Raw genomic sequence first — 56,698 nt, 5'->3', positions numbered from 1 at the left:
GAAACTAATGCTGCCATTTTGGATAATCTCAATGGCGGCATTGTTTTATAGAACAAAGTATCTAAAAGTGATTCCCCTCCTTCAGAGCGAGTGAATTTAGCGACAGACACCCATTAAACACTAAAAAATTGATGTGCCTGTAAAAATGGACATCAATGACAAAATATTAAGCCATTTAAATAAAATAACTTACCTAAAAAAGTTTAATTACAGTCAAAAAGAGTTAGGTTTTTTTTATCGAAGGTGATACACATCTACATTCTTGGAGCACAAAAAACATCTACAATTAGTCAATTAAATAAATAGCCTAGAAAAACCAGACTATTTTTACTTTCACTTAAATTCGTCAACCTTTTCTGCCAGAGATTAAATAGTCGGATTACCGCTGCATCATCTCCCTTCCAAATACTGAGCATGATTATACATTCCACGAATTGAGTTCTTATCAACATGGGCCAGTTGCAGTTCTATCCAAGCCGAATTGCCCCCCTGCTCATGCAAAATCGTACTCATAGTTTACGGTTAGCGCTGCCATAAATTAGCAGTTGTCATAGAGGGGAAAACTTTTTGTTTTCCCCGTTCCCCAGTAGTGAGTAGTTAATACCTAAGCGTTCTTTTTGTCCCGATTTTCGATGCCCAGCCGTGGTCCCTCAGGCATGCTCTGGAACATCGCTTCAATCTCTTTAGGTCTCGTGATTCGGTCATCTACAATGATGTTCAACAACTTAAAGAGGCCATGCGTTAACTGTGAGTCATCATCAAGATTAATCTCTCCAGGATGGACCGCCTGATTGCCAACGATACGACAGATGTCTGCTGCTTGCTGGATTCGTACAGGTAGACCTTTCTCAACGAGAGACTTAATGTCGTCGTTAATGTTTTTCCCCGGCTTGCCGAAGTTGACCATGAGTTTCTGAAGACACAGACGGAGAAGTGCTGCGGCTCCTTTAGGAGACAGATTAATGATACTTCTGGCTTCCATGTAGTCGGCCTTACAGTCATCCGGCATATCTGGATTAGGCATCTCAACTGTGGAGCTTTGAGGGATTATTAGCTTCTCGCCGTACCAGTATCCCTTTTCTTCACAACAAGAACAAATACTTAAATCCATATACGCATTGTATCCAGCATTTCTTGTTGAATACACTAAACCAAACCATTCTTGCTTTGCATAGGCCCCACAGTATGGGCAATTAAATGCCGCTTCACGGTACCCAGGTGCTGTGTACGGTATCGTCATTTACTCCAGTCTCCTTATAAACTTCAACAAAAACATTAACCTATCTATCAACCTCTTTGGCGTAGCGGTCATAAGTAATAGACCCGAAGCTATGCCCCATAATCGCCTGAGCATACGCCAATTCGACACCATGTTGTTTTAACTGTGTCGCAACTGTGTGTCTGAGCGAATGGAAAGCCAATCCGTCACGGTCAGGAATCACCTTAGGTAATAACGTCCGGTTAAACCATTTGCTCACCTGCTTATCGTAGCCGTTCTTCATCAAACGCAGACCATCGAACACCATAGCGTCATCACCAGCAGCGCCTCTACGGTCCTCTACAAGTGCCATAAAGTCAGCCAATACAAAACCGTAGGCTCCTTCAACCAAAGGCACATAGCGATCACTGTGAACGTTCTTGATGCTCTTATCCTGCAGGCCGCTATCGTCTTCATTGATATGGATATAGACGGTCCCGACTCCAGTGGTCCTAACGCCTTTTACCTGAAGTTAAGCCACTTCATTGAGCCTTGCCCCAGTGATGGCAGCCAAAGAGGTAACGTAGTAGTGATAAGGTTTCCCTGAAGCCTTCTGAGAGTATGACTTAGCGGCAACCAGCAGTTGCCCTACCTGCTTTGTATAGAAAGCAGGTAGGGCCGCTGAGGCTTTACGTTGGGAAACCTTCAGTTACAGCCCCTCGGTCATATTCTTCGTTATCAGGTCATTACGGACACCCAACTTGAAGACAGCCGCCATCTTAATAAGGTATTTGTTATTGATGGTGACCACGTCCAGACAATCATTCTTATCTTCACGATTCAACTGGTCTACCAATGGTGTATCCTTAAAGCGCTGCTTACGGTTCTTGGGTAACTGCTGAAGCACATCACGGCCCCTGAGCATGTCTGCTCTACTGGTTTCAACATTGAGGCTCAGATAGTCGAATATTTCGATTAACGCAGTGTGGGACGCTTTGTTTTCTCTTAAGGTGGCTGGTTTCCAGTTTCTGAGCGTTCTCCGCTTCGTATTGCTTAAAGAGGCTCGCTACGGTGACGCTGAGTGTAACTTCTTGTTTTACTTCTGGAGCACTAACAGATAGGGACACAGGGGCTTGGTCATCTTACCGATCAATATCATTAAAACGATCGACGTAATCTATCAGAGGCTGACTGTCTCCCGCTTCGATACGCTTCATGCAAGCCTTAAGTACCTTCAGGGCCTCATTGATGTAGCGGTGCTGGTCAATACTCAGCAGCTCACTAGCCAAGCATCGGTAAGACTCCCGCCAAGTTCTCCGTACTGGTCCCCATAGATATCTCTAATGTCAGGCTCAAAGAGGTCTGAACGGCCCATAGACAGTTCAACACTCAGCGATGTCCTTAAGGTGGTCCCTCATTTCCTCATAGGTGGCGTTGGGCCTGTCTACATGGATTACCTTGAGTGCTGCTTTGATCTGCCGTGAGTGAGCCATAGCGGTATGTCTATCCTTGGTCAGTAAAGATACTGAGATCATTCGATCATTATTTGATTGTCTGGTTCGAAGACGGAAATAGTAGACACCGTTGCGCTGATAAGGATGGGCGACAATTGGGAGTTTGTTACTAGGGGTGCTAGATAGCTGAATCATCTGTCTGTATGCCCTGTTAGGGTTACACAGTGGGTTAAAGTAAGTAACTCTGTAAGGAAGCGTTAGGCCATATCCCTTAGGATTCAGTAGATTGAAGTACTTTAAGAAGTGTCATGGAGCGGGTGAAGGGAATCGAACCCTCGTATGCAGCTTGGGAAGCTGCCGTTCTACCATTGAACTACACCCGCATCGGTGTGCGACAGGCATTATAACCGGTTATCGGCGGCGGGCAAGCGGAGATGGCGCGTAACTGTCGATGTTTTAAGCGGTTAAGTCCGGTGGGCGAAAAAAAACCGGCGCAGTTGCCTGCACCGGTGGTTTCACGCTAAACGGAATTATTTCTGTGGGCGCATCGCCGGGAACAGAATCACGTCGCGGATGGTATGGCTGTTGGTGAACAGCATCACCATACGGTCGATACCGATGCCCAGACCGGCGGTCGGCGGCAGGCCGTGCTCCAGCGCGGTGACGTAGTCTTCGTCGTAGAACATCGCTTCGTCGTCGCCGGCGTCTTTGGCGTTCACCTGATCGGCAAAGCGCTGTGCCTGATCTTCGGCGTCGTTCAGCTCGGAGAAGCCGTTGCCGATTTCACGGCCGCCGATGAAGAACTCGAAGCGGTCGGTGATTTCCGGGTTCACGTCGTTGCGGCGCGCCAGCGGCGACACTTCAGCCGGGTACTCGGTGATGAAGGTCGGCTGAATCAGATGGCTTTCCGCCACTTCTTCGAAGATCTCGGTCACGACGCGGCCCAGGCCCCAGCTTTTCTCAATCTTGATGCCGATGGATTCGGCGATGGCCACCGCTTTGCCCATGTCGGCCAGGTCAGCCAGATCGGTTTCCGGGCGGTATTTCTTGATCGCCTCGGTCATGGTCAGCTTCTCGAACGGCTTGCCGAAGTCGAACACTTCGTCGCCGTACTGTACCTGAGAGGTGCCCAGCACTTTCTCGGTCAGGGTGCGGAACAGCGTCTCGGTCAGTTCGATCAGGTCTTTGTAATCCGCGTAAGCCATGTAGAGTTCCATCATGGTGAACTCTGGGTTGTGACGCGGAGAAACGCCTTCGTTACGGAAGTTGCGGTTGATTTCGAACACGCGCTCAAAGCCGCCGACCACCAGACGCTTCAGATACAGTTCCGGCGCGATGCGCAGGTACATGTCGATATCCAGCGCATTGTGGTGCGTGATGAACGGACGCGCGGACGCGCCGCCCGGGATCACCTGCATCATCGGAGTTTCGACTTCCATGAAGCCGCGTTCCACCATGAAGTTGCGGATAGCCGACATCACCTGAGAACGCACCTTGAAGGTGTTGCGCGATTCTTCGTTGGCGATCAGGTCCAGGTAACGCTGGCGGTAACGGGTTTCCTGATCCGCCAGGCCGTGGAATTTGTCCGGCAGCGGGCGCAGCGCTTTGGTCAGCAGACGCAGCTCGGTGCAGTGGATCGACAGTTCGCCGGTCTTGGTTTTGAACAGCTTGCCGCGTGCGCCGAGGATATCGCCCAGGTCCCACTTCTTGAACTGGTCGTTGTACACGCCTTCAGCCAGATCGTCGCGCGCGACGTACAGCTGAATGCGGCCGCCCACGTCCTGCAGCGTGACGAAGGATGCCTTGCCCATAATACGGCGGGTCATCATGCGGCCGGCGACGGTCACTTCTACGCCCAGCGCTTCCAGCTCTTCGTTGTCTTTATCACCGTACGCGGCGTGCAGTTTGTCGGAGGTGGAGTCACGACGGAAGTCGTTCGGGAACGCAATGCCGTTCTCGCGCAGGCCGGCCAGTTTCTCGCGGCGGGACTGCAGTTCGTTATTGAGATCCAGCGCCTGATCGGCGCCCTGTACTTGTTGTTCAGACATTTCTATTCCTCATAACCCGGCTTTCAAACTTGCCTCAATGAATTTATCCAGGTCGCCATCCAGTACGGCCTGCGTGTTACGCGTTTCAACGTTGGTGCGCAAATCCTTGATGCGGGAGTCATCCAGCACGTAAGAACGGATTTGGCTGCCCCAGCCGATGTCGGACTTGTTGTCTTCCATCGTCTGCTTATCAGCATTTTTCTTTTGCATCTCAAACTCGTACAGCTTGGCTCGCAGCTGTTTAAACGCTTGATCCTTGTTCTTATGCTGAGAACGATCGTTCTGGCACTGCACCACGATGTTGGTTGGCAGGTGAGTAATACGTACGGCGGATTCGGTTTTGTTGACGTGCTGACCGCCCGCACCGGAGGCGCGGTACACGTCGATACGCAGATCCGCCGGGTTGATTTCGATATCGATATCGTCGTCGACTTCCGGGTAGATGAACACCGAGCTGAACGAGGTGTGGCGACGGCCGCCGGAGTCGAACGGGCTCTTGCGCACCAGGCGGTGAACGCCGGTTTCAGTGCGCAACCAGCCGAACGCGTAGTCGCCGATGATCTTGATGGTGGCAGACTTCAGGCCCGCGACGTCGCCGTCGGACTCTTCGATCACTTCGGTCTTGAAGCCCTTGGCTTCAGCCCAGCGCAGGTACATGCGCAGCAGCATGCTGGCCCAGTCCTGCGCTTCGGTGCCGCCGGAGCCGGCCTGGATATCCAGGTAGCAGTCGGCGCTGTCGTATTCGCCGGAGAACATGCGGCGGAATTCCAACTGATCCAGCTTGCTCATCAGTTGATCCAGCTCGGCGACCGCTTCGTTGAAGGTCTCTTCATCGTCGGCTTCCACCGCCAGTTCCAGCAGCCCGCCGACGTCTTCGCCGCCCTGCTCCAGCTGATCGATGGTTTCAACGATGGCTTCCAGCGCGGCGCGCTCTTTGCCGAGCGCCTGTGCGCGCTCCGGCTCGTTCCAAACGTCCGGCTGCTCCAGCTCGGCGTTGACCTCTTCTAGGCGTTCCTTCTTGGCATCATAGTCAAAGATACCCCCTAAGAACCGCAGTCCGCTCGGACAGGTCCTGAATTCGGTTTTTTACCGGGTTAATTTCAAACATGGTTTCGTTCTTTTACGTTGATGTCGTCGATGGCGGAATGCCATTGGAACCGCTAATTCTAACGGATCCGGGCGGCAGTTTATAGCGAGTTGGTCAGTTTTTGTGGCGATCGGGCGACAAAGCGGGTGGCAGGGAGAGCAGGAATTTCGCCAGCGTTTTATTACCGGTGCCCCCCACGCCGCTAAGCTGTTCAAGTATTGAGCAAGGTGGTCATTGAGACTATAGTCGCTATGATGACTCACAGGGACAGGCGGTGCCAAAATGGACATTTTCGTCACGGATGATTTCGACAAATTTATGAAGAAAAATCGCATCGTCGATCAAAAGATTTGCACGGCGGCTCACGAACTCGCGCACGGTAACCATGACGGCGATCTGGGCGGTGGCGTCTACAAGAAGCGCATTTCGCTCAATCGGGGTAAACGGGGTGGAGCCCGATCCATCGTGGCGTTTAAACGCGGACATCATCAGTATTTTGTTGATGGGTGGCTGAAAAACGCCGTAAAACAGAGCGGTGCAAAAGAAATCAACGATGATGAATTGGCAACCTATCGCGAGCTCGCCAGAGATTTTCTTGCCATGCCGCCGGAAATTATCAAACGAGCCATCGATAGCGGCTACTTGCGAGAGGTGAAATGCGATGACTGATAATCGCCTGCTCAGACTGCAAAAAATGGCACAGCGTTTTAATGAGGTCGGTGCCGTGTCAGACGACACAATGCGCAACATCACTGCGCGAGTTCAGGCGCAGGAACAACATGCCCGGCGTGAACAGCATGAGCAAATGGACGGCGCACGCATCAAAATGCTGCGCAGACGGCTCGGCCTGAGCCAGGCCGATTTGGCGGCCGTGGTCAACATGTCGACCACCAGCGTACAAAAATGGGAACGTAACGCGGTAAAACCCCAGGGAGCCGCGCTCAGAATGCTGGAGATTATCGAACAGAAAGGGGTCGCCAGCCTGATCATCTCGCCACGAAACTGATGGGCGTTCGTGCACCGTTCACTTACCGCTGCACGAACGTCAATTTCACTTCAGCGCGGCCAAAGATGCTGGATCAGCAGCTGCACGTTGCGGTTGCCGCGAAACTCGTTGACGTCGAGCTTGTAGGCCAGTTCGACCTCGCGCACGCTGCTGTCCGGCCACAGCGTGGTGTCCACGTTGAACGCGATGCCGTCGAGCAGCGGGCCGCCGCCGAGCGGTTCCACCATCAGCTTCAGGTGTTTCTCGCCCACCAGCCGCTGCTGCAGGATGCGGAATTTGCCGTCAAAGGTCGGTTCCGGGAACGCCTGGCCCCACGGGCCGCCCTCGCGCAGCAGCTCCGCCGTCGTCAGCGACAGCTCCTGCATCGCCAGTTCGCCGTCGGACCAGATCACCCCTTCCAGCATCGCCGGATCGAGCCATTCTCCCACCAGCTCGCCGAAGCGCTGGCGGAACTCGTCGAACCTGGCCTCTTCCAGCGACAGCCCGGCCGCCATCGCGTGGCCGCCAAACTTCATCATCAGGCCGGGGTTCAGCATATCCAGCCGCTCCAGCGCGTCGCGCATGTGCAGGCCGGGCACCGACCGGCCGGAGCCTTTCAGGATGCCGTCACCCGCCGGCGCGAACGCGATCACCGGACGGTGGAAACGCTCTTTGATACGCGAGGCGAGGATACCCACCACGCCCTGGTGCCATTCCGGGTGATACATCGCCAGCCCGTAAGGCAGCTCGGTGCTGGTGCGCTCCAACTGGTCGCACAGCTGCAGGGCTTCCACCTGCATGCCCTGCTCAATCTCGCGCCGCGTCTGGTTCAACGCGTCGAGATCGTTGGCCAGCATACGCGCCTGCGCGATGTCGTCGCTCAGCAGCAGCGCCACGCCGATCGACATGTCGTCCAGCCTGCCGGCGGCGTTGAGACGCGGGCCGAGGGCGAAACCGAGATCGTTGGCCGCCAGCTGGCGGGCATCGCGGTTAGCTACCTCAAGCAGCGCGCGGATGCCCGGACGGCATTTGCCGGCTCGGATGCGGTTTAACCCCTGATACACCAGAATGCGGTTGTTGGCGTCCAGCGGCACCACGTCGGCCACGGTGCCGAGCGCCACCAGATCCAGCAGTTCCGCCAGATTGGGCATCGCCAGCGCGCGCTGTTCGAACCAGCCGCTGTCCCGCAGCCGGGCGCGCAGCGCCAGCATCAGGTAGAACGCGACGCCCACTCCGGCCAGCGATTTGGACGGGAAGGCGCAGCCGCGCAGGTTGGGATTGACGATCGCTTCGGCCGCCGGCAGGGTCTCGCCCGGCAGGTGGTGATCGGTCACCAGCACCTGCATGCCCTTGGCGTGCGCCACGTCGACGCCGGCGTGCGAGGAGATGCCGTTATCGACGGTGACGATCAGCTCCGCGCCGCGCGCCGCCGCCTGCTCCACCACTTCGGGGCTCAGGCCGTAGCCGTCTTCAAAGCGGTTCGGCACCAGGTAGTCGACGGTTGCGCCGCCCATGCTGCGCAGCGCCAGCACCGTCAGCGCGGTGCTGGTGGCGCCGTCGGCGTCGAAATCGCCCACCACCATGATGCGGCGACCGTCGGTCAGCGCCTGTTGCAGCAGGCTGACGGCGTCGTCGATGCCGTCCAGCTGTTGCCAGGGCAGCATGCCCTTGACGCCGCGCTCCAGCTCCTGCTCACCCTGCACGCCGCGCAGGGCGTAAAGCCGGCGCAGCAGCGGCGGCAAACTGGCGGGCAGATGCGTGTCGTCCGCCGCCGGACGGCGGCGTAGTTGCGTTTTAATACTCACCGGCGATTAACCACCGGCTTTGGTGGCGGCCTGGTGCGCATCCAGCATGGCGGCCATTTCTTTTGGCCCCTGATAGCCCGGGATCATCATGCCGTTTTCCAGAATGATCGCCGGCGTGCCCTGAATGCCGAACTGCACGCCCAGCTCGTAATGCTTGCTGATGTCAGTTTTGCAGCTGGCCGGAGAGATGGCGTCGCCCTTCATGGCGGCGTCGAACGCCTTGGCCTTGTCGGCGGTACACCAGATAGACTTCATGTCTTTCTCAGCCTGGGAAGCCAGCCCCTGACGCGGGAACGCCAAATAACGCACGGTGATGCCCAGATCGTTGTACTCTTTCATCTGCTGGTGCAGCTTATGGCAGTAACCGCAGGTGATATCGGTGAACACGGTGATCACGTGTTTCTCTTTCGGCGCTTTGTAGACGATCATTTGATCTTTCAGCGCGTCCATCTTGCTGCTCAGCAGTTGGTTGGTCACGTTGACCGGCTCTTTGCCGCTGACGTCGAACAACGGGCCCTGCAGGATGTGCTTGCCGTCTTCGGAGGCGTACAGCACGCCGCTGTCGGTCAGCACGGTTTTCAGGCCGTTGACCGGTGAAGGCTGCACGTCCGCCTGCTGGATGCCCAGGCTGGCGAGCGCTTTTTTGATCGCCGCGTCATCGGCATGGGCGGCACCGGTCACCGAAGCCACCAGCAGAGAGAGCAGCATTAAACCTTTTTTCATTGTTCCAATCCTTTCGAACCCGCCGCTCAGGCGCGCGGGTGATGCTGTTGATGTAGCTGTTTCAGTCGTTCGGTCGCTACATGAGTATAAATTTGCGTGGTCGAGAGATCGCTGTGCCCTAACAACATCTGTACGACACGGAGATCGGCCCCATGGTTCAGCAAATGGGTGGCGAACGCGTGCCGCAACACGTGCGGCGACAGACGTTCGCTGTCGATGCCCGCAAGGATGGCATAGTGTTTGATGCGATGCCAGAACGTCTGTCGGGTCATTTGCTGGCAACGGGTGCTGGGGAACAGCACATCCAGCGTCTGGCCGTTGACCAGCCAAGGGCGGCCATGTTCCAGATAATTTTCGATCCAGTAGACCGCCTCTTCACCCAGCGGCACCAGCCGCTCCTTGTTGCCCTTGCCGATCACCCGCACCACGCCCTGGCGCAGGCTGACGTCGCTGATGCTCAGCCCCACCAGTTCGGAAACCCGCAGCCCGGTGGCGTACAACACTTCGAGCATCGCCTTGTCGCGCAGCTCCAGCGGTTGATCGACGCAGGGCGCCTGCAACAGCGCATCGACCTGCGCCTCGCTCAGATCCTTCGGCAAACGCTGCGGCAGTTTGGGAGACGCCAGCTGCGCGGTGGGATCGTCGGCGCGCAGTTTTTCGCGATACAGGTACTGAAACAGGCGGCGCATGGCGCTCAGCAAACGCGCGGAGCTGGTGGCCTTGTAGCCGCCGTCCACCCGCTCGGCGAGAAAGGCCTGCAGATCCAACGCCTGCGCCTGCAGCAAGGTGGTGTTTTGATGGCCAAGCCAGGTGCCCAGGGCCTGCAAATCCAGCCGGTAGGAGGCCAGCGTATTTTCCGCCAGATTGCGCTCAAGCCACAGCGCATCCAGGAATTGTTCAATCAGCACATTGTCTTGCTGTTGCACGCGGTCCTCTCTTTGTTGCATTTCCACCCGCGCCATTATGCCTTAAGCCGACGCAAATCAGGTATACTCGTTGCAATTCTCTAAACAGCAACGTAACGGTTTACACATGAAGATTGGTCTGTTTTACGGCTCCAGCACCTGCTACACCGAGATGGCGGCAGAAAAAATCCGTGAGATTCTGGGTGAAGACCTGGTCGACCTGCACAACCTGAAAGACGTCTCTCCCAAGCTGATGGAGGACTATTCCATTCTGATCCTCGGTATCCCGACCTGGGATTTCGGCGAACTGCAGGAAGACTGGGAAGCGATCTGGCCGCAGCTGCCGGCGCTGGATCTGAAAGGCAAGATCGTCGCCATGTACGGCATGGGCGATCAACTCGGTTACGGTGAGTGGTTCCTCGACGCGCTGGGCATGCTGCACGATCAGATCGCGCCGCTGGGCGTGCAGTTCGTCGGCTTCTGGCCGACCGACGGCTTCGAGTTCACCAGCCCCAAACCGCTGAGCGCCGACGGCAAACACTTCGTTGGCCTGGCGCTCGATGAGGTCAACCAATACGATCTGAGCGAAGAGCGCCTGCAGCAATGGTGCGAGCAGATCCTGTTGGAGATGGAGCCGCTGCTGTAGCCGCTGTCGGGCGCTGAGCGCGCCCGATTTCCCCGCTTATTTCCACAGACGGAAGCGTGGCTCCTCTTCCCCAGCAGGTGTCTCTTTGGTCAACCGCGCCGGATCCGCCACCTGATACCAGTCCAGCTTGCGCGTCAACAGCATAATGCCCGCCAGAATGGCGAACAGCAGCCCCGCCCCCAACACCAACGCATTGTCCTCCGACTGCAACAGCAAATAGAGTACGCCGTACAACAGCAATAGGCTCGCGGCGAACAGCGCACCGCGCAGCTTGCCGCGCAGTACGGCGCTCAGATAGAAGCCGATCAGACCGCTGCAGGCGATGCTGGCCGCCAGGTAAGCGAGAGCGAATCCCAGGTGTTCGGAGAAGGCCAGCAGAATCAGGTAGAACAACACCAGCGCCGCGCCTACCAACAGGTACTGAATTGGGTGCACCCGCAGCCCGGTCAGGGTTTCGAACAGGAAAAACGCCATAAACGTCAGCCCGATAAACAGCAGCGCGTATTTGACCGCGCGCTCGGCCAGCTGATAGTGATCGACCGGTTCGACCAGGCTGGCGCTGAAGGCCGGCAGCTTGTCCTCATCGATAATGCTATCGTCGTAATGGAACGCACTGTTGATATTGTTGGCGAACCAGGTGCTGCGCCAGCGAGCGCTAAACCCTTGCTCCGTCACCTTGCGTTCATCCGGCAGGAAGTTGCCGAGGAAATTCGGGTGCGGCCAGTTGCTTTGCAGCTGCAATTCGCTGCTGCGCCCCAGCGGCACCAGCGACAGGCTGCTGGTGCCCGCCAGCGCCAGGGTGAAGTCGGCGTTCAGCCCCTCTTTTTGTTGCAGCGCCGCCAGCGTCAACGGTGCGTGGATCCCCTGACGCAACGATCCCACGCCGGTGCCCGGTTCAAACGCCACCGGCTGCGGTATTTCCAGAGGAGAAATGCTCTTGATGCCGCGAGAGTCGCTCAGCGCCACCAGCAGGAACGGCTGGCCGAGGGTCACGTTGGCACGTTGCAAATCCGCCAGTTCCGGCTGGCCGAAACGCACCTTGAAGTTCAGCGGCCCCTGGTAAACCTGCGTCTGATAAATGCCCAGTTTACGCACCTCTACTTTCGGCGCCCCCAGCACCTGAAGCGACTCCGGCAGCAAATAGCGGTAATGCTGCACTCGCTGCACTACCGTTTGTCCTTTCTCGTCTTTCTTCTCTTCTCGTTCGACGTAGGGAATGACAATCAACGGGCCGAGCACGCGCTGTGCCCCGCTGGTGCTTTCGCTTACCTGCCCGACCACGCTTTGCCGATAGCCGCTGCGTTCGTCGATCACGCTCATCAGTTGGGCGATGGGGATCAACATCACCACCATCAATCCCAGCAGCGTGGTTATTTTCCAGAAAAGTACCGATTTCATCATGCTCGCTCCTCATGGGTAATGAGGCCACGATAAAACCCGCAGGTGAAATCAGAATGTGGTTATGTGAAGGGAAGGTGAAGTCACAGCGATAACCTGAAAGTCGCTTCCACCCCGTGCGGCCGGCGGTTGCGCAGGTGAATGCCGCCATGATGCAGGCGGGCGACCTCCTGCACGAAGTTCAGCCCCAGCCCGCTGCTTTTTGGCCGTTCGGCGCGCGGCAGCGAATAAAAACGTTCGAACACCTTATCGAGCGCATAGTCCGGAATGCCGCTGCCGTCATCGCAAACGCTGATGCAGTAGTGCTGTTCCCGCCGTTCGCCTCGTACGCTGACGCAACCGCCCGGCGGGGTAAAGTCGATCGCGTTGTCCAGCAGGTTGGTCAGCGCCTGGCTGATCAGCAACGCATCGCCGTTCAGCGTCACCTCTGCCAGCGCCTCCAATTGTAACCTGACGCCGCGCTGCGTCGCCTGCGCCTCTTTGCCCGCCACCGTCTGGCTGACCAGCGCCGCGATCGCGATGGGCGCGGTCTCCATGTCTGGCCGACTCTCCAGCCGCGCCTGCACCAGCAGTTTGTCCACCAGCTGCTGGATGCGTGCGCTTTGCTGCTCGATATTGGTGAGAAAACGCCGGGCGGTCTCCGGCGGCGGCAACTCTTGCAACAGCTCTGCCGCGCCCCTGATCGCCGCCAGCGGGCTTTTCAGCTCATGCGTCAGGGTATGTGCATACTGTTCGATATATGCTTTGCCTTCCAGCTTCAGTCGCATGCTCTCCAGCGCCTGCGCCAGCTGCGTCAATTCCCGGCCGCCCACTTTGGGCAGCGGCGCGGTTTCCCCTTGCGCCACCCCGTCGGCATAGCGCACCAGCCGGCCTATCGAACGGGTGATCCACCAGACGAATACCGCCCCGATCAGCAGCGCGATCCCCAGCAGCAACGCGCCGGCCCACAGAATGCGCCGTTCGCTGCGTTTGATCACCGGCGCCATGGTGCTGTTGGGTTTGCCCACGGTGAGCACGCCAATAATACGCCCTTGTTCTATCACCGGCGCGGCCACATACATCACCGAACTGTTTTCATCTTCTGGATCGCTGCGGGTACTGCGAGCGCCGTACTCACCGCGCAGCGTCCGATAAACGTCATTCCAGCGCGAATAGTCCTGCCCCTGCGCGCGGCCGGCAGAATCGAAGATAACCCGCCCCTGGGCATCGGTCAGATAGACGTGGTATTCGCTGCGATCCTTGCGGATGCCGGAGATATTGGCGCCGATCGGCCGCTGATTAAGCTGCGTGAACGCCTGCGCCAGTTGGCCATGCGCCGCATCGCCGCGCTGCATGTCCTGACGGGCGATCTGCGCCAGCAGGTTGGCGGTATCCACCAGCGTGCCTTCGGTAGCGCGCCGCACGCCGGGCTTCACTTCCTGGACGAAAATGCTCAGCACGAAGTACCCGGCCACCGCCACGATCAGAAAATATCCCAGCAGCAGGCGCAGGCCAATTTTCATGGCTGGCGGCTCACGCTGTAGCCCAATCCGCGGTGGGTGTGGATGGGCGGCTCACCGGGTTCCACCGCACGCAGCTTGGCGCGCAGCGTTTTGATGTGGGTGTCGACGGTGCGATCCAGGCTTTCTTCCGCCTGCGCCCAAACGCTTTCCATCAGTTGCTGCCGCGAGAACACCCGTCCGGGCGCCAACAGCAGAGTCTTCAGCAGCAGGTATTCGTAACGGGTCAGCGGCAGCGGCCGCTGATGGTAGGAGATGGTGGCCGCGTCTTCGTCGAGCGTGAAAGCGCCGAAATGGTAGCGGGCGCTCTGTTGCAAGCGCTGCTGCTTATACAGGCGGCGCAAAATGGTGCGCACCCGTGCGCTAACCTCGCGAGGGGAGAACGGCTTGGCGACATAGTCGTCGGCGCCGATCTCCAGCCCGATCAGGCGATCTACTTCATCACTGCGGGCGGTAAGAAACAGAATCGGCAGATCGGCCGCCTGAGCCAGCAGGCGGCGACACAATTCAAAGCCGTTGATATCCGGCAAACCGACATCGAGGATAGCGAGCGCGGGCGCGCCTTGCGCCAGCGCCTGCAACGCCGGTTCCGCGCGTTCGAACCAGCGCACCTCGAAGCCTTCGCTCTCCAGCGTGTAAACCAGCGTATCGGCAATGCTGGGTTCATCCTCCACCAACCAGAGTACGGGTTTCATCAGGCCTCCTCGCCGTCACCCGCCGGCGGATACAGCAACAGCTGCCGCAGGTGGCGCCACTCCTCTTTGCTCATGCAGTCGGAAGCCAGCCACAGCCGGCGGCGCTTTTTGCCCTCCGTCGGCTGCAGCGTCAGCAGCATGCCGTAACCCGGCATCCACGGTTTTTTCGCCAGCCGCCACTCGCGGCCGTGCCAGCTGAAGCGCCGGTCCGCCAGCAGCCGCAGCTCGCCCTGCACCGCGGCGATGCGCTTCTGGCTGCGAATGCACTGAAACACCACCAGCGTCAGCAACACCAGCCAGAGCGGGCCCAAGCCTTCCGGCCAGGGCGAAATCAGGATCAGCAGGATCAGAACGCCGTGGGTCAACAGGGAAAACAGCTGAGTGCGCCAGGAAATGCGGATATCACATCGCCACTGGGCCACGGTCTTTATTTCGCGTTTGGATCAGGGTCACCATTCTCTGCAGCTCGCTGTCCTGCGGCGCGCCATGATTCATCAGCCAGTTGAACAAATCGGGATCGTCGCACTCCAGCAGGCGGATGAACAACGCCTTGTCCGCGTCATTCAGGCTGTCGTATTCGTATTCGAAGAACGGCATGATGGAGATGTCCAGCTCGCGCATGCCACGGCGGCAAGCCCAGTGAATACGTGCTTTGTTGTTAATATCCATGTTGTTATGACTCACCTCTTTTCAGCGCGGCAGCGCCAGCGCAGGGTTCAAATGACACACTGTATGGCAACGCCGTCGCAATATAATTCCATCAGCCGGGGATCTGTCTGCAAGGGTGCCCAGGCCGCAAGCCTATAGAGTAACAATTTGACATACACGCCGGGAAGGCGCTTTGCTGCGGAAAACGTAATAAAGCGCAAAATGCCAAAAAAAGCGCACCCCGGCCCCACGGCGCGAATAACAGTTTGCAAAGCCCGCCGCCTCTTTTACCATGGGTTCAATACCCTTCAGGTAAGCTAAACGTTGAGCAGGAACTTACTATGGCGCATAACATTCCATTCCCACCCCGTCAGCCCTCCGCTTCCACCCATCTGCCCCTGACGCTGATCTCGCTGGAAGATTGGGCGCTGGTGACGCTGAACGGGCCGGACACGGTGAAATATCTCCAGGGCCAGGTGACAGCGGACATCGACGCGCTGGCGGCCGATCGGCACGTGCTGTGCGCCCACTGCGACGCCAAAGGCAAAATGTGGAGCAACCTGCGCCTGTTCCACCGTGGCGAAGGCTTCGCCTATCTGGAACGCCGCAGCGTGCTGGACAGCCAGCTGGCTGAAATCAAAAAATACGCGGTATTCTCCAAAGTCACCATCGCCGCCGATAACGATGCGGTGTTGCTGGGCGTCGCCGGTTTCCAGGCGCGCGCTGCGCTGGCGGGCCTGTTCGCTACGCTGCCGGATGCCGAACACCCGGTGGTGCAGGACAGCGAGACCACGATTCTGCACTTCAGTGCACCGGCGGAACGTTTTCTGCTGGTGACCCGCCCCGCCGTGGCCGAACAGCTGATCGGCAAACTGCATGACCAGGCGGAACTGAATGACAGCGGCCAGTGGCTGGCGCTGGAGATCGAAGCCGGCTATCCGGTTATCGACGCCGCCAACAGCGCGCAGCTGATCCCGCAGGCCACCAACCTGCAGGCGCTGGAAGGCATCAGCTTCAGCAAGGGCTGCTATACCGGTCAGGAGATGGTGGCGCGCGCCAAATTCCGCGGTGCCAACAAGCGTGCGCTCTACTGGCTGGAAGGTAAGGCGGCCCGCGCCCCGCAGGCGGCGGAAGATCTGGAGCTGCAGCTGGGTGAAAACTGGCGCCGCACCGGCACCGTACTGGCGTCGAGCCAACTGGCCGACGGCACGCTGTGGGTACAGGTGGTGATGAACAACGATTTGGACGCCGACAGCAAGCTGCGGGTGCGCGACGATGCCGCCAGCCAGCTGGCGATCAAACCCTTGCCGTACTCGCTGGCCGAAGAGAAATAATCCATCGGCCGCAGGCGCCCCGCCTGCGGCCGTCTTCGTTACTCGTCCAACTCCCCGTCGCGCTGCACCAGATAGATCAGCACCAGGATGATGGTGACGAAGAAGCGAAACGCATCGGGCACGCCGTTCCATTGTTTCGACATCCACATGCCAAACCACTCTCCCCCAATCGACATAAAGCCGACCTGCCAGGTGAGGAAGCCCAGCGTCAGCCCCACTACCGCCAGTTTTTTCCGGCCGTTGAAGGTTTTAGCGGGCAGTTTCAGGCCGCACAGCAGGCGCAGGCCGCCGATCCAGCACAGCAGCGCGGTCAGGCTCTCCAGCGCGATGATGAAGATATAGCCGGCGTGATGCAGCCACGGCGTCTGTATCGAACGGTAGCCAATGGTGGCGTCGGGAAAAATGGTGTCCATCATAAAGACGTGGCGCACAAAGGCGAAGTTGGAGCCGTAATCGGTGATATTGCCGAAGGCCACCAGCGAAGCGAACAAAGCGATAGCGCAGACCAGCAGCGCTTTGGATAAGCGAACGATCATCGTGATGAGTCCTGAACAAAGTTAAGAGAAAGAGTATGCGGGCTCAGAAATGAAAGAACGGGCTTGCTGGATACCCGAAAGAAGCAAGCGCCTCTTTTTTAAAACAAAAGAGGCGCCTGTTCAATACGCATTCAGACGTAGCGATAACGTTTATACGTAGAGATAGATCGCCATGAAATGGCAGGCGCTGCCGCCGAGCACGAAGGCGTGCCAGATGGCGTGGCCAAAGCGGATGCGCTTGGAAGCGTAGAAAATCACGCCGAGGGTATAGACCACCCCGCCTATCGCCAGCAGCGTGACGCCGCCGGCCTCCAGCCGCGTAACCAGCTGATAAATCACGATCAGCGACAGCCAGCCCATCGTCAGGTAGGTCACCAGCGACAGGGCTTCAAAACGGTGGGCGAAGGCCAGCTTGAACAGCACGCCGAGCAGCGCCAACCCCCAGATTACCGCCATCAGGCCCTTCGCCAGCGGCGAATCCAGCCCCACCAGCAAAAACGGGGTGTAAGTCCCGGCAATCAGGAGATAAATGGCGCAGTGGTCAAATTTTTTCAGCCAATGCTTGGCCTTCTGATGCGGGATCGCATGGTACAGCGTGGAAGCGAGAAACAGCAGGATCATGCTGCCGCCGTACAGGCTGTAACTGGTGATGGCCGTCGCATCCGCGCCGGTATTCACCGCCTGCACCAACAGCAACACCAGGCCGACGATACCGAACACCAGCCCGATGCCGTGGCTGATGCTGTTGGCGATCTCTTCCGCCCACGGATAAGCCGCGGCGACAATCTTATTGTTCCCGGCTTTCACTACGTCCGTTTTCCCCATAACGCGCAACCCCTCAAAATGCCCTGCTTTGTGCGAAATTAACGCAAAGCAGCTTAACTGAGAATAATTCCAGTGTACACGTGTACGCTAAAATAAAAATGTGAACGCGTGTAACCATCGAAATCGCTCGCCCGGTGGTCTACAATCGTCAGGCTTCAACCCACCCACCTTGAGGTTTACACCATGTCATCCGCTGTACCCGCGTTAGATTTCGGCTCAATGACCCAGGTCATCCAGTTCCTGATGGAAATCGATAAGTTGAAAGGCGTGCAACGCCGCACCAAAGTGCTGGGCACCCAGCGCCAGGAAAACTCCGCCGAACACAGTTGGCATTTCGCCATCGCCGCCATGAGCCTGGCGCCCTACGCCGGTGATGACGTAAACATTCAGCGCGTGATCCAGATGGCGCTGCTGCATGACATCGTGGAAATCGACGCCGGCGACGTGCTGGTCTACGATCTGGCGGCCCGCGCGGCGATCCACGATCAGGAAGTGGCGGCGGCGCGCCGTCTGTTCGGCATGTTGCCGGAGGCTCAGCGCGAGTATTTCACCGCTTTATGGCAGGAATATGAAGATGGCGAAAGCGCCGATGCACGCTTCGCTTTGCTGCTGGATCGCACCATGCCGATGCTGATGAACCTGCACAATGAAGGCCAGAGCTGGGTAGAGAACGGCATCAGCCTGGAGCAGGTGCTGGCGCGCAATGCATCGATCGCCGACGTGCACCCCGAGCTGTGGCACCACATGGAACAGCACCTGCGCGATGCGCAGCGCAAAGGCTGGTTGAAGTAAGTGAACCGGGCTGCCGCGGCAGCCCTTCAACGTCAAGCGAACGCCCGCTGGCGTTCCAACGCCTCCTCATAGCTCGGCATCGACCCCGCCGCCCCGGCGCGCTCCACGCAGACCGCCGCGTAGGCGGCGGCAAAGCGCACCGCATCGGCTAACGGCACCTGATTCGCCAGCTGCGCCGCCAGGGCGCCGTTAAACGCATCGCCCGCGCCAGTGGTGTCTTTCGGCTGCGCTGGAAACGCCGGGATCAGCTCGCTGTTTTCCCCGTCCGAGAACAACGCCCCTTGCGTGCCCAAGGTCACGATCAGTAAGCGAATGCCTTTGGCATGCAGCACCTGCGCCGCCTGGCGCGCCGAAGCCACATCCCGCACCGGCACGCCGGTCAGCAACGTACACTCGGTGGCGTTGGGCGTCAGCATATCGACCTGTGCCAGCAGGCTGTCCGGCACCGGCTGAAACGGCGCCGGGTTGAGAATGATGAACGTCTGCGCCTCACGGGCGATGGCGATCACCTGCTCAATCGCCGGCAGATTGTTCTCCAGTTGGGTCAACAGAATGTCCGCCGCGGCGATCGCCGGCCGACACTGGCGCACCTCGTCTTCGCTGACCGTCAGGTTGGCGCCGGGATCGACGGCGATCATGTTCTCCGCCTCCTCACCGGCAACGTAGATAAGCGCATTGCCGGTCGGGCAATCGCCGGTCGAGAACAGCGTCACCGCATCGAAACCAGCGGCGGCGAGGTGGCGCCGGGCGAAGGTGCCGAAGTCATCGCGCCCCACCTTGCCGATATAATGCACCCTTGCCCCAGCGCGCAGCGCAGCGGTGGCCTGGTTGGCCCCCTTACCGCCCGCGCCCATCATGCTGTTGCGGGCGATCAGCGATTCGCCGGGCTGCGGAAAGCGCGCCATGCCGGCGACGATATCCAGGTTGAACGAACCGAACACGCAGACTTTGCCTTTCATTGCGGGTACTCCCTGCTCAATTGGAGGTGGCGCCGGGCGGCCAGGCAGGCGCCTTTGCTGCCGGTTTCATCGGTCAGGCGGCTGATGGAGATCGCCAGCCCCTGCGCCGGCTGCGGCCCGCGCAAATGGCGGCGGATCTCTTGTTCCAGAAGTGCCAACGGGAAACCGCTCATGGCGATCACGCCGCCGCCCAGGATCAGCTGCTGGGGATCGAGCACGTTCATTTCGATGGCGATGGTCTGCGCCAATCGTTCGACGAAGCGCCGCAGATCCGGATGTTCGCCGTGGCGTTCGAACAGCCGTTCGAACGGCGTTTGCGCCGCGTTGGCGCGCGCCCAGCCGGTCAGCCAGTGGCCCGAGGTCAGGCTCTCGACGCAGCCCCGTTTACCGCACGGGCACTCACCCTGATGGCCCGGCCAGGGAATGTGCCCCAGCTCACCGGCGGCGCCGTGCGCCCCGTGATAAAAGTCGCCGTTCAGCCACAGGCTGTTGCCCATGCCGGTGCCCAGATACAGCCCCACCGCCACCTGCGGCAGCGCCGGCAGCTGCTGCAAGTCCCACCACAGCAGGTGATTGACGTCTTTATCCATCCGCACCGGCAGCGCCAGCGCATCGGCCAACAGCGCCGCCACCGGCTGGGCGTCCAGCGCTGGGATAAACGGCAGCGACAGCACCCGCGAGCGATCCCGGCTGAGGATCCCCGGCAGCCCGAGCATCACCTGCGCCACCTGACGATCTTTGCAATGCCCGGCGATCAGGCGGCCCAACGCCACCAGCGGATCGGCCTGCCGTGCCCAATCGGCGGTCGCTATCTTGCGGTACCCGCTGAACTCGCCGTCATCATCCATCAACAGCAGGCGGGTATTGGTGCCGCCGACGTCTACGCCAAGAAAATGCCGCATCATGTCCCCCGCCTCAGGCCGCCTGTCGCATCTGATCCAGCATTTTTTCCCATGCCGTCTCCAGATCCGGATCGAGGTTGAACAGCCCGGAGCTGCCGACGATCAAGACTTCCGCGCCGGCGCCCATCAGATCGCGGTAGGTGCGCTGATTACAAGATCCGTCGATCTCGATCAGATAGCTCAGGTTTTGTTGGCGTTTCAGATCGCGCAACTGGCGGATCTTTTCCAGCATTTCGGGAATGAACGGCTGCCCGGCATAGCCCGGATCGACGGTCATCACGGTGATCTTGTCCAGCAGATGAAGGTAGTGGCGGATAAACTCCACCGGCGTAGCCGGGTTCAGCACTACCCCCACTTTTTTACCCAGCGCGCGGATCTGGTTGATCACCCGGAACGCATCGCGGTTGATGGTTTCGGCGTGCGGGCAGATAAAGTCCGCGCCGGCACGGGCGATCGGGTCGATAAAATCGGTCGGGTTCTCCACCATCAGATGCACGTCCAGCAGCAACGAGGTGTGCGGGCGGATCTGTTCGATAAAGAACGGCGACAGCGTGATGTTTTTAACGTAGTGCCCGTCCATGATGTCGATATGTAGCATATCGGCGCGGCGGTTCAGCACCGCCAATTGCTGGCGGATATCCATCAGGTTCATGCACATCAGTGAAGGTGAAATCTGGTATTTCATTAGCGTTATCCTGCGCAAAAGGGAAAAGGATCAGTGGCCCGCTGCGGCTCTGGCCTGGGCCGCGCTGCGGCGCATCGCCCGCCGCTGCCGATAGCGATGGCGGAAAAACTTCAGCGCCAGCACTGCGATCAGCACCGCGCCCCACATCGCCAGGCTGAAATGCGGGCTGACGTTCATCAGGTTCAAACCGGTGGCGATCACTTGCAGCACCACCAGCGCCAGGACCACGCCGCTGACCCGACCAAAACCGCCGAACGGATCGGTGCCGCCCAAAATGATCGCCAGTACCGTCAGCAGCAGATAAGAGTCGCCGTAGCCCATGCGCGCCGAGTTGAAGCGCGCCATCATCACCAGCCCGGCGATCACGCACAGCAGGCTGGAGAGGGTGTAAATGGCGATCAACACCCGATGGGTATTCACGCCGCTGAAGTGGGTGGCGTTGATGTTGCTGCCACTCATGTAGATGCATTTGCCGAGCCGGGTTTTCTGCAAGAACAGCGCCAGCAGCACGGCAACCGCCAGGAAGATCCACAGCGGTACCGGTACGCCCAGCACGCGCTCGGCGCCGATAAACCGCACGATCTCCGGCATGCCGCTCAGGGCCGCACCGCGCGTCAGATAGATACCGATGCCGTTGACCGTGGTCATGGTGGCCAGCGTCACCAGAATCGGATGCGCGCCGACGTAGGCCACCAACGCGCCGGTCGCCGCGCCGATCATCACGGCCAGCAGCATCGCCGCCGCCAGCGCCAACACCAGCCACAGCGCCTGTAGCCCCAGCCCGGCGTCCGGCGGTAGATAGCTGATGAACAGCCAGGCCATCAGCAGGCTGGTCAGGTTGGCGCTGGCGATAATGCACAGGTTCAGGCCGCCGCTGAGGATCGGGATGAACATCGCCAGGGTCAGCAGGCCCAGCTCCGGCAGCTGGAACGCCACGCTGGTGAAGGTGGCGCCGCTGAAGAAGCGCCCCGGCATCAGCAGGCTGAAGGCCAGCACCACCGCCACCAGTAGCGCCAACAGGCCGACGGCAGTGCCGTCCGGACGAAATTTCAGGTAGTTGCCCATCAGGCGCTCCTCAGGCGAAACCGACGTCGGTTTCTTTGCGTTTCTTGTAGTGGGTGACGGTAATCGCCGCGACGATCACCAGGCCGATCACCACGTTCATGAAGTAGCTGGACACGCCGATCAGGTTGAGACCGTTTTTCAGCACACCGATCAGGAATACGCCCATCAGCGTGCCGATCACGCTGCCCTTGCCGCCGTTCAGGCTGGCGCCGCCCAGCACCGCCGCCGCCAGTACATCGAGCTCACCGCCCACCAGCGCATTGGGCACCACCTCCCCCATGCGGTACACCTGCACCAGGCCGCCGATCGCCGCCATCACGCCCAGATAGCCATAGGCGAACAGGTGCAGCAGGCCGACGCGGATGCCGATGCGCCGCGCCGACTCCGCATCGCCGCCGACGGCAAACAGCTGACGCCCGAGGTGCGTCTTGTTCAGCAGCAGCCAGGTCAACAGCGCCACCGCCAGCATCACCAGCGTCGGCAAACCGAGCTGATAGCTCTGCTCACCCAGCTGAAACGGCAGCACGCTGCGCGGCAGCGTCCACCAGTCCGGCAGCGCGTACAGGCTGCGGCCGTTGGTCAGCCACATCAGCATGCCGAACAACAACGCCTGCATACTGATGGTGACGATGATCGAGACGATGCGCAGGCAGTAGATCAACAGCGCGTTGACCATGCCCAGCGCGGCGCCGATCGCCAACGCCAGCAGAATGCTGCCCGCCGGGCTGGCCAGCCCGTAGTGGGTCGCCAGCGTGGCGATCAGGTACTGCACCACCGAGGCCACCGCCGCGAAGGAGATATCGATACCGCCGGTCACCAGCACCACGAACAGGCCGAGGGCGAAAATGCCGCTCACCGCATAGCTTTCGCTGAGATCGAGCAGGTTTTGCACCGTCAAAAACCGATCGCTGAGCAGCGAAAAAACGATGACCGTCAGCAGCAGTACCCAGGCCAGGTAGCCTTCGTTGCCGCGCGGTTTCAGGCTGAATCTACGCATTGACCGCCTCCGCCAGCTGTTGCTGGCTCACCTGCCCCGGCAGGTATTCGCCGATCACGCTGCCGCCGCTGAAGTGCAGCACCCGATCGCAGTTGTAATACACCTCCGGCACCTCGTCGGAGATCAGTAAAATGGCGATCCCCTCCTGCGCCAGCAGATGGATCAGTTGATAGATGCTGGCCTTGGCGCCAACGTCGACGCCGACGGTCGGCGAGTCGAGGATCAAGATCCGCGGCTGGGTCAGCACCCACTTGGCCAACACGATCTTTTGCTGATTGCCGCCGGACAGCGTCGAAACCGCCTGCTCCGGATCCGCCACCCGCACGCCAAGCTTGGCGATCCACTCCGCGACGATGCGATTCTTGCGGTAGTCGTCAATCAGGCGAAAACGCCCGCGCAGCTTATCGAGAATGGTCAGCACCGCGTTGTCCGCCACCGACTGTTGCTGCACCAGGCCGAGCGTCAGGCGATCCTCCGAGACGTAGCCGATACCGGCCTTGATCGCGTCCTCATGGCCGCGAAAGCGCACCGGTTTGCTGTCGAGGTAGAGCTTGCCGCTGTCCGGCCGGGTCATGCCGAACAGGCTCAGCGCCAGCTCGGTGCGCCCGGAGCCGAGCAGGCCGCATAGACCGAGCACCTCGCCCTGATGCAGCCGGAAGCTCACGTCCTGATACTGCCCGGTGCGGCTGAGGCGATCCGCCTCCAACATCACCCGATCCTTATTCATGCTCGGTGACTTCAGGCGATAGTCCAGCTTCAGACCGGTCATCAACTCGGTCAGACGATCGCCGGTGATCTCCGCCGCCGGCCAGGTGCCGATCTTGTTGCCGTCGCGGATCACCGTGACGCGATCCGAAATTTCCAGCACCTCGTCCAGCCGGTGGCTGACGAACACCACGCAGATGCCTTTCGCTTTCAGGTAATCCACCGTGCGCAGCAGCTGATTGACCTCGGTGCGGGTCAGCGAGGCGGTTGGTTCATCCATGATCACCAGCCGCGCCTCCGCCACCAGCGCGCGGCAGATCGCCACCTGCTGGCGCTGGGCGATCGGCAGCTCCGCCACCCGTTTGTCGAGATCCAGATGGAAACTCAGCTCCTGCAACAGCCGCTCGGCGGTGCGCCGCAGCCGTGCCGGGCGGTACCATCCCAGCAGCCCATGCAGGTTGTGCTCGAAGGCGATGTTTTCCGCCACCGTCAGGTTGGGAAACAGCGACAGATCCTGGTAGATCACCTGAATGCCGAAGGCGCGCGCCTGATCCGGCGACAGCCGACCGAAGGTTTGCCCGTCGATGGTGATGCGGCTGCCGTCGTCCGGTTGATACACGCCGGCGATCGCCTTGATCAACGTACTCTTGCCGCAGCCGTTGGTACCCGCCAGGCAGTGCACTTCCCCCGGCAGCAGCGCCAGCGAGATAGCGTTCAGCGCACGCTGGCCGCCAAAGGTCATCGACAGCTGCTGCAGCGCGATCAGCGGCGCGCCCTGCGTTGCCGTATTACCGGAAATCGCCATGATTACAGCCCCATCTTCACCAGCTTCGGCAGGTTTTGCTTATCCAGGCTTTCGGTGGCGTTGCCGAGAATGGTGTGCTGCTGCGCATCCACCTGCACCTTGCCCATGCCTTCGATGGTCATGCCGTCGGTGATTTTTTCTCCCTTATGCATCATGTCGGCGATGCGCACGAACACTTCGCCCGCCACCAGCGGATTCCAGATATAGCCACCCTTGATGGCGCCACGGTTGACCAGCGAAGCGCCCTGGCCCGGGCTGAACGGCCCGATGACGCAGATATCGTTGCTTTTGCCGCGGTTGAGCACCGCGCGCCCGGCGCCGATCGGCCCCTGTGAACCAAAGGCCAGCACGCCTTTCAGATCGGGATATTTGGCCATCAGATCGTTGGTGGTGCGCACGCTGTCATCCAGCGATTCGCCCACGCCGAACTTGTCGCCCACCAGCTGCATGTTCGGGTAGTGCTGCTTCTGGTAGTTGATCGCCGAGTCTGACCAGGTGATGTGCAGCGGCACCGTCAGGCTGCCGACATACACCGCGTACTTGCCCTGCTCTTTCATGCAGGCGGCCAGCGCTTTCATGTGGTTGACGCCGTGCTGCGAGGCGTCCACCAGCTCAAAGTCCCAGTCGGCGTACTTTTGGCCGGGGGATTCGTGCACGATCACCTTGATGCCCGCTTCCTGCGCGCGCTTGAGCACCGGCTCCAGCACCCGGGCGTCGTTCGGCACCACGCCGATGATGTCCACCTTCTGCGCGATCAGATCTTCGATGGCGCGCACCTGCAGCGCCGGGTCCGCCGCCGTCGGCCCGACCATCCAGGCGTCGATGCCGCGTTTGGCGCCCTCGCTTTTGATGCCGGCCTCCATGGCGTTGAACCAGGGAATGCCGCCGATCTTCACTACCACGCCCATTTTCAGCTTGTCCGCCGCCTGCGCGGAGACCGAAAGCAGCAGCGAGGCAAACAGACCGACCAGTACGGATTTTTTCATTGTTCTCTCTCCACAAGTGTTGGCTGTAATAAGGGTTTTCGTTGTTGTTATCGCGCCGCCTTTTTCGCGGCGGGTGAAACTTCAATCACGTCTACGTTGTTCCAGGCCAGTTCCTGACGAAATTCGTCGTCGCTGAGCCGATCGGTGATTAAGGTATCTATCTCCCGGTAGTGGCAGATGCGCGCGAACGAGCGGCGGCCGAACTTGTTGCTATCCACCAGCAGGAACTTGCGCTCCGACGCCAGCAGCATCTGCTGCTTCAACCGCGCATGGTGCTCGTTGCTCTCGCGGATGCCGCCGTCCTGACAGATGCCGTGGCAGGAGAAGAACAGCTTGTTGATCACAAACTCCTTCAACATCTGTTCCGCCAGCACGCCGATAAAATCCTCGTACTTGGCGGAATACTCGCCCCCCAGTCCGATGGTGCGCACGTTGGCCTTGCAGGCCAGCGTCTGGATGATGTGCAGCGAGTTGGTCAATACCACCAGAGAGATATCCGGCAGTTGGCGCGCCAAAAACCAGCTGGTGGAGCTGCTGTCCAGCAGCAGACAATCCCCCGGCGCGATAAATTCCAGCGCGCGTTTGGCGATGCGCGTTTTCTGCTCCGGCGCCTCGTTGCTGCGCTGGCGGAAAGATTCCCCCTGGTCTATCTCGGCGGGCACATAGGTTTTCTCCACCGCCGGCGGCTCGACGAACACCGCACCGCCGTGGCTGCGCAGCAGCAGGCCGCGCCGTTCCAGCAAGGCCAAATCACGCCGCGCCGTCTCGATAGAGATATGGCACAGCTGCGCCACCTCCTGCACCATCACGCGGCCGCGCTGGCTCAAGACTTCGGTGATAAAGCGATGACGTTCTACAGGCAGCATGTTTCTTTTCTCCTCCAGGACGATGATTACGATATCGATTTGCCGCGCCGCGTTTTGCGCGCAGACGCAAAGCGCATCGCCCCGCGATCGGTCAACGATGGCGGTGTGATAGTTGTCAAAAAAATCGGGAAGGAAATGAAATGAATAATTACGAAAGTGTGGAGTAACAGGCAGTTATGATGCGTGTGCGTCTTAGACAGACAGGAGAGAAACGGTAAACGGTCACAATTCCACGTTCCGCAACATGACCGTTAATGACCGTTTTTGTGGTTTTGACCGAACGCTGCCGAGCGGCAGCTAATGCTGGTAGGCAATACACTCCGCACGACGGGATGTCAAAACCCCCTCATGCGTTCAACGCCCGCCTGCGGCCTCGATAAAAGTGCCGGTCACGTAAGACGCAGCGTCAGACAGCAGCCAGGCGATCGCCTCCGCCACTTCCTGCGGCTGCCCGCCGCGCTGCATCGGTAAACTGTCCTTCACGCGATCCACCCGGCCGGGCTCGCCGCCGCTGGCGTGCATCTCGGTATAGATGAATCCGGGCCGCACGCCGTTGACGCGGATGCCCTGCGCCGCCACCTCGCGTGATAACCCGATGGTCAGGGTATCGACGGCGCCTTTCGAGGCGGCGTAATCGACGTATTCTCCGGCAGCCCCCAACCGGGACGCCGCGGAGGAAACGTTGACGATAGCGCCTCCCTGCCCGCCATGGCGCAGCGCCATGCGCTTCACCGCCTCGCGGCAACACAGGAAGTAACCGGTCACGTTGGTGCCGAGCACCTGATTGATGCGCTCGGCGGTTAATTGTTCAATGTTCGCCTGCTGGAACAGAATCCCGGCATTGTTGACCAGCGCGCTGAGCGTGCCCAGCCCGGCGTCCAGCGCAGCGAACATCGCCATCACCTGTGCTTCATCGGCCACGTCGGCCTGCAGCGCCAGCGCCTTGCCGCCCTGCGCCTCAATCTCCGCCACCACCTGCCGCGCCGCGCTTTCGTCGCGCAGGTAATTCACCCCCACCGTATAGCCCTGCCGGGCCAGCAGCAAAGCGGTCGCACGACCAATTCCCCGGCTCGCGCCTGTGACCAATGCCACTTTCGTCATATTGTTTTTCTCTGCTTGGCGATATCAACACAGCGGCCTGTGCACAGGCGCCCCGTTTGCCCGTCAGAGTATAGAGCCGCGCGCTAAAAAACGCTTTAAAGCTGAGCCAGGCGGCGCAGCTGCTTTTTAATGCGCGCTTTGACGCAGCCGTAGGCGTCCGGCGTCGTCACCTGATGCCCCCGTTGTAAGCCGGCAGCATGCAGGCCGCTATGGCCATGGCTCTGGGCGTCGCCGCGAAAAGACAGCATCAACAGAACGAGCACGGCCGCCACGCCTGCATATATCAGCCGCCGCGAGGTGCCCGCGAGCGGGGAACCGTCAGTCTGCATGTTTCGCTCCTTCTGTTGTGGTATCGAATGGCAGCAAAATAACTGAAATTCCACCGCGTTCCCTTAACGCGAGATTAAAGCCAGATTAAGGTTTGCTTAAGAACGCGCAGGCAAAGCGAGTTTCCCCGTTGTCTTCCCGGCAGGGTTATAGTTAGATAATCGCGACTTGAAGATCTCAGCGGAACAAACGTGAACATACTGTTGGTGGAAGACGACCTGCAATTAGGCAAGGCGCTGTGCCGCGCATTGGAGCTCACCGGCTTTAATTTGTGCTGGGTGCGCCTGCTCGCGGACGCGGAAAATAAACTTTCACCCGGCGGGTTCGATCTGATGCTGTTGGATCTTACGCTGCCGGACGGCGACGGTTTGCAAAAGCTAATCGCCTGGCGCGCCGCCGGGCAAAATATCCCCATCATCATCCTGACCGCCCGCGACCGCATCGAAAGCCTGGTGAACAGCCTGGATTCCGGCGCGGACGACTTTCTGGCCAAACCCTTTGCGCTGCCCGAGCTCATCTCACGCGTCAAGGCGGTCAACCGACGCATGGCGGGCTTCGCTTCGCAAACCTGGAGCCTCGGCACGCTGTATCTCGACCCGGTAAACCATCAGGTGACGCTGGATAACGAACTGCTGATGCTGTCGAAAAAAGAGTATCACCTGCTGCACGAGCTGATGCGCTGTGCCGGCACCGTGGTGCGCAAAGCGGTGTTGGAACAGCGGCTGTTCGGCCACGGCGACAGCGTGGAAAGCAACTCGCTGGAAGTGCACATGCATAATTTACGGCGCAAGATCGGTAAAGAAAGAATTATTACCGTACGCGGCATTGGTTATTTGCTGAAGAAAGAGTAGCAGGATGATCGGTTTCAAATCCTTCTTTATGCGCACCATTATTTTCCAGGTCCTGGCCATTTTATTATTGTGGGGGATCCTCGTCGCCTGGGTGAAATATTGGTATTACCCCGACATGGAAAAATATTTCGATAACCAGCAACGCATTGTCGCCGTGGGTATCGCCAATATTCTCGATGAAACCGGCACCGACAATATCGATTACCGCGGCATCATCAAGACCATTGAAGGCATGTACATTGATTCCATCAATAACGGCATGCAGGATCAAATCGATTACCACCCGCTGTTCGTGGTTTACGATCGGGACAACCGGGTGCTTTACAGTTCGCAAACGCAGGGAGAACCGCTGCGCCTGCCGCCTTCGGTGCTGTCCGGCTCCGTTAAGTACGCCGGCGCCAACTGGCATCTTGCCGGCAGCTGGAGCGAAAAGCGCCAATATCGGGTGATCGTCGGCGAGTCGTTCAACGATCGCACCACGCTGTTCGGTAACCCGGCGGAAAGCACCGCCATGCCGCTGCTGGGCATTCTGGCGGCGATCATCATCACCCTGCTGTTTACCGCCTACTTCAGCCTGCGACCGCTGCGCCAGATCGCCCGCACCATCTCCGATCGCCAGCCGGGTAACCTGTCGCCGATCAACGTCAGCGAGCAGTATCAGGAAATCCGGCCGGTGGTGGTGGAGGTCAACAAGCTGATGGCGCGCATCGACGCCGCCAACCAGCGCGAAAAACGCTTTATGGCCGATGCGGCGCACGAACTGCGCACGCCGATCGCCGCCGTGCTGGCGCAGCTGCATCTGCTGACCCAGGTCTCGGAGCAACAGGAGCGCCGGGAGATCATCGGCGACATGCAGCAGGGGCTGGATCGCGCGGCGTCGCTGTCGCGCCAGCTGATCAACCTGGCCAAGCTGGAGGCGGAGGATTTTCCGCTGAAAATCGAGGCGGTGGACATCTACGCCGACATTGGCAAATGCATCGCGCAGCACGTCCCCTATGCGCTGGAAAAGGATGTGGAACTTTCACTCGACGGCAGCGAGGACGTGGTGATAAACACCGATCGCCATGCGCTGATCGCCATCTTCACCAATCTGCTGGACAACGCGCTCAAGTACGCGCCGCCCGGTAGCCGCATCGAAGCCAATATCCGTTCGCTGGCACCGCTCGGCTGCTATATTACGTTGCGCGACAACGGCCCCGGAGTGAGCGAAGAGCACCTTCCGCGCCTGTTTGAACGCTTTTACCGCGTGCCCGGCACGCAGCAAACCGGCAGCGGGCTGGGATTGGCCATCGCCCGGAACCTGGCCGACAAAATCGGCGCGCAGCTGCGCGTCACCGAAGGCCTCGACGATCGCGGCATCGGTTTTATTATCGATTTGCCGGAAAGTTACCGGCCACAGACTGAGAGTGAATAACGATCATGAGCGCCCCTGTTCTGCTGCAACGGCAGCAACTCGACCGCCTATGGGATATCGACCGCAGTGAAGTCATCGACACCCTGTATCGCCTGCAGGACGGCAAGCTGCAAGCCTACCCGGACTACTACGACGTGCGCGGTTGGGATCCGCACGACCAGGAAACCTATACGCCAATCCACGAAGCCTGCTTCGATCGCGGCGGCGCGTTCTTCGCGCGGTTCGAAGGCGAGGAGATCGTCGCGGCGGCGGCGCTGGACACCGAGCCGCGCGGCCCGCAGCGGGATCTGCGCCAGCTGCTGTTCTTTTACGTCAGCGCGCACCAACGCGGCCTGGGGCTGGGCAAGCAGCTGTTTCAACTCTGCCTGCGTCAGGCGGCGCAGGAAGGCGCCGCCGGGCTATACGTCTCCTCCATCCCTAACAAAAGCACCGTAGACTTCTATCTGGCGCAAGGCTGCCGGCTCATCGAGCGCCCGGATGCCGAGCTGTTCGCCCGCGAGCCGGAGGATATTCACCTGGTCTGCCCTTGCCGTTAACGGCAAGGGCCTAACGGGCGATGCGTATCACCGAACGCACGTCGCTTTTCTTGTTCAGATCCCACACCTCGGCGATCTCCGCCAACGCGTGCTCCTGCGTCTCGATAGTGAGCGCGCCCGTCGCCGCCAGCGCCAGAATTTCGGTCGCGTAGCGCTGCATCTCCGGGATCGGCGGGAAGTTGCCGGTGCCGCTGCCAAGGATCTGCAGCTGATTGCTGCGCAATACCGCCGCCGGCAGCCGGATGTCCGGCGCGGCCATCGAGCCGACGTTGACCAGGCGAATGCCGCGCCCGCCGGCGTAAGACGAGAGATCGTGATTATTGAGCGTCGCGAGCAGCGCTTCGGTCGCCGGGCCCCAGATATAATCGACGATCACCTGATAACCGCCCGGCCCCGCCGCCGCCGCGAAGGCCTGCGTCAGCGCCTCGCCCTGCAGGCTCAGATCCACCGTGGCATCCACGCCCAACGCCTCCAACACGCTCAGCCGACGGCCGGCGGCAACGATGCGCCCGGCTCCCGCCTGACGCGCCGCCGCAACCGCCAGTTTGCCCGAGGTGCCGGTAGCGCCGATGATCAGCACCGTTTCACCGGGCTGCAGATCCGCTCGCCAGCGCAGCGGTAGCCAGGCGGCGAAGGCCGGATTGATCAGCGCCGCCGCCGTGGCGTCGTCTACCGCCTCCGGCACCGGCACCGTCCATGACGCGACGCTGCGCTCAGCCATCGCGCCGTAAGGGCGGCGGAAGGAGGCGAAATAGACCCGTTGCCCGTCGGCCGTCCGGCCCACGCCGTCGGTGCCGGGCACGATCGGCAACTGCTTGGGGCTGGAGTAATGGGTGCCGGCGACGGTAGCGCGATCCAGCTGTTTGATGCCGGCCGCCAGAACCTCGATCGGCACTTCATTCGCCTGCGCCAGGGGCTCCTCAAAGGTGCCGAAAACCGGGGCTTGCCCCAGCGCTGTTACGATTGCCGCTTGCATGGTGACTCCTCAAATCGTGGGAACGTACAGGAAAGAATAGGCCGCAATAAAATAAAAAGGGACACCGCATGATGCGGTGTCCCCCGAACACAAACTTTGCCGAACGTGTTATTCGTAATCGCTCATCGGCACGCAAGAACAGAACAGGTTACGGTCGCCGTACACGTCGTCCAGGCGCTTAACGCTCGGCCAGTACTTGTTCTCGCGCACGCCGGCCACCGGGAACACCGCCAGCTCGCGGCTGTACGGGTGCTGCCAGTCGCTGACCAGCTCCGCCTGCACGTGCGGCGCATTCACCAGCGGGTTATCTTCCAGCGGCCATTCGCCTTTGGCGACGCGATCGATCTCGCTGCGGATCGCCAGCATCGCATCGATAAAGCGATCCAGTTCCACCTTGCTTTCCGACTCGGTCGGCTCAACCATCAGCGTGCCCGCGACCGGGAACGACATGGTCGGTGCGTGGAAGCCGAAGTCGATCAGGCGCTTGGCGATGTCCATTTCGCTGATGCCGGTCTCTTCCTTCAGCGGACGAATATCGAGGATACATTCGTGCGCCACGCGGTGATCGCGGCCGGTATACAGAATCGGGTATGCGCCTTTCAGGCGGGTAGCGATGTAGTTGGCGTTCAGGATCGCCATCTGGCTGGCCTGCTTCAGGCCTTCCGCGCCCATCATGCGGATGTACATCCAGCTGATAGGCAGGATGGAGGCGCTGCCGAACGGCGCTGCGGAAACTGCGCCCTGCTGGGTGGTTACGCCGTCGATCTGCACGACGCTGTGGCCCGGCACGAACGGCGCCAGGTGCGCTTTCACGCCGATCGGGCCCATGCCCGGGCCGCCGCCGCCGTGCGGGATGCAGAAGGTTTTATGCAGGTTGAGGTGCGAAACGTCCGCGCCGATGTAGCCTGGCGTGGTGATGCCCACCTGGGCGTTCATGTTAGCGCCGTCCAGATACACCTGACCGCCGAACTGATGCACGATCTGGCACACTTCGCGGATGGTTTCTTCATACACGCCGTGGGTCGACGGGTAGGTCACCATGATGCAATAGAGTTCTTCGCCCGCCTGCTCTGCCTTGACGCGCAGATCGTGCAGATCGATGTTACCGTTCTTGTCGCAGGCGACCACCACCACGCTCATGCCCGCCATTTGGGCAGAGGCCGGGTTGGTGCCGTGTGCCGAGCTCGGGATCAGGCAGACGTGGCGGCCCGCTTCGTTACGGCTTTCGTGGTAGCGACGGATCGCCAGCAGGCCGGCGTATTCGCCCTGCGCGCCGGAGTTCGGCTGCATGCACACCGCGTCATAACCGGTCAGCTGTACCAGCCACTGAGACAGTTGGCCGATCATCTGCTGGTAGCCGGCAGCCTGCTCCGGCGGGCAGAACGGATGCAGCTCGGAGAATTCAGGCCAGGTGATCGGGATCATCTCCGCCGCGGCGTTCAATTTCATGGTGCAAGAACCCAGCGGGATCATCGCCTGGTTCAGCGCCAGATCCTTACGTTCCAAACGGTGCATGTAACGCATCATCTCGGTTTCGCTGTGATAGCGATTGAATACCGGATGGGTCAGGATCGGATCCTGACGCAGCATGGCGGCCGGGATCGATTGGCTGCTCTTGCTCACCGCCGCGTCCAGCGCGTCGATGTCCAGGCCGTGGTTGTCGCCGGCCAGCAGTGCGAACAGCGTCTGCACGTCTTCACGCGAGGTGGCTTCGTCCAGCGTGATGCCTACGGCGCCGTGGATATCGGTACGCAGGTTGATGCCGAAGCTCAGCGCGCGTTCCAGCACCGCCGCTTTGTCTTTCACTTCAACGGTCAGGGTGTCGAACCAGGTGTTGTGACGCAGCGTCAGGCCGGCCTTCTGCAGCCCGGCGGCCAGAATGTCGGTCAGGCGATGGATACGCCCGGCGATGCGCTGCAACCCCTGTGGGCCGTGGTACACCGCGTACAGGCTGGCGATGTTGGCCAGCAGCACCTGCGAGGTACAGATATTCGAGTTGGCCTTCTCGCGGCGGATATGCTGCTCGCGGGTCTGCATCGCCATGCGCAGCGCGGTGTTGCCGGCGGCATCACGGGAAACGCCGATGATGCGGCCCGGCATCGAGCGCTTGAACTCGTCGCGGCAGGCGAAGAAGGCGGCGTGCGGGCCGCCGTAGCCCATCGGCACGCCGAAGCGCTGCGCGGAGCCGAACACCACGTCGGCGCCCTGCTTGCCCGGCGCGGTCAGCAGCACCAGGGCCATGATGTCGGCGGCCACGCTGGTGATGATTTTGCGCGATTTCAATTCGGCCAGCAGCGCGCTGTAGTCGTGCAGCTCGCCGGTGGTGCCCACCTGTTGCAGCAGCACGCCGAACACGCCGTCCAGCTCCAGCACTTTTTCCGCTTTATCGACGATGACGTCGAAGCCGAAGGTTTCCGCGCGGGTGCGCACCACGTCCAGCGTCTGTGGATGCACGTCGTCAGCCACGAAGAAGCGGTTGGCGTCTTTCAGCTTGCTGGCGCGTTTGGCCAAGGCCATCGCTTCGGCGGCGGCGGTGGCTTCATCCAGCAGCGAAGCGGAAGCCAGATCCAGGCCGGTCAGATCGAGGGTCACGGTCTGGAAGTTCAGCAGCGCTTCCAGGCGGCCCTGCGACACTTCCGGCTGATAAGGGGTATAAGCGGTGTACCAACCCGGATTTTCCAGCATGTTGCGCAGGATCACCGGCGGCGTCAGCACGGCGCTGTAGCCCATGCCGATATAGGATTTGTAGCGCTGATTTTGCGAGGCGATCGCCTTCAGCTCAGCCAGCGCCTGGTGTTCGGTCGCCGCGTCGCCGACCGGCGGCGGCCCCGGCAGCTGAATGTCCGCCGGCACGATCTGTTGGATCAGCGCGCTGAGCGAGCGAGCGCCCACCGCTGCCAGCAACTCCTGGCGTTGTTCCGCAGAAGAGCCGATGTGGCGTTCAATGAACGCTTCGCTGTGTTCGAGTTGGCTGAGTGTCTGAGTCATTGCTACAAATTCCTGAATGCTTGCGTGATACGGGATATAGCTTGAGCGGTAACTAAAACGCCCCGGCCAAAAGGCCTGGGGCGTGGTCACGATTACTCGTCGATCGAGGCCTGATAAGCCGCGGCGTCCAGCAGGTTCGCCAGCTCGCCTTCGTCGGCGGCTTTAATCTGGAACAGGAAGCCGTCACCGTAAGGCTCGCTGTTCACCAGCTCCGGGGAGCTTTCCAGCTCGCCGTTCACCGCCACGATTTCGCCGCTGATCGGCGCGTAAATGTCCGACGCCGCCTTGACGGACTCCGCCACGGCGCAATCTTCACCGGCGGCGACTTTGCGGCCCACTTCCGGCAGATCGACAAACACCATATCGCCCAGCAGTTCCTGCGCGTGTTCGGTGATGCCTACGGTGTAAACGCCGTTACCTTCTGAACGAACCCACTCGTGGGAGGATGCGTATTTCAATTCTGTTGGCACATTGCTCATCGCCGGTTACTCCTTCGAAGAAATAAAAGAATCAATCAATAAAAAATCAATTTGTCAGCGGCTTGCCGGCGCGAACGAAACCGGGCTTGGTCACTTTGACCGGCATTTCACGGTTGCGGATCTGCACGATGGCCTGCTCGCCGATACCTGCCGGCACGCGCGCCAGCGCGATGCTGAAGCCCAGCGTCGGAGAGAACGAACCGCTGGTGATCACGCCTTCGTGGGTTTGCCCCGCCGCGTCGGTGAAACGCACCGGCAGCTCATTACGTAATACGCCTTTTTCCGTCATGATCAAGCCGACCAGTTGCTCGGTGCCCTGCTCGCGCTGTTGTTCCAGCGCTTCGCGGCCGATGAAACGACGATCTTCCGGCTGCCAGGCGATGGTCCAGCCCATGTTGGCGGCCAGCGGTGAAACGCCTTCGTCCATCTCTTGCCCGTAGAGGTTCATGCCCGCTTCCAGACGCAGCGTGTCGCGCGCGCCCAGACCGGCCGGCTTGACGCCCGCGGCCAGCAATTTTTGCCAGAAATCCGCCGCCTGCTCTTTCGGCAGCGCGATCTCATAGCCGGCCTCGCCGGTGTAACCGGTGGTGGCGATGAACAGCTCGCCGGCCTGCACGCCGAAGAACGGCTTCATGCCTTCGACCGCACTTTTTTGTTCCGGGGTGAACAGCGTGCCGGCACGCTCTTTGGCCTGCGGGCCCTGTACCGCGATCAGCGCCAGATCGTCGCGCACCGTCAGCGCAACGCCATACGGCGCGGCGTGCTCTTCAATCCAGGCCAGGTCTTTGTCGCGCGTGGCGGAGTTCACCACCAGGCGGAAATAGTCTTCAGTGAGGAAATAAACGATCAGGTCGTCGATCACGCCGCCGGAGGCATTCAGCATGCCGGTGTACAGCGCCTTGCCGGGTTGGGTCAGTTTGGCGACGTCGTTCGCCAGCAGGTAGCGCAGGAACTCTCGGGTGCGGGCGCCGTGTAGATCCACGATGGTCATGTGAGACACGTCGAACATGCCGGCATCCTGACGCACCGCGTGGTGCTCATCGAGCTGCGAGCCGTAGTGCAGCGGCATCATCCAGCCGTGAAAGTCTACCATGCGCGCACCGCACGCCACGTGCTGGTCGTACAGTGGGGTTTGCTTTGCCATCTTTTCCCTCTTTCCACTCGTCGCTAGAAGTTAGGGTGCTGCCACGCAATGCGGCGGAGCCTGGCTCGCGGCCCGATCGCCATGGCGCACTGACTGCTCAACACAAATGCTGCGCCGGGACGGGCGGAAACTGCGTGCAACCGCCGTGACGCAAACGATACCTTTCCCTCGAACTTATCACCGAACGACCACATTAACCATAAGTTAAAATAGGCTCATCGCCGTTCCAGGGCGGTAAAATGCCGGGCTAGTGTGCAGAGTTTTTCACTGGAAAAATGCGCTTTAAGGCACAAAATTAACAATTAAAGCGGCAAAACTCCGAAGTTATATAACAAACCGACGGCCGCGCATGAGATTCCGACTTTTGATAACCGAACATGGAATTAGAAAAAGTAATGATAAAAAGAGGCTGAAATTAGATTATTTCAAATGAAGGGTTATATAAGGAAAGACGATGGCATAAGGCGAGAAGCGCGAGCCCGCTGGGGGCTCGCAGAAGGCAGGTATCAGGCAAGCCACTCGGGCAGATCGTTCAGGCCCATCGCCTGACGCACCAGCTTTGGCTTGACGCCCGGCAGGCTGTCCGCCAGCCGCAGTCCCACGTCGCGCAGCAGCTTTTTGGCCGGGTGGTTGCCGTCGAACAGTTCGCGGAAACCCTGCATGCTGGCCAGCATCACCGCCGCGCCATGTTTGCGGCGGCGCTCATAGCGGCGCAGATAGAGGTGCTGGCCGATATCCTTGCCCTGCCGCTGCAGGCGGCGCAGTTCGGCAATCAGCTCGGCGGCGTCCATAAAGCCCAGGTTCACGCCCTGCCCGGCCAGCGGATGCACGGTATGCGCCGCATCGCCCACCAGCGCCAGGCGGTGCGCGGCGAAGCTGCGCGCATAGCGGCCGGTCAGCGGGAACGCCAACCGTTCGCTTTCCAGGCTGCAGGCGCCCAGACGCATATCGAAGGCCATCGCCAGTTCGCGGTTGAACTGCTCCGGCTCAAGCTGTTTGAGCCGCTCGGCGTCTTCCGGCGTCACCGACCAGACGATGGAACTCAAATACGGATCGCTGAACGGCAGGAACGCCAGAATGCCGTCGCCGTGGAAAATTTGCCGCGCCGTCGCCTGATGCGGCTCTTCGGTGCGAATGGTGGCAACCAGCGCATGGTGGCGGTAATCCCAGAAGGTGAGCGGGATGTCGGCGTGCTGGCGCAGCCACGACTGGGCGCCGTCGGCGCCGATCACCAGACGGGCGGTCAGCATGCGCCCGTCCTCCAGCGTAACGAAGGCATCGTTCTCGCCCCACGCCACTTGCTTGAGCGCGGCCGGGGTAATCAGCGTGATGTCCGACAGGCTTTCGGCGCGTTTCCACAGCGCCTGCTGGATCACCGAGTTTTCGATGATGTGGCCGAGATGGCTGAAGCCGCACTCGTCGCCGCGGAAGGCGATTTTGCCGAAGCTGTCGCGCTCCCACACTTCCATCGCGTTGTAAGCGCTGGCGCGCTGCTGGAGAATGTCGTCCCACACGCCGATGTGCTGCAGCAAACGCTCGCTGGCGGCATTGATGGCGGAGACGCGCAGCGCAGGCTGCTCCGACGGCGGCGCCATGTCCGGCTGGCGTTGTTCCAGCACCGCCACGCGCAGCCCGCTGCCCTGCAGGCCGCAGGCCAACGCCAGCCCCACCATACCGCCACCGGCGATAATCACGTCAAATGATTGCATGCTGCTCGATTTCCTTAAATAACGCGCGACGCCTTGCCGCGCCGCGTTTTGGGCGCGCCACAGGGCGCCCGATTCTGTGTCTAACGTTCCACCCAGCCCAGCGTGCGCTTGGCGAAGGCGTCGCGCACCGCCGGCAAACGCTCCATCGCCATCAGCCCCAGATTACGGCCGACCACCAGCGGGACATAACGGTTGGCGAACAGGCGGATCAATCCGTCGGTCACGCCGATCGTCGCCTGCTGATCGTTTTGCCGCCGCTGCTGATAGCGACTCAGCAGCGCATAACCGCCGGCGTCTTCGCCGCTGTCTACCGCTTCCGCCAGCGTTTCCGCCAGCGACATCACGTCGCGCAGGCCGAGGTTGAACCCCTGCCCGGCGATCGGATGCAGCGTCTGCGCCGCGTTGCCCACCAGCGCCAGACGATGGCTGACATGGCGATCGGCGGTCAGCAGGCTGAGCGGATAACTGTGCCGTTTACCGGCCTTGAGGATACGCCCCAGCCGCCAGCCGAAGGCCTGTTGCAGCTCGGCGATAAAACGCTCGTCGTCCCAGGCATCCACCCGGGCGCGATCTTCGCGCGCATGGCACCACACCAGCGAACTGCGCCCCTGCGACATCGGCAGCAGCGCCAGCGGCCCGTAGCGGGTAAAACGCTCGAAGGCGCGCCCCTGCGGATCTTCCGCCGTGGTGACGTTGGCGATGGTGGCGAACTGCGGATACTCCTCCTGCCGCCACTGCACGTTGCAGGCCTGCGCCAGCGCCGAACGTGAACCGTCGGCCGCCACCAGCAGCTGCCCGCACAGGCGCAGACCGGTATCCAGTTGTACTTCCGCCCGCTCTGCGGTGCGAATCACGTCCACCACCCGCGCGGGGCAATGCAGCGTAACGCCCGGCGCCTTCGCCAGCAGCGCGAACAGCCGCTGCCCGGCGTCGTGCAGTTCGATCACCTGGCCAAGCGCATCGACCTGATAATCCTGCGCCTGCAGATTCACGAAACCGGCATGGCCGCGATCGCTGACGTGCACCTGAGTGATCGGGGTGGCGCAGTCGCGCAGCGCCGGCCAAACGCCGATGCGTGCCAGCTGTTGGCAGGTGCCCTGCGCCAATGCGATGGCGCGGGCGTCAAAGCCCGGATGGCTGCGGTCATCCGGCCGAGTCGCCTCGACCAGATCCACGGCCATTCTTCCCTGAGTAAGCGACGAGATAGCCAGCGCCAGCGTCGCGCCAGCCATACCGCCACCAACGATAATTACGCTCATTCCGTTACCTTGCCGCCGCCATCAAAGCCTCGATGGCATCGGCGTCTTTCACCACGGTGGCGGTCAGGTTTTCGTTGCCGTCGGCGGTGATCACGATGTCGTCCTCGATGCGGATGCCGATGCCGCGGTATTCCGCCGGCACGTCCGCATCCGGCGCAATGTACAGCCCCGGTTCCACGGTCAGCACCATGCCCGGCTCCAGCAGCCGATCGCGGCTCGGCGTGCCGTAGTGGCCGACGTCGTGCACGTCGAGGCCCAGCCAGTGGCTCAGCCCGTGCATGAAGAACTGCCGGTGCGCTTGTTCGGCGAGCAGCTGGTCGACTTCACCTTTCAATACACCCAGTTCCACCAGCCCGACCACCATGATGCGCACCACTTCGTCGTTGACTTCGCGGATGCTGGTGCCGGGTTTGAACAATGCCAAAGCGCGCAGCAGCGACGCCAGCACAATGTCGTACACCGCGCGCTGCGGCTTGCTGAACTTACCGTTAACCGGGAAGGTGCGGGTAATGTCGCCGGCGTACCCCTGATACTCGCAGCCGGCGTCGATCAGCACCAAATCGCCCTCGCGCATCTGGCTCTCGTTCTCGGTGTAGTGCAAGATGCAGCCGTTTTCGCCGCTGCCGACGATGGTGTTGTAAGATGGGTAGCGGGCGCCGAGGCGGGTGAATTCATGGTGAATTTCCGCTTCCAGCTGGTATTCGAACATGCCCGGGCGGCATTTTTCCATCGCGCGGGTATGCGCCAGCGCGCTGATCTCACCGGCGCGGCGCATCACCGCCAGCTCTTCCGGCGATTTGAACAGGCGCATGTCGTGCAGCCACGGCCGCCAGTCGGTCACGGTGGCCGGCGCCTGCAGATTCTGGCGGAACCCCTTGCGCAGTTTGTCCAGCGCACCGAACAGGATCTGATCGGCGTATGCGTATTCGCCCTGCGCGTGGTAGACCACGTCCAGGCCATTGAGCAGCAGGTGCAGCTGATCATTGATTTCATCGAACGGCAGCGCGCGATCCACGCCCAGCTTCGCCGGCGCAGCGTCTTGCCCCAGGCGGCGGCCAAACCAGATTTCCGCCGTCAGATCGCGCACCCGGTTGAACAGCACGCTGTGGTTGTGCGTTTCGTCGCTTTTGATCAGCACCAGCACCGCTTCCGGCTCATTGAAGCCGGTCAGGTACCAAAAGTCGCTGTTCTGCCGATAGGGATAGTCTGAATCTGCACTGCGCGTCGTTTCCGGCGCAGAGAAAATAACCGCCGCGCTGGCCGGCGCCATTTTCGCCAACAGCGCCTGACGGCGGTTGTTGAATTCCTGCTGAGTCATTACCTTCTCCTGAAATCATGCCATCCGCACCGCCGGCGGAGGGGCGATAAGACGCTTAGTGCAACGTCGGTTTGATGTTTTCCGGCGCCGTTGGCTTGTGACGGGTGAATTCGCCGTGGCACATGATGGCGGCAACCCGCACATACTCCGCCACTTCTTCCAGCGACTGCTCCAATTCTTCCTGATCTTCATCTTCGTCGTAGCCCAGCTGCGCGATGTTGCGCAGATCGTCGATCGCTTCCCCAACTTCGTCTTTCACCTGGGCCAGCTTCGGCTGCATCATCCCCAGGCCGAGCAGGAAGTGGTTGACCCAACCGGCCAGCGCGTCGGCGCGATCGAACACGCTGACGATCTCCCCTTCCGGCAGCATCAGTTGGAACAGGAATTCGTCGTCTTCGAGCGTTTCGCGCGTCACTTCATACAGCTGTTGCAGCGGTTGGCTGAGCGCCTGCGGGAAGGCGACGCCTTCGTTGGTCAGATCGTGCACCAGCGCCTGCCAGCCGGCATCACGGCTGCCGCCGCACAACAGGCCGCTGATCAGGCCATGCATTTCTGCCGCGGTCAGCGCCACCGACTGCTGGTTGAGGGCCACGGTCAAAGATTGGTAACTTGGAAATGTATTCTGTATAGACATGCGCATTCGTCATCGTTGGCAGGATAAGTTCGTGTTATGCTACCACCAAGGTCCGTCGCTATACCAGATAAGCGCGACACCTCAGTGGCTAGTTATAATCGCGATGTGGCAGGTTTCACACTGCGCCGTCGGGTGGCGAAAGTGCGGTAAATACGCATTTTGAAACCCTTTTTTGACTGGCAATGTGCGCCACAGTAGATTACAACCAGGTACTGAAAAAGGGGTTGTATCTTGGTACCGAGGTATATATAGTGGCGCCCGCTTTGACGGCCCGGCCAGGGCGGACAAGGCTGGCGCGAAATTTAGGCAGGAAGGTGGCATGTCTGCACAACCGGTAGATATTCAAATTTTTGGCCGCTCGTTAAGAGTCAATTGCCCGCCAGAACAACAAGATGCGTTGAATATGGCGGCGGACGATCTTAACCAACGGTTGCAAGATCTTAAAGTTCGCACTAGAGTCTCCAATACTGAGCAACTGGTTTTCATCGCGGCATTGAACGTCTGTCACGAACTTGCTCAAGAACGGTTGAAAACCCGTGACTATGCGTCCAATATGGAACAACGCATACGGATGCTGCAGCAGACCATTGAACAAGCGCTGCTTGAACAAGGTCGCATCTCTGAACGTCAGGATGCACAATTCGAATAACTTAAGTTGTTGAAATCACAGTTTCGGCAACGAGTACAAAATTTCTCTGAGATGTTCGCCAGCGGGCCAGTCCCCTGAGCCGATATTTAGTACAAACAGAATGTGTTGCTCCGCGATCGGTGAGCACGCTCGGTGCGCCGAGAAGCCTTAAGATTGCGACGGCACGTTCACCTTGAACCATGGGTTCAAGGGTTACAGCCTGCGACGGCATCTCGGAGATTCCCCTTTTCAGCGGTTTATGTGTGCCGAACGCCACACTGAGCAAGCCTGATACGATGCCTTTTCAACCCCAATTCGCGCAGCAGCGCCAAGCCATTCGTCAACTGATTCGCCAACGTCGGCGCGAGCTTACGCCGGGCCAGCAACGCTTTGCCGCAGAGAAAATAGCCGAGCGCCTCGTCGCGCATGCGCACATTAAGGCGGCGCACAGCATCGCGGTATTCCTGTCGTTTGACGGTGAACTCGATACCGTGCCGCTGATAGAGCAGCTGTGGACGCTCGGAAAACGGGTTTACCTGCCGGTGCTGCATCCGTTCAGCCCGGGCCACCTGCTGTTCCTGCGCTATGCGCCGGAAACGCCACTGGTGCGCAATCGCTTCAATATTCTTGAACCGCGCCTCGATGTGCGCCAGGTGTTGCCGCTGGGCGAGCTGGACGTCGTGCTGACGCCGCTGGTGGCATTCGATCATACCGGGCAACGTCTGGGTATGGGTGGCGGCTTTTACGATCGCACCCTGCAAAACTGGCAGAGCGACGGCCCTTATCCCATCGGGCTGGCCCATGATTGCCAGCAGGTGGAGCACCTGCCGACCGAGCACTGGGATATCCCGCTGCCGGAAATCCTCACCCCGCTCTGCAGCTGGGCGTGGCACGAACCTAAATAGCAAAAGGCCGGATCGCTCCGGCCTTTTTCGTTGCGGCATGCCGCCTAATCAGAACAGCAGACGGGCGCGAATAGTGCCGTCGATGGCCTTCATGCGCTGCAGCGCGGCGTCGGCGCGCGCGGTTTCCGCTTCGATGTCGATCACCACGTAGCCGATTTCCGGGCCGGTTTGCAGATACTGCGCGGCGATGTTAACCCCCTCTTCGGCAAAGATCTGGTTAATCTGCGTCAGCACGCCCGGACGGTTTTCGTGGATGTGCAGCAGGCGGCTGGCGTTCGGGCCATGCGCCGGCAGCGACACTTCCGGGAAGTTGACGGCGGACAGGGTCGATCCGTTGTCGGAGTATTTCGCCAGCTTGCCGGCCACTTCGTCGCCGATGTTCTCCTGCGCTTCCTGAGTGGAGCCGCCGATGTGCGGCGTCAACAACACGTTGTCGAACTCACACAGCGGCGAGTTGAACGGATCGCTGTTGGTTGCCGGCTCTTCCGGGAAGACGTCGATCGCCGCGCCCGCCAGGTGATTGCTGGCCAGCGCATCGCACAGCGCGGGAATATCCACCACGGTGCCGCGCGAGGCGTTGATCAGAATGGCGCCTGGTTTCATCAGCGCCAGCTCTTCCGCTCCCATCATGTTCTTGGTGGCCAGCGTTTCCGGCACGTGCAGCGTCACCACGTCGCTCATATTGAGCAGATCGGACAGATGGCGCACCTGCTGCGCATTACCTAACGGCAGCTTGTTCTCGATATCGTAGAAGAACACCTTCATGCCCAGCCCTTCGGCCAGAATGCCAAGCTGGGTGCCGATATGGCCGTAGCCGATGATACCCAGCTTTTTACCGCGCGCCTCATAGGAGCCCACGGCCAGTTTGTGCCACACGCCGCGGTGCGCCTTGGCGTTGGCGGCCGGAATGCCGCGCAGCATCAACAGCAGCTCGCCCAGCACCATTTCGGCCACGGATCGGGTATTGGAGAAGGGGGCGTTGAAGACCGGAATACCGCGCTTGGTCGCCGCTTTCAGATCAACCTGGTTGGTGCCGATGCAGAAGCAGCCCACCGCCACCAGTTTTTCTGCGGCGGCAAACACCTCTTCGGTCAGATGCGTACGCGATCGGATGCCGACGAAGTGTGCATCGCGGATGGATGCCTTCAGCGATTCGGTGTCTAACGCACCCTTGTGGTATTCGATGTTGGTATAACCGGCGGCACGTAAATTATCGACCGTGCTCTGATGAACCCCTTCCACCAACAGGAATTTAATCCTGTCTTTCTCCAATGATACTTTTGCCATTTACCCGACCCTATGTTCAGACTTCAGAAGCGGCTGTGACGACACAGCTCCCATCCAACATAACAAAAATAACGCGGGCGGCAATACAAACGATTGCCTGCCCGGCAGGACAAGGCGCAGCGTTGATGGCGGTTTACGGCAGAAAATGCCATAGGGAAAGTTTTCGGCAGAAGCTTTGGGGAGTCAGGTTTCACAATGTGACATAAGTCACCAAATTTGCCGTTTTTCAGAAAAGATATTTTAACCGAAGAATTATGCGGCCCGGCGCTACCGGGCCACAGACGGCGGAGGCTTATTTGACCACTTTCACGCCTTCCGGGGTGCCGACCAGCGCCACGTCCGCGCCGCGGTTGGCGAACAGCCCCACGGTCACCACGCCGGCGATGCCGTTGATCTTGTTCTCCAGCGCGATGGCGTCGGTGATGCTCAGGTTATGCACATCGAGGATCACGTTGCCGTTGTCGGTCACCACGTTCTGACGATACTCCGGCAGGCCACCGAGTTTCACCAGCTCACGCGCCACGTAAGAGCGGGCCATCGGGATCACTTCCACCGGCAGCGGGAACTTGCCCAGCACGTCCACCTGCTTGCTGGCGTCGACGATGCAGATGAATTTCTTGGCGATGGCGGCGATGATCTTCTCGCGCGTCAGCGCAGCGCCGCCGCCCTTGATCATCTGCATATGGCCGTTGATTTCGTCCGCGCCGTCCACGTAAATATCGAGCGAATCCACTTCGTTGCTGTCGAACACGTGGATGCCGAGGCTTTTCAGCTTGGCGGTGGAGGCATCGGAGCTGGACACCGCGCCTTCGATCTGGTGCTTGATGGAGCCCAGCGCGTCAATAAAGTGGGCGGCGGTAGAGCCAGTGCCGACCCCGACGATGGTGCCCGGCGTCACGTATTCCAGCGCCGCCCAACCCACCGCTTTTTTCAGTTCATCCTGCGTCATAATATGTCCCTTGCCTCTGTACGAAAACGTGTGCGTATTATAGGGTAAAACGCTGTTTTTCACGCCGGCAGGATCACACTTATTTACCGCAGCCCGCATTTTTACCCGCTTGGCGGCGAGGTGGGGGCGTGATTTTCCACCTGCGCCGTGCGCAAAATGTGGCATAGTGCCGGTATCATTCTAATTTAAGGGATATCTTTCCGATGAAACGCCCAGACTATCGTACGCTGCAAGCGCTGGACGCGGTGATCCGTGAGCGCGGCTTCGAGCGCGCCGCTCAAAAACTCTGTATCACGCAATCGGCGGTATCCCAACGCATCAAACAGCTGGAAAACCTGTTCGGCCAACCGCTGCTGGTTCGTACCGTGCCGCCGCGCCCGACCGAACAAGGGCAAAAGCTGCTCGCGCTGCTGCATCAGGTGGAGTTGCTGGAAGAAGAGTGGCTGGGCAACGACACCGGCGTCGATACGCCGCTGCTGCTGTCGCTGGCGGTCAACGCCGACAGTCTGGCAACCTGGCTGCTGCCGGCGCTGAAGCCGGTGCTGGCGGACTCCCCCATTCGCCTGAATCTGCAGGTGGAAGATGAAACCCGCACCCAGGAGCGGCTGCGCCGTGGTGAGGTGGTGGGCGCGGTGAGTATTCAGCCGCAGCCGCTGCCGAGCTGCCTGGTGGATCGGCTGGGGGCGCTGGACTACCTGTTCGTCGCCTCCAGCGGCTTCGCCGAGCGCTACTTCCCGAGCGGCGTCACCCGCTCCGCGCTGCTGAAAGCGCCGGCGGTGGCCTTCGATCATCTCGACGACATGCACCAGGCGTTCCTGCAGCAGAACTTCGATCTGTCGCCGGGCAGCGTGCCCTGCCACATCGTGAACTCCTCGGAAGCCTTTGTGCAGCTGGCACGCCAGGGCACCACCTGCTGTATGATCCCTCACCTGCAGATCGAAAAGGAGCTGGCATCCGGTGAACTGATCGATCTGACGCCGGGGCTGTACCAGCGCCGCATGCTGTACTGGCACCGCTTCGCGCCGGAAAGCCGCATGATGCGCAAAGTGACCGACGCGCTGCTGGAACACGGCCACCAGGTGCTGCGTCAGGATTAAAACGAAAAAAGGTTCGCCGCAGCGAACCTTTTCTTCAATACGAACACATTACTGCGCGGCGTTGCGCTGCAGCTCGAACACCACATCCACCTGATCGTCGAAGTGAATGCTTTGCTGCTCATAGGTTTGCGCCGCGTCGCTTTCCGCCGCCGCACCGGCCGCCTTATACATCCGCGCCACCGGCATCGGCTGGTAGTTGGCAACCCGGTAGCGAATGCTGTACACCGGCCCCAGCTTGGCGTGGAAGCCTTTGGCCAGGGATTCGGCCTGCTGAGTCGCGTTCTCGATCGCTTTTTGCCGCGCCTGCTCGCGATACACGTCCGGCTTGGCGACGCCCAGCTCCACCGCGCGGATCTCGTTCAGGCCGGATTTCAGCGCGCCGTCCAGCAGCTCGTTCAGCTTGTCCAACTGACGCAGGGTCACCTGCACCTGGCGCACTGCCCGGTAGCCCTTCAGCACCGACTCGCCGGTTTTCAGGTAGTCATATTCCGGCTGGGTGCGCAGGTTGGCGGCGCTGATGTCTTTCTTCTCGATGTTATTTTTCTGCAGGAAATCAAAGTACTGCGCCACGCGCTCGTCCACCTGCTTCTTCGCCTGGGCGGCGTCTTTGGAGGAAACGCTTACTTCGATCGCCAGGGTGGCGATATCCGGCGTGGCGTCCACGCTGGCGGTGCCGGAGGTGACGACGTGCGGCCCTTCAGGCACTTCAGCCGCCTGCAGCGCCATCGGTAACGTCCCTAATCCGACCATTGCGGCCATAGCCAATGCTTTTAGCTTCACAGTGTCTCCTTAATGACAGGCTGTCTCTGATCGCCGGCTTTTCCCTGTAAGAACCGCCGGATTCCTGGCATCAAACGTAGCATATCACGCGGCGTTTTGAATTCGGATTAGTGACAAATTCTTATAAATTTGCCCCCTGCCAGGCCAGCTGCAGCGCGATGCCCCACATCACCAGCCCGACCAGCGCGTTGATGATGCGCTGCGCCCGCTGCGTGTTCAGCCACGGCGCCAGCCAGGAGGCCAGCAGCGCCAGCCCGAAGAACCACACCGCCGACGCGCTGACCGCCCCGAGCGCGAACCAGGAGCGCACGTCCGCCGTCAGCTGCCCGCCCAAACTGCCGAGCACCACAAAGGTATCCAGATAAACATGCGGGTTCAGCCAGGTGACCGCCAGCATAGTGACCACGATGCGCCAGCGGCTCTGCGCCAGCTCCTGCGCCGCGGCCTGCGCCGGTTGCGGGCTGAAGGCGGAACGGAACGCGCCCCACCCGTACCACAGCAGAAACGCCACCCCGCCCCAGGTGACCAGCGCCAGTAGCAGCGGCGAGCGGGTCAGCAAGGCGCTGCCGCCGAAAATACCGGCGCAGATCAGCACGATATCGCTCAATGCGCACAGCGAAGCAATCATCAGATGATACTGGCGGCGAATGCCCTGATTCATCACGAATACGTTCTGCGGGCCCAGCGGCAGGATCATGGCGGCGCTCAGGGCAAAGCCCTGCAGGAAGACGGCTAACATGGGGATTCCTCGAATGATAAAAGGCGCCGGACGAGGGCGCGTGTCGGTCAACACGCGCATCATACGAGGAAGCGATCATTAGGTGAAATTGATGTTTCTAATCCAGTATCAGCGACGCTAATACTCAAATCGGCGTGACGAAACCCAGCTCCTGCGAGATGCGTTGCGCGGTGGCCAGCACCGGTTTAATCAGGCTTTTGACGCCGATTTGCTGCAGCTTGGCGGTCGGCAGAGAAACCGACACCGCATAAGGCACGCGCTGTTGAATATCGAACACCGGCGCTGCCACGCAGGAGACCCCCAGCTCGTTTTCTTCGCGATCCATCGCCATGCCGCGCTGGCGAATATCGGCCAACTCCTCATGCATCTTCGGCAGCTCGGTGATGGTATTGCGCGTCAGCGTCTGAATCTCCTGCTGGTGAGTCTGCCAGTAGTGGGCCGGGTAATCATCGTTGCCGTAGGCCATGAAGATTTTCCCCATCGCCGAACAGTACAGCGGCATATGCTGACCGATATAGGCGCGGGTGCGCATCATGCCGGTGGTCGGCTCCAGCTTGTAGATCAGGATGACGTGGTCGTCTTCGCGGCTGGAGAAGTTGACCGTCTCGCCCACTTCCAGGTTCAGCTGTTCCAAATGCGGCGCAGCCACGTGAATGATATTGAGTGACGACAGCGCCTTCTGGCCGATGGAAATGAACTTGGTGGTCAGGCGGTAGCTGCCCGGCGACGGCGCCTGGGTCACATAGCCGCTGGTGTGCAACCCCTGCAGCAAGCGGTGCACCGTGCTCTTGTTCATGCCAGCCAGCTCGGACAGATGCGCCAGCGGACATCCGTTGGGGAAATTGCTCAGGATCTCAATCAACTGCAAACCGCGGAACAGGCTTTGGCTGCCCAGCGGTTTGTCTTTCTTGTCATCTTTCTCGTCGACGGCTTTCAGGCTCATAGCGAAAATCTCTCCAGTGTCGAACCGCCAACCGGCGCTGCGGCGAAGTCAGCAGGCTCTTTGCCGGGCATGTTACCCCAAGGCCTGCATCAGGTGAAGACGGAACGCCGTTTCATTGTCCGCAGCGGGCCAAGAATCCGCAATATTTCCCCCTCATTGAAGTGAGCCATCGGTCACACTTCCGCAAAGTAAAAAATAACTCATTGTTTAATATCAATAATTAAAACCTCATCGCCTTTGATTTAGCGCAACGAACGTCATATTATTTTTGAAATTGAATTTCGCATGTTGAAATTTAAAGACCAGATACTCACCAGCGGTTTAGCTGATTTGCCCGGCATCTTCGCACGGGCGCAACACCAGGGGCGCATCACATGACTATCGATAATGCGGCACAGCCCATCCTTACCCTCAGCCACATCGTCAAACGATTTGGCGGCAACGTGGCGGTCAACGACGTCAGCCTGCAGGTGATGCCGGGCGAGGTTCTGGCGCTGCTGGGCGAAAACGGCGCCGGCAAATCGACGCTGATCAAAGTGCTGGCGGGCGTCTACCCGCGCGACGGCGGCGATATTCGTTTTCAGGGCGCAAGCATCACCTCCGCCGCCGCGATAAAAAGCGCCAGCCGCCAGCCGATCGCCTTTATTCATCAGGATCTCGGCCTGATTGAATGGATGACGGTGGCGGAGAACATGGCGCTGGTGATGGGGTTTCCCCGCCGCTTTGGGTTGATCGACTGGCGCGCCATTCACCGCCGGGCGGCGCAGGCGCTGCAAGACGTCGGCATCGCGCTCGATCCCGATGCGCGCGTCTTCGAACTCTCGCGCACCGAAAAATCGCTGCTGGCGATCGCCCGCGCGGTGGCGGTCAATGCCGAGCTGCTGGTGCTGGATGAACCGACCGCCTCCCTGCCCGCCAACGACGTGCGTCATCTGTTCGCCGTGATCAACCGGCTGCGCGCCAAAAAGGTCGGCATGATTTACGTCACCCACCGCCTGGACGAAGTGATCGAAATCGCCGATCGGGTCTGCGTAATGCGCGACGGGCGCTATGTCGCCGGCGGCCGCACCGCCGACTACTCGCTGCGCGATCTGGTGCAAACCATCGTCGGCGAAGCGATGGCGGACGATCAGCGCGAACCGCTGCCGGAACATCGTCCGCCGGTGCTGCAGCTCGATAGCGTCACGGTGGGCGACATCGGCCCGGTGAGCTTCGATTTGCAGCCGGGCGAGATGCTGGCGCTGGCCGGCCTGCGCGGGGCCGGGCAAGAAGAGATTGGCCGGCTGCTGTTCGGGTTGCGCCAGGCCGACGGCGGCGCGATTCGGTTTCGCGATCGGCCCTATCAGGCGAGCTCCCCACAGCAGGCGATGGCCTGCGGCGTTTCGCTGGTCGCGGGCGATCGCACCGGCGAAAGCCTGGTGATGTCGATGAGCGTGCGTGAAAACCTGTTTATCAACCCCTGCGCCAGCGGCCACCGGCTGCTCTCCCGCTACGGGCGGCGAGCGGAGATCGGCGCCAGTTGGTGGAAGGTGCAGCTGTTCGACGTACGCCCCAAGGACGTCAATATCGATATCAGCGCGCTGTCCGGCGGCAACCAGCAAAAGGTGGTGATGGCGCGCTGGATGCATCTGGGGGCGCCGCTGCTGATCCTCGAAGATCCCACCGCCGGCGTGGACGTCGGCGCGCGAGCGGAAATCTACCACCTGCTGAATAAATCCCTGGCGGAAGGCGTGGCGGTGCTGGTGATCTCCAACGATTTCGAGGAGATCGCCCATATTTGCAACCGCGCACTGGTATTCAACCGCGGGAAAGTGGTCGGCGAGCTGAAAAATCAGCAGGTGTCATTCGCCAATTTATTGGAGCTGGCCTCTGCCAGCACCGGGGAAAGCGTCGCAATCACGTCAGAATCCGAGGTAGGCCATGTCTAAAACATCCGTTAAATCAACCGCGTTGGAGCAGCGCGTCAGTCTGGCGCAGGACGGCGCCGGTCCGTGGCTGATGCAGGTCCTCACCCGCTATGGCCTGCTGCTGCTGTGCATCGCGCTGGTCGTGCTGTTCTCACTGCTCACCCCCTCCTTCGCATCGATGCTGACGCTGCAGGCTATCTTGTCGAGCAAGGCCAAAATCGCCCTGTTGGCGCTGGCGGCGACCATCCCGATGATCGTAGGCAAGATCGATCTTAACGTCGGTTTCGGCATTGTGCTGTGGCACATTCTGGCGATCACGCTGCAGGTGGAATACGGCTTCTCCTGGCAGATGGCGGTGCTGACGGTGCTGGCGATCTCGGCGCTGTACGGGCTGCTGAACGGCATTCTGGTGGCGCTGGCCGATATCGACAGCTTCGTCGCCACTCTCGGCTCCGGCACCGTACTGTACGCCATTGCCCTGTGGTACTCCGGTGGGCGGCAGATCGTCGGCGACTTGCCGGATGCCTTTATCGCACTGCACCACACCGAGATCGCCGGCATTCCAATCGTGGCGTTTTACGTGCTGATCGTCGCGGTGGTGCTGTGGCTCATCACCGAACACACCCCGCTCGGCCGCTGCATGTATGCGGTGGGCGGCAACCCGGCGGCGGCGCGCCTGAACGGCATCTCGGTCAACCGCTTTACCATCGGCGCCTTCATCACCTCCAGCGTGCTCACCGGTTTCAGCGGCGTGTTGATCGCCGCCGAACAGGGCGTCGGCCAGGCCAGCGTCGGCATGGACTATCTGCTGCCGGCGCTGGTCGGCGCCTTCCTCGGCAGCACCACCATTCGCCCAGGGCGCGTCAACGTCTGGGGTACCGTGGTCGGCATCGCCATTCTGGCTATCGGCATCGCCGGCATTCAGCAGTTCGGCGGCGAATTCTGGGTCGAGCCGCTGTTCAACGGCGCGACGCTGTTGCTGTCGATCACCCTGGCCGGCTATGCCCAACGCCGTCGGCTGCTCAATCAGAAAGCGGTACAACGCAGCCAGGCGACGCCGGCTGACAACAACAATCAGACAGCGACCCACCCTTAAACCAGGAGCACACCATGAAACGCATTTGGCTGTTACCGGGGTTCACCACATTCTTGCTCGCCGCATCGCCGGCCTGGGCCGACGCCTATCTCGATCAGGCCACCGCCGCCGTCGCGAAGGCTACCGCCAGCGCCACCCAGTGGGACGGCCCCACCAGCGGCCCGCAGCTGCAGGCCAACAAGAAGATCATTTTTATCGCCTCCGACATGAAGAACGGCGGCGTGCAAGGGGTGCAACAGGGGTTGAGCGAAGCGGCGAAAGCCGCCGGCTGGAAGCTGGAAACGCTCGACGGCGGCGGCTCGGTGAAAGATCAGCTGGCATCGCTCAATCAGGCCATCGCCCAAAAACCGGACGGCATCGTGATCGGCGGCTGGAACCCTAACGTCGCCAAGATCCCGCTGAAAAAGGCCGTGCAGCAGGGCATCGTGCTGACCGCCTGGCACGCGGTGCCGGAACCGGGCCCCATCGCCAAATACAACGTGTTCTATAACGTCACGTCGGACTCCAACGAAGTGGCGCGCATCGCCGCGCAATACGCGGTGGTGCAGTCCGGCGGCAAGGCGAGCGTGCTGATCTTCACCGACTCGCTGTATCAAATCGCCTTGGACAAGGCCAACGTCATGAAAGACGAGATCGCCAAATGCAGCGGCTGCACGCTGCTGGAATTCATCGATACGCCGCTGGCCGATACCGCCAACCGCATGCCGGCAATGACCTTCAGTCTGCTGCAGAAGTACGGCGACAAATTCCAATATGCGCTGGCGATCAACGATCTGTACTTCGACTTTATGGCGCCGGCGCTGAAGACCGCCGGCAAAGGCGGCAAGAACGCACCTTACAACGTATCGGCCGGCGACGGTTCGATCTCCGCTTACCAGCGTATCCGCTCGGGCGACAGCCAGTCGGCGACGGTGCCGGAACCCTTGAAGCTGCACGGTTGGCAACTGCTGGACGAATTCAACCGCGCCTTCGCCAAGCAGCCGCCTTCCGGCTACGTGACCCCGGCGCATCTGGTGACCCGCGACAATATCGCCGCCGACGGCGGCGCCAATAACCTGTATGACCCGCAAAACGATTACCAGGGCCACTACAAAGCGATCTGGGGCGTGAAGTGAACGGCGATTCATTGCGCACGCACGCCCGGCTCGAGCGCCTGTGTTCGCCGGCGATCTGGGCCGAGGGGCCGGTCTGGCTGCCGCAGGAGGATGCGGTGGTGTTCAGCGACGTGAAAGGCAATCGCATGTTCCGCTGGTCGCGCCGGGGTGAGCTGACCCTATACCGCTCGCCGTCGCACTACGCCAACGGCAATGCGTGCGACGGCGAAGGGCGCGTGGTCAGCTGTGAACACGGGCGGCGCGGCATCAGCCGCACCGAAAGCGATGGCGAGGTGCGCCTGTTGATCGATCGCGTCGACGGCAAGCGCTTTAACTCGCCGAACGACGTGGCGGTGCGTTCCGACGGCACCCTGTGGTTCACCGATCCGCCCTACGGCATCATCGGCGACGAAGAGGGTTACAAATCGGAAAGCCAGGTGATCGGCTGTTATCTCTACAGCTTCGATCCGCGCGATGGTTCGCTGACCATCGCCGCCTGCGACCTGCAGCGCCCGAACGGCCTGGCGTTTTCACCGGATGAAAAATGGCTGTACGTTGCGGACATGTCGATCGTGGATTTTCCGACGCTGGGCCGCCGAGAGCTGCGCGTCTATGCGGTCAACGGCCGCGGGCTGGAAGCCGGCCGCCGTTTCGCGACGGTGGAGCCCGGTTTCCCGGACGGCTTCTGCGTCGATCGGGCCGGCAATCTGTTTTGCAGCTGTGCCGACGGCGTGCTGGTCTTTGATCCACAGGGGCGACAGATCGACAAAATCAGCGTGCCGGAACGCGTCTCCAATTGTACCTTCGGCGGCCCGAACGGCGATGAACTCTATATCACCGCCACCACCTCACTCTACCGCATGGTGCTGAACACCCGCGGTTAGCCGGGGTCTCGCAAGACGCAGGGTGGGTTTCGATCCGCCCTGCTTTGTCACGTCTGAAGCACGCCATCTCCACCAAAATGTGGCGACGATCACAAAATCACCACTCAATTTTAACGTCATGTTTTTCATGAATAATTTTACTCCCCCTTGCTTTGACTTCCCTGAATCGCCGGGATAGCATTTATTTGAAATGCAATTTCGTATATTGAAATTTAGCGAACCAAAAACAGGCGATTCGCACAGGTGGAGATCCGGCATGAGAGTGAGTTACAGCGAGTTAAAACACCAATTCAAACGCGTGCTGCTGGCGCGCGGCGTGGCGGAGCACACCGCCGATGACTGCGCCGGCATGTTCGCCGACACCACCGCCAGCGGCGTTTATTCCCACGGCGTTAACCGCTTTCCGCGCTTTATTCAGCAGCTGGACGCCGGTGATATCGTGCCAGACGCCGAACCCAGCAAACTGTTGTCTCTGGGGGCGATCGAGCAATGGGATGCGCACCAGGGCATCGGCAACCTTACCGCCCGCCGCATGATGGATCGCGCCATGCAATTAGCCGACGATCATGGCATCGGCCTGGTGGCGCTGCGCAACGCCAACCACTGGATGCGCGGCGGCGGCTACGGCTGGCAGGCGGCGGAGAAAGGCTATATCGGCATTTGCTGGACTAACTCGATCGCCGTGATGCCGCCGTGGGGCGCCAAAACGTGCCGTATCGGCACCAACCCGCTGATCGTCGCCGTACCCGGCAACCCGATCACCATGGTGGACATGTCGATGTCGATGTTTTCCTACGGCGCGCTGGAGCTGAACCGGCTGGCGGGCAAAACCCTGCCGGTGGACGGCGGCTTCGACAACGACGGCCGCCTGACCCGCGATCCGGCGACCATCGAGGAGAACCGGCGCATTCTACCGATGGGGTACTGGAAAGGATCGGCGCTGTCGATCGTGCTGGACATGATCGCCACCCTGCTGTCCGGCGGTGCCTCGGTGGCGGAAGTGACGGAAGATCACCGCGATGAATACGGCGTCTCGCAGGTGTTCATCGCGATTGAGATAGACCGGTTGATCGACGGCGACAGCCGCGATCAAAAACTGCAGCGCATCATGGATTACGTCACCAGCGCCGAACGGGACAATCCCGACGTCGCCATTCGCCTGCCGGGCCACAAGTTCCCGCGCATTCTGGAAGAAAACCTGCGCGACGGCATTCCGGTCGACGAACGGGTTTGGGCGCGCATTCAGGCGCTGTAACGGGAGGATCATCATGATATTCGGCCACATCGCCAACACCGCGCCCGAGCAGTACCCGGCGCCGGTCGCCAACGCCGTCGCCTATTTGCAGCGCACCGATTTCAGCGTCTTGCCCGCAGGGCGCTATGAAGATCCCGCCACCGGCTACGTGGTGCAAGTGCTGGATCTGCATACCCAACCGCCGGATGCGCTGCGCCCGGAAGTACACCGGCAAAACGTCGACGTGCAGTTTCTGGTCAGCGGTACCGAGCTTATCGGCGTAGCGGCGGACAACGGCGACAACGTCATTCATCAGGAGCTGCTGGCACAGCGCGACATCCTGTTTTATCAGGACGTGACCGACGAATCCTGGCTCACGATGCGGCCCGGCAACTTCGCGGTATTTTTTCCGCAGGACGTGCATCGCCCGGCCTGCATTAACCAACGCCCCTGCGCGATACGCAAGGTGGTGGTGAAGATACCGCTGGCGTCTTTTAGCGCCTGATAGACGCAACACCCGTAACGATAACAACACCGGTCCATGAGGCCTGTGCGGGCGCCCTTGCGCCCAAATCAAGCAAAACAATAACGCCCGACCCTACAAAAAGCGAACATCGAAAGAGGTCCTTATGAATACAGCCTCCGTTTCCGTCAGCCAAAGCCAGGCGATACCCAAGCTCCGCTGGCTGAGGATCGTGCCGCCGATCCTCATTACCTGCATCATTTCTTACATGGACCGGGTCAACATCGCCTTCGCCATGCCCGGTGGCATGGATGACGAACTCGGCATCACCGCCTCGATGGCCGGGCTGGCCGGCGGCATCTTCTTCATCGGTTACCTGTTTCTGCAGGTGCCCGGCGGCAAGCTGGCGGTATACGGCAACGGCAAGAAATTCATCGGCTGGTCACTGTTGGCCTGGGCGGTGATCTCGGTACTGACCGGCCTGGTCACCAACCAGTACCAGCTGCTGTTCCTGCGCTTCGCCCTCGGCGTTTCCGAAGGCGGCATGCTGCCGGTGGTGCTGACCATGATCAGCAACTGGTTCCCGGATAAGGAGCGCGGCCGCGCCAACGCCATCGTCATCATGTTCGTACCGATCGCCGGCATTCTCACCGCCCCGCTGTCGGGTTGGATCATCACCGCCTGGGACTGGCGCATGCTGTTCCTGGTGGAGGGCGCTCTCTCGCTGGTGGTGATGGCGCTGTGGTATTTCACCATCAGCAACCGGCCCCAAGAGGCCAAATGGATCTCGCAGGCGGAAAAAGAGTATCTGGTGAAGACCCTGCACGACGAACAGCTGCTGATCAAAGGAAAAACGGTGCGCAACGCCTCGCTGCGCCGGGTGCTGGGCGACCGGATCATGTGGCAGCTGATCCTGGTGAATTTCTTCTACCAGACCGGTATCTACGGCTACACCCTGTGGCTGCCGACCATTTTGAAAGGGCTGACCCACGGCGATATGGAGCAAGTGGGCCTGCTGGCTATCTTGCCCTATATCGGCGCCATCTTCGGCATGCTGATCATCTCCACCCTCTCCGATCGCACCGGCAAGCGCAAAGTCTTCGTCGCCCTGCCGTTAGCCTGCTTTGCCGCCTGCATGGCGCTGTCGGTGCTGCTGAAGGATCACGTCTGGTGGTCTTACGCTGCGCTGGTCGGCTGCGGCGTGTTTATTCAGGCGGCGGCCGGGGTGTTCTGGACCATCCCGCCCAAATTATTCAACGCTGAAGTGGCCGGCGGCGCGCGCGGCGTGATCAATGCGCTGGGCAACCTCGGCGGCTTTTGCGGCCCGTATATGGTCGGCGTCCTGATCAGCCTGTTCAGCAAGGATGTCGGCGTCTACAGCCTGGCAGCCTCGTTGGCGATCGCCTCC

At 60.4% G+C, this 56,698-nt stretch carries 54 protein-coding genes, 1 tRNA gene, 1 other RNA gene and 2 pseudogenes (1 of these 58 running past the window's edge); 19 read left to right on the top strand and 39 right to left on the bottom strand.

The annotated features are described in order from the left end of the window. Positions 1-390: 390 nt before the first annotated feature. From AWX27_RS25430 to prfB, 6 genes and pseudogenes are all read right to left on the bottom strand, one after another. Positions 391-516: pseudogene (locus AWX27_RS25430) on the bottom strand (integrase); the annotation flags it as partial. An 88-nt stretch (positions 517-604) separates the two neighbouring features. After that, on the bottom strand, positions 605-1,240 hold the full coding sequence (locus tag AWX27_RS13670) for a DUF4145 domain-containing protein (RefSeq protein WP_060422902.1): 636 nt from the start codon (positions 1,238-1,240) through the stop codon (positions 605-607). 40 nt (positions 1,241-1,280) lie between these two features. After that, positions 1,281-2,847 (bottom strand): annotated as a pseudogene (locus AWX27_RS13665) (tyrosine-type recombinase/integrase). 114 nt (positions 2,848-2,961) lie between these two features. After that, positions 2,962-3,035: transfer RNA gene (locus AWX27_RS13660), tRNA-Gly, on the bottom strand. A gap of 147 nt (positions 3,036-3,182) precedes the next feature. After that, on the bottom strand, positions 3,183-4,700 hold the full coding sequence (lysS, locus tag AWX27_RS13655; protein ID WP_060422898.1) for a lysine--tRNA ligase: 1,518 nt from the start codon (positions 4,698-4,700) through the stop codon (positions 3,183-3,185). 9 nt (positions 4,701-4,709) lie between these two features. Then, positions 4,710-5,808, bottom strand: a protein-coding gene (prfB, locus tag AWX27_RS13650; RefSeq protein ID WP_096242572.1) for a peptide chain release factor 2 whose coding sequence is annotated in 2 segments (ribosomal slippage) — positions 4,710-5,732 and positions 5,734-5,808 — 1,098 coding nt in all. Because the reading frame shifts where the segments join, the coding sequence is not laid out codon by codon here. A gap of 261 nt (positions 5,809-6,069) precedes the next feature. Here prfB and AWX27_RS13645 point away from each other — a divergent pair. Further along, on the top strand, positions 6,070-6,456 hold the full coding sequence (locus AWX27_RS13645; protein ID WP_060422886.1) for a type II toxin-antitoxin system RelE/ParE family toxin: 387 nt from the start codon (positions 6,070-6,072) through the stop codon (positions 6,454-6,456). Continuing rightward, positions 6,449-6,793, top strand: coding sequence for a helix-turn-helix domain-containing protein (locus tag AWX27_RS13640; RefSeq protein WP_060422882.1), 345 nt, complete (start codon positions 6,449-6,451; stop codon positions 6,791-6,793). Before AWX27_RS13645 ends, AWX27_RS13640 begins: the two co-directional genes overlap by 8 nt. 50 nt (positions 6,794-6,843) lie before the next feature. Here AWX27_RS13640 and recJ read toward each other — a convergent pair whose 3' ends face one another. The 3 genes from recJ to xerD are packed head-to-tail and all read right to left on the bottom strand — an operon-like array spanning position 6,844 to position 10,226. Further along, positions 6,844-8,577 (bottom strand): single-stranded-DNA-specific exonuclease RecJ, encoded by a 1,734-nt coding sequence (gene recJ, locus AWX27_RS13635; RefSeq protein ID WP_060422879.1) that lies wholly within the window; start codon positions 8,575-8,577, stop codon positions 6,844-6,846. A 6-nt stretch (positions 8,578-8,583) separates the two neighbouring features. Continuing rightward, a complete protein-coding gene (dsbC, locus tag AWX27_RS13630; protein WP_060422877.1) occupies positions 8,584-9,300 on the bottom strand; it encodes a bifunctional protein-disulfide isomerase/oxidoreductase DsbC in 717 nt (238 codons plus the stop codon). A gap of 26 nt (positions 9,301-9,326) precedes the next feature. Continuing rightward, positions 9,327-10,226 (bottom strand): site-specific tyrosine recombinase XerD, encoded by a 900-nt coding sequence (xerD, locus tag AWX27_RS13625; protein ID WP_060423114.1) that lies wholly within the window; start codon positions 10,224-10,226, stop codon positions 9,327-9,329. Between the two features lie 106 nt (positions 10,227-10,332). On the opposite strand from xerD, the gene fldB reads away from it, so the two are divergent. Next, entirely contained in the window at positions 10,333-10,851 is a 519-nt protein-coding gene (gene fldB, locus AWX27_RS13620) for a flavodoxin FldB (RefSeq protein WP_038871234.1), read from the top strand. Between the two features lie 36 nt (positions 10,852-10,887). Here the strand turns inward: fldB and creD are convergent, their stop codons facing one another. From creD to sdhE, 5 genes are all read right to left on the bottom strand, one after another. Then, positions 10,888-12,252 carry a cell envelope integrity protein CreD gene (creD, locus tag AWX27_RS13615; protein WP_060422875.1) on the bottom strand — a complete coding sequence of 455 codons (1,365 nt, stop codon included), beginning with the start codon at positions 12,250-12,252 and terminating at the stop codon, positions 10,888-10,890. An 80-nt stretch (positions 12,253-12,332) separates the two neighbouring features. Then, positions 12,333-13,751, bottom strand: coding sequence for a two-component system sensor histidine kinase CreC (gene creC, locus AWX27_RS13610; RefSeq protein WP_060422872.1), 1,419 nt, complete (start codon positions 13,749-13,751; stop codon positions 12,333-12,335). Next, the gene (gene creB / locus AWX27_RS13605; RefSeq protein ID WP_033644777.1) at positions 13,748-14,443 is read right to left on the bottom strand and encodes a two-component system response regulator CreB; all 696 of its coding nucleotides are present in this window, start codon (positions 14,441-14,443) and stop codon (positions 13,748-13,750) included. Before creB ends, creC begins: the two co-directional genes overlap by 4 nt. Then, positions 14,443-14,865 carry a protein YgfX gene (locus tag AWX27_RS13600; protein ID WP_060422869.1) on the bottom strand — a complete coding sequence of 141 codons (423 nt, stop codon included), beginning with the start codon at positions 14,863-14,865 and terminating at the stop codon, positions 14,443-14,445. The genes creB and AWX27_RS13600 overlap by 1 nt, the downstream gene beginning before the upstream one ends. Then, on the bottom strand, positions 14,846-15,112 hold the full coding sequence (sdhE, locus tag AWX27_RS13595; protein WP_019455657.1) for an FAD assembly factor SdhE: 267 nt from the start codon (positions 15,110-15,112) through the stop codon (positions 14,846-14,848). The genes AWX27_RS13600 and sdhE overlap by 20 nt, the downstream gene beginning before the upstream one ends. Before the next feature lie 320 nt (positions 15,113-15,432). Here sdhE and ygfZ point away from each other — a divergent pair, with 320 nt between their 5' ends. Beyond that, positions 15,433-16,425 (top strand): tRNA-modifying protein YgfZ, encoded by a 993-nt coding sequence (gene ygfZ, locus AWX27_RS13590; protein ID WP_060422867.1) that lies wholly within the window; start codon positions 15,433-15,435, stop codon positions 16,423-16,425. Positions 16,426-16,463: 38 nt separating this feature from the next. Here ygfZ and AWX27_RS13585 read toward each other — a convergent pair whose 3' ends face one another. Together AWX27_RS13585 and AWX27_RS13580 are read right to left on the bottom strand one after the other, a co-directional pair. After that, entirely contained in the window at positions 16,464-16,961 is a 498-nt protein-coding gene (locus tag AWX27_RS13585; protein ID WP_060422863.1) for a DUF2165 family protein, read from the bottom strand. Positions 16,962-17,111: 150 nt separating this feature from the next. Further along, positions 17,112-17,786 (bottom strand): PAQR family membrane homeostasis protein TrhA, encoded by a 675-nt coding sequence (locus AWX27_RS13580; protein ID WP_038871224.1) that lies wholly within the window; start codon positions 17,784-17,786, stop codon positions 17,112-17,114. A gap of 183 nt (positions 17,787-17,969) precedes the next feature. Here AWX27_RS13580 and AWX27_RS13575 point away from each other — a divergent pair, with 183 nt between their 5' ends. Next, entirely contained in the window at positions 17,970-18,578 is a 609-nt protein-coding gene (locus tag AWX27_RS13575) for an HD domain-containing protein (RefSeq protein WP_060422860.1), read from the top strand. A 32-nt stretch (positions 18,579-18,610) separates the two neighbouring features. On the opposite strand, the gene rbsK is transcribed toward AWX27_RS13575, so the two are convergent. The 10 genes from rbsK to AWX27_RS13525 form a co-directional block, all read right to left on the bottom strand. Further along, positions 18,611-19,537: a ribokinase gene (gene rbsK / locus AWX27_RS13570; protein ID WP_038871218.1), complete on the bottom strand. Its 927-nt coding sequence runs from the start codon at positions 19,535-19,537 to the stop codon at positions 18,611-18,613. Continuing rightward, complete coding sequence (gene alsK / locus AWX27_RS13565) at positions 19,534-20,442, bottom strand: allose kinase (protein WP_060422856.1); 909 nt, start codon at positions 20,440-20,442, stop codon at positions 19,534-19,536. Before alsK ends, rbsK begins: the two co-directional genes overlap by 4 nt. Positions 20,443-20,452: 10 nt before the next feature. Further along, on the bottom strand, positions 20,453-21,124 hold the full coding sequence (alsE, locus tag AWX27_RS13560; protein WP_033635837.1) for a D-allulose 6-phosphate 3-epimerase: 672 nt from the start codon (positions 21,122-21,124) through the stop codon (positions 20,453-20,455). A 30-nt stretch (positions 21,125-21,154) separates the two neighbouring features. Then, entirely contained in the window at positions 21,155-22,189 is a 1,035-nt protein-coding gene (locus AWX27_RS13555) for an ABC transporter permease (RefSeq protein WP_038871213.1), read from the bottom strand. Positions 22,190-22,199: 10 nt separating this feature from the next. Beyond that, a complete protein-coding gene (locus AWX27_RS13550) occupies positions 22,200-23,186 on the bottom strand; it encodes an ABC transporter permease (RefSeq protein ID WP_060422852.1) in 987 nt (328 codons plus the stop codon). Beyond that, positions 23,179-24,696 carry a sugar ABC transporter ATP-binding protein gene (locus AWX27_RS13545; RefSeq protein WP_060422847.1) on the bottom strand — a complete coding sequence of 506 codons (1,518 nt, stop codon included), beginning with the start codon at positions 24,694-24,696 and terminating at the stop codon, positions 23,179-23,181. Before AWX27_RS13545 ends, AWX27_RS13550 begins: the two co-directional genes overlap by 8 nt. A 2-nt stretch (positions 24,697-24,698) precedes the next feature. Continuing rightward, positions 24,699-25,682 carry a substrate-binding domain-containing protein gene (locus AWX27_RS13540; protein ID WP_060422843.1) on the bottom strand — a complete coding sequence of 328 codons (984 nt, stop codon included), beginning with the start codon at positions 25,680-25,682 and terminating at the stop codon, positions 24,699-24,701. A 47-nt stretch (positions 25,683-25,729) separates the two neighbouring features. Further along, complete coding sequence (locus AWX27_RS13535) at positions 25,730-26,548, bottom strand: DeoR/GlpR family DNA-binding transcription regulator (RefSeq protein ID WP_060422840.1); 819 nt, start codon at positions 26,546-26,548, stop codon at positions 25,730-25,732. A 354-nt stretch (positions 26,549-26,902) separates the two neighbouring features. After that, entirely contained in the window at positions 26,903-27,649 is a 747-nt protein-coding gene (locus AWX27_RS13530; RefSeq protein WP_060422835.1) for an SDR family oxidoreductase, read from the bottom strand. A 95-nt stretch (positions 27,650-27,744) separates the two neighbouring features. Further along, positions 27,745-27,978 (bottom strand): hypothetical protein, encoded by a 234-nt coding sequence (locus AWX27_RS13525; RefSeq protein ID WP_060422831.1) that lies wholly within the window; start codon positions 27,976-27,978, stop codon positions 27,745-27,747. Positions 27,979-28,167: 189 nt separating this feature from the next. Between AWX27_RS13525 and AWX27_RS13520 the strand changes: the two genes are divergently transcribed. From AWX27_RS13520 to AWX27_RS13510, 3 genes are read left to right on the top strand one after another with little or no spacing between them, the layout of a single operon-like run. Next, the gene (locus AWX27_RS13520; RefSeq protein WP_019455640.1) at positions 28,168-28,827 is read left to right on the top strand and encodes a response regulator; all 660 of its coding nucleotides are present in this window, start codon (positions 28,168-28,170) and stop codon (positions 28,825-28,827) included. Positions 28,828-28,831: 4 nt separating this feature from the next. After that, positions 28,832-30,241, top strand: a complete 1,410-nt coding sequence (locus tag AWX27_RS13515; protein WP_049199249.1) for an ATP-binding protein — start codon at positions 28,832-28,834, stop codon at positions 30,239-30,241. A 5-nt stretch (positions 30,242-30,246) separates the two neighbouring features. Beyond that, positions 30,247-30,777, top strand: a complete 531-nt coding sequence (locus tag AWX27_RS13510; protein WP_060422828.1) for a GNAT family N-acetyltransferase — start codon at positions 30,247-30,249, stop codon at positions 30,775-30,777. 10 nt (positions 30,778-30,787) lie between these two features. Here AWX27_RS13510 and AWX27_RS13505 read toward each other — a convergent pair whose 3' ends face one another. The 8 genes from AWX27_RS13505 to AWX27_RS13470 form a co-directional block, all read right to left on the bottom strand. Next, positions 30,788-31,753 (bottom strand): quinone oxidoreductase family protein, encoded by a 966-nt coding sequence (locus tag AWX27_RS13505; RefSeq protein WP_049199252.1) that lies wholly within the window; start codon positions 31,751-31,753, stop codon positions 30,788-30,790. A 108-nt stretch (positions 31,754-31,861) separates the two neighbouring features. Continuing rightward, positions 31,862-34,741: an aminomethyl-transferring glycine dehydrogenase gene (gene gcvP / locus AWX27_RS13500; protein ID WP_060422824.1), complete on the bottom strand. Its 2,880-nt coding sequence runs from the start codon at positions 34,739-34,741 to the stop codon at positions 31,862-31,864. Between the two features lie 92 nt (positions 34,742-34,833). Then, positions 34,834-35,220 (bottom strand): glycine cleavage system protein GcvH, encoded by a 387-nt coding sequence (gene gcvH, locus AWX27_RS13495; RefSeq protein ID WP_049199255.1) that lies wholly within the window; start codon positions 35,218-35,220, stop codon positions 34,834-34,836. Between the two features lie 46 nt (positions 35,221-35,266). After that, positions 35,267-36,364, bottom strand: a complete 1,098-nt coding sequence (gene gcvT, locus AWX27_RS13490; RefSeq protein ID WP_004931631.1) for a glycine cleavage system aminomethyltransferase GcvT — start codon at positions 36,362-36,364, stop codon at positions 35,267-35,269. Between the two features lie 506 nt (positions 36,365-36,870). Beyond that, positions 36,871-38,073 carry an FAD-dependent 2-octaprenylphenol hydroxylase gene (ubiI, locus tag AWX27_RS13485; RefSeq protein ID WP_060422820.1) on the bottom strand — a complete coding sequence of 401 codons (1,203 nt, stop codon included), beginning with the start codon at positions 38,071-38,073 and terminating at the stop codon, positions 36,871-36,873. Between the two features lie 80 nt (positions 38,074-38,153). After that, positions 38,154-39,332 (bottom strand): 2-octaprenyl-6-methoxyphenyl hydroxylase, encoded by a 1,179-nt coding sequence (gene ubiH / locus AWX27_RS13480; protein ID WP_060422815.1) that lies wholly within the window; start codon positions 39,330-39,332, stop codon positions 38,154-38,156. 4 nt (positions 39,333-39,336) lie between these two features. After that, on the bottom strand, positions 39,337-40,650 hold the full coding sequence (gene pepP, locus AWX27_RS13475) for a Xaa-Pro aminopeptidase (protein WP_060422812.1): 1,314 nt from the start codon (positions 40,648-40,650) through the stop codon (positions 39,337-39,339). A gap of 55 nt (positions 40,651-40,705) precedes the next feature. Then, positions 40,706-41,284 (bottom strand): YecA/YgfB family protein, encoded by a 579-nt coding sequence (locus AWX27_RS13470; RefSeq protein ID WP_038871164.1) that lies wholly within the window; start codon positions 41,282-41,284, stop codon positions 40,706-40,708. Positions 41,285-41,603: 319 nt separating this feature from the next. Between AWX27_RS13470 and zapA the strand changes: the two genes are divergently transcribed. From zapA to AWX27_RS13455, 3 genes are all read left to right on the top strand, one after another. Continuing rightward, entirely contained in the window at positions 41,604-41,933 is a 330-nt protein-coding gene (gene zapA, locus AWX27_RS13465) for a cell division protein ZapA (protein WP_004931621.1), read from the top strand. Positions 41,934-41,973: 40 nt separating this feature from the next. Next, positions 41,974-42,156: non-coding RNA, 6S RNA (gene ssrS, locus AWX27_RS13460), on the top strand. 52 nt (positions 42,157-42,208) lie between these two features. After that, entirely contained in the window at positions 42,209-42,817 is a 609-nt protein-coding gene (locus AWX27_RS13455; RefSeq protein WP_060422809.1) for a 5-formyltetrahydrofolate cyclo-ligase, read from the top strand. 48 nt (positions 42,818-42,865) lie between these two features. On the opposite strand, the gene serA is transcribed toward AWX27_RS13455, so the two are convergent. After that, the gene (gene serA / locus AWX27_RS13450) at positions 42,866-44,104 is read right to left on the bottom strand and encodes a phosphoglycerate dehydrogenase (protein WP_025304156.1); all 1,239 of its coding nucleotides are present in this window, start codon (positions 44,102-44,104) and stop codon (positions 42,866-42,868) included. A 292-nt stretch (positions 44,105-44,396) separates the two neighbouring features. Then, complete coding sequence (gene rpiA / locus AWX27_RS13445; RefSeq protein WP_025304157.1) at positions 44,397-45,053, bottom strand: ribose-5-phosphate isomerase RpiA; 657 nt, start codon at positions 45,051-45,053, stop codon at positions 44,397-44,399. 203 nt (positions 45,054-45,256) lie between these two features. Here rpiA and AWX27_RS13440 point away from each other — a divergent pair, with 203 nt between their 5' ends. Beyond that, positions 45,257-46,150, top strand: a complete 894-nt coding sequence (locus AWX27_RS13440) for a LysR family transcriptional regulator ArgP (RefSeq protein WP_038871151.1) — start codon at positions 45,257-45,259, stop codon at positions 46,148-46,150. 48 nt (positions 46,151-46,198) lie between these two features. On the opposite strand, the gene AWX27_RS13435 is transcribed toward AWX27_RS13440, so the two are convergent. The 3 genes from AWX27_RS13435 to AWX27_RS13425 form a co-directional block, all read right to left on the bottom strand. Beyond that, positions 46,199-46,930, bottom strand: a complete 732-nt coding sequence (locus AWX27_RS13435) for an oxidative stress defense protein (protein WP_025160209.1) — start codon at positions 46,928-46,930, stop codon at positions 46,199-46,201. Between the two features lie 121 nt (positions 46,931-47,051). Further along, positions 47,052-47,669 (bottom strand): arginine exporter ArgO, encoded by a 618-nt coding sequence (argO, locus tag AWX27_RS13430; RefSeq protein ID WP_004931603.1) that lies wholly within the window; start codon positions 47,667-47,669, stop codon positions 47,052-47,054. Between the two features lie 124 nt (positions 47,670-47,793). After that, the gene (locus AWX27_RS13425; protein ID WP_049199270.1) at positions 47,794-48,612 is read right to left on the bottom strand and encodes an IclR family transcriptional regulator; all 819 of its coding nucleotides are present in this window, start codon (positions 48,610-48,612) and stop codon (positions 47,794-47,796) included. A 374-nt stretch (positions 48,613-48,986) separates the two neighbouring features. Between AWX27_RS13425 and AWX27_RS13420 the strand changes: the two genes are divergently transcribed. The 7 genes from AWX27_RS13420 to AWX27_RS13390 all read left to right on the top strand — a co-directional run. Continuing rightward, complete coding sequence (locus AWX27_RS13420; protein WP_060422804.1) at positions 48,987-50,540, top strand: sugar ABC transporter ATP-binding protein; 1,554 nt, start codon at positions 48,987-48,989, stop codon at positions 50,538-50,540. Next, on the top strand, positions 50,533-51,615 hold the full coding sequence (locus AWX27_RS13415; protein ID WP_060422800.1) for an ABC transporter permease: 1,083 nt from the start codon (positions 50,533-50,535) through the stop codon (positions 51,613-51,615). The genes AWX27_RS13420 and AWX27_RS13415 overlap by 8 nt, the downstream gene beginning before the upstream one ends. A 14-nt stretch (positions 51,616-51,629) precedes the next feature. Beyond that, on the top strand, positions 51,630-52,730 hold the full coding sequence (locus AWX27_RS13410) for an ABC transporter substrate-binding protein (protein ID WP_060422797.1): 1,101 nt from the start codon (positions 51,630-51,632) through the stop codon (positions 52,728-52,730). Beyond that, positions 52,727-53,593, top strand: a complete 867-nt coding sequence (locus tag AWX27_RS13405) for an SMP-30/gluconolactonase/LRE family protein (RefSeq protein WP_060422792.1) — start codon at positions 52,727-52,729, stop codon at positions 53,591-53,593. The genes AWX27_RS13410 and AWX27_RS13405 overlap by 4 nt, the downstream gene beginning before the upstream one ends. A 256-nt stretch (positions 53,594-53,849) precedes the next feature. Beyond that, positions 53,850-54,848: a 3-dehydro-L-gulonate 2-dehydrogenase gene (gene yiaK, locus AWX27_RS13400; RefSeq protein ID WP_060422789.1), complete on the top strand. Its 999-nt coding sequence runs from the start codon at positions 53,850-53,852 to the stop codon at positions 54,846-54,848. Positions 54,849-54,861: 13 nt separating this feature from the next. Continuing rightward, the gene (locus tag AWX27_RS13395; RefSeq protein WP_060422785.1) at positions 54,862-55,332 is read left to right on the top strand and encodes a NanQ anomerase/TabA/YiaL family protein; all 471 of its coding nucleotides are present in this window, start codon (positions 54,862-54,864) and stop codon (positions 55,330-55,332) included. A gap of 124 nt (positions 55,333-55,456) precedes the next feature. Next, a protein-coding gene (locus tag AWX27_RS13390) for an MFS transporter (protein ID WP_060422782.1) crosses the window boundary here: on the top strand, positions 55,457-56,698 show its 5' portion. 54 nt of this gene lie beyond the right edge of the window; only the first 1,242 of its 1,296 coding nucleotides appear in the window; the start codon lies at positions 55,457-55,459; its stop codon lies off the right edge, out of view.

Origin of the sequence: Serratia sp. 2880STDY5682894 (genome assembly GCF_001537385.1) — a bacterium.
Taxonomy (GTDB): domain Bacteria; phylum Pseudomonadota; class Gammaproteobacteria; order Enterobacterales; family Enterobacteriaceae; genus Serratia; species Serratia nevei.
The sequence above is the reverse complement of the archived record's forward strand: the minus strand, read 5'-3'. Positions and strand labels throughout refer to the sequence as shown.

Bases quoted from the DNA above. Each gene is read 5' to 3' on its own strand.
- AWX27_RS13455 (WP_060422809.1), top strand. From the start codon at position 42,209: ATGCCTTTTCAACCCCAATTCGCGCAGCAGCGCCAAGCCATTCGTCAA.
- AWX27_RS13550 (WP_060422852.1), bottom strand. From the start codon at position 23,186: ATGCGTAGATTCAGCCTGAAACCGCGCGGCAACGAAGGCTACCTGGCC.
- AWX27_RS13535 (WP_060422840.1), bottom strand. From the start codon at position 26,548: ATGCTGCCTGTAGAACGTCATCGCTTTATCACCGAAGTCTTGAGCCAG.
- sdhE (WP_019455657.1), bottom strand. From the start codon at position 15,112: ATGGATATTAACAACAAAGCACGTATTCACTGGGCTTGCCGCCGTGGC.
- AWX27_RS13575 (WP_060422860.1), top strand. From the start codon at position 17,970: ATGTCATCCGCTGTACCCGCGTTAGATTTCGGCTCAATGACCCAGGTC.
- ubiH (WP_060422815.1), bottom strand. From the start codon at position 39,332: ATGAGCGTAATTATCGTTGGTGGCGGTATGGCTGGCGCGACGCTGGCG.
- AWX27_RS13415 (WP_060422800.1), top strand. From the start codon at position 50,533: ATGTCTAAAACATCCGTTAAATCAACCGCGTTGGAGCAGCGCGTCAGT.
- AWX27_RS13470 (WP_038871164.1), bottom strand. From the start codon at position 41,284: ATGTCTATACAGAATACATTTCCAAGTTACCAATCTTTGACCGTGGCC.
- gcvP (WP_060422824.1), bottom strand. From the start codon at position 34,741: ATGACTCAGACACTCAGCCAACTCGAACACAGCGAAGCGTTCATTGAA.
- AWX27_RS13640 (WP_060422882.1), top strand. From the start codon at position 6,449: ATGACTGATAATCGCCTGCTCAGACTGCAAAAAATGGCACAGCGTTTT.
- AWX27_RS13410 (WP_060422797.1), top strand. From the start codon at position 51,630: ATGAAACGCATTTGGCTGTTACCGGGGTTCACCACATTCTTGCTCGCC.
- gcvH (WP_049199255.1), bottom strand. From the start codon at position 35,220: ATGAGCAATGTGCCAACAGAATTGAAATACGCATCCTCCCACGAGTGG.
- AWX27_RS13555 (WP_038871213.1), bottom strand. From the start codon at position 22,189: ATGGGCAACTACCTGAAATTTCGTCCGGACGGCACTGCCGTCGGCCTG.
- AWX27_RS13505 (WP_049199252.1), bottom strand. From the start codon at position 31,753: ATGCAAGCGGCAATCGTAACAGCGCTGGGGCAAGCCCCGGTTTTCGGC.
- lysS (WP_060422898.1), bottom strand. From the start codon at position 4,700: ATGTCTGAACAACAAGTACAGGGCGCCGATCAGGCGCTGGATCTCAAT.
- argO (WP_004931603.1), bottom strand. From the start codon at position 47,669: ATGTTAGCCGTCTTCCTGCAGGGCTTTGCCCTGAGCGCCGCCATGATC.
- yiaK (WP_060422789.1), top strand. From the start codon at position 53,850: ATGAGAGTGAGTTACAGCGAGTTAAAACACCAATTCAAACGCGTGCTG.
- AWX27_RS13585 (WP_060422863.1), bottom strand. From the start codon at position 16,961: ATGATCGTTCGCTTATCCAAAGCGCTGCTGGTCTGCGCTATCGCTTTG.
- creD (WP_060422875.1), bottom strand. From the start codon at position 12,252: ATGATGAAATCGGTACTTTTCTGGAAAATAACCACGCTGCTGGGATTG.
- gcvT (WP_004931631.1), bottom strand. From the start codon at position 36,364: ATGGCAAAGCAAACCCCACTGTACGACCAGCACGTGGCGTGCGGTGCG.
- alsE (WP_033635837.1), bottom strand. From the start codon at position 21,124: ATGAAATACCAGATTTCACCTTCACTGATGTGCATGAACCTGATGGAT.
- AWX27_RS13510 (WP_060422828.1), top strand. From the start codon at position 30,247: ATGAGCGCCCCTGTTCTGCTGCAACGGCAGCAACTCGACCGCCTATGG.
- AWX27_RS13395 (WP_060422785.1), top strand. From the start codon at position 54,862: ATGATATTCGGCCACATCGCCAACACCGCGCCCGAGCAGTACCCGGCG.
- AWX27_RS13540 (WP_060422843.1), bottom strand. From the start codon at position 25,682: ATGAAAAAATCCGTACTGGTCGGTCTGTTTGCCTCGCTGCTGCTTTCG.
- rbsK (WP_038871218.1), bottom strand. From the start codon at position 19,537: ATGAAAGGCAAAGTCTGCGTGTTCGGTTCGTTCAACCTGGATATCGTC.
- AWX27_RS13645 (WP_060422886.1), top strand. From the start codon at position 6,070: ATGGACATTTTCGTCACGGATGATTTCGACAAATTTATGAAGAAAAAT.
- AWX27_RS13530 (WP_060422835.1), bottom strand. From the start codon at position 27,649: ATGACGAAAGTGGCATTGGTCACAGGCGCGAGCCGGGGAATTGGTCGT.
- AWX27_RS13525 (WP_060422831.1), bottom strand. From the start codon at position 27,978: ATGCAGACTGACGGTTCCCCGCTCGCGGGCACCTCGCGGCGGCTGATA.
- zapA (WP_004931621.1), top strand. From the start codon at position 41,604: ATGTCTGCACAACCGGTAGATATTCAAATTTTTGGCCGCTCGTTAAGA.
- AWX27_RS13425 (WP_049199270.1), bottom strand. From the start codon at position 48,612: ATGAGCCTGAAAGCCGTCGACGAGAAAGATGACAAGAAAGACAAACCG.
- dsbC (WP_060422877.1), bottom strand. From the start codon at position 9,300: ATGAAAAAAGGTTTAATGCTGCTCTCTCTGCTGGTGGCTTCGGTGACC.
- ubiI (WP_060422820.1), bottom strand. From the start codon at position 38,073: ATGCAATCATTTGACGTGATTATCGCCGGTGGCGGTATGGTGGGGCTG.
- creC (WP_060422872.1), bottom strand. From the start codon at position 13,751: ATGAAAATTGGCCTGCGCCTGCTGCTGGGATATTTTCTGATCGTGGCG.
- AWX27_RS13420 (WP_060422804.1), top strand. From the start codon at position 48,987: ATGACTATCGATAATGCGGCACAGCCCATCCTTACCCTCAGCCACATC.
- pepP (WP_060422812.1), bottom strand. From the start codon at position 40,650: ATGACTCAGCAGGAATTCAACAACCGCCGTCAGGCGCTGTTGGCGAAA.
- alsK (WP_060422856.1), bottom strand. From the start codon at position 20,442: ATGATGCGGCATTTTCTTGGCGTAGACGTCGGCGGCACCAATACCCGC.
- AWX27_RS13515 (WP_049199249.1), top strand. From the start codon at position 28,832: ATGATCGGTTTCAAATCCTTCTTTATGCGCACCATTATTTTCCAGGTC.
- ygfZ (WP_060422867.1), top strand. From the start codon at position 15,433: ATGGCGCATAACATTCCATTCCCACCCCGTCAGCCCTCCGCTTCCACC.
- fldB (WP_038871234.1), top strand. From the start codon at position 10,333: ATGAAGATTGGTCTGTTTTACGGCTCCAGCACCTGCTACACCGAGATG.
- AWX27_RS13580 (WP_038871224.1), bottom strand. From the start codon at position 17,786: ATGGGGAAAACGGACGTAGTGAAAGCCGGGAACAATAAGATTGTCGCC.
- AWX27_RS13545 (WP_060422847.1), bottom strand. From the start codon at position 24,696: ATGGCGATTTCCGGTAATACGGCAACGCAGGGCGCGCCGCTGATCGCG.
- AWX27_RS13670 (WP_060422902.1), bottom strand. From the start codon at position 1,240: ATGACGATACCGTACACAGCACCTGGGTACCGTGAAGCGGCATTTAAT.
- creB (WP_033644777.1), bottom strand. From the start codon at position 14,443: ATGAAACCCGTACTCTGGTTGGTGGAGGATGAACCCAGCATTGCCGAT.
- rpiA (WP_025304157.1), bottom strand. From the start codon at position 45,053: ATGACGCAGGATGAACTGAAAAAAGCGGTGGGTTGGGCGGCGCTGGAA.
- serA (WP_025304156.1), bottom strand. From the start codon at position 44,104: ATGGCAAAAGTATCATTGGAGAAAGACAGGATTAAATTCCTGTTGGTG.
- AWX27_RS13440 (WP_038871151.1), top strand. From the start codon at position 45,257: ATGAAACGCCCAGACTATCGTACGCTGCAAGCGCTGGACGCGGTGATC.